The sequence below is a fragment of the Aquabacterium sp. genome (genome assembly GCF_035476535.1).
Taxonomy (GTDB): Bacteria; Pseudomonadota; Gammaproteobacteria; order Burkholderiales; family Burkholderiaceae_C; genus Pseudaquabacterium.
Map to the genome: position 1 here is coordinate 1 of NZ_DATILJ010000159.1, position 41,484 is coordinate 41,484.

Annotated in this window: 28 protein-coding genes; 14 read left to right on the forward strand and 14 right to left on the reverse strand. The window is 68.7% G+C overall.

The window, feature by feature from the left end; all coding sequences use genetic code 11:
- Positions 1-122: 122 nt before the first annotated feature.
- Genes xylA through VLK61_RS15460 form a run of 3 tightly spaced genes read right to left on the reverse strand, consistent with a single transcriptional unit; the run spans position 123 to position 4,151 of the window.
- Positions 123-1,442: a xylose isomerase gene (gene xylA / locus VLK61_RS15450; protein WP_325422503.1), complete on the reverse strand. Its 1,320-nt coding sequence runs from the start codon at positions 1,440-1,442 to the stop codon at positions 123-125.
- A gap of 34 nt (positions 1,443-1,476) precedes the next feature.
- The gene (xylB, locus tag VLK61_RS15455) at positions 1,477-2,955 is read right to left on the reverse strand and encodes a xylulokinase (protein ID WP_325422504.1); all 1,479 of its coding nucleotides are present in this window, start codon (positions 2,953-2,955) and stop codon (positions 1,477-1,479) included.
- Positions 2,955-4,151: an ROK family transcriptional regulator gene (locus VLK61_RS15460; protein WP_325422505.1), complete on the reverse strand. Its 1,197-nt coding sequence runs from the start codon at positions 4,149-4,151 to the stop codon at positions 2,955-2,957. Before VLK61_RS15460 ends, xylB begins: the two co-directional genes overlap by 1 nt.
- Before the next feature lie 267 nt (positions 4,152-4,418).
- Here VLK61_RS15460 and VLK61_RS15465 point away from each other — a divergent pair, with 267 nt between their 5' ends.
- The 11 genes from VLK61_RS15465 to VLK61_RS15515 all read left to right on the forward strand — a co-directional run bounded on the left by VLK61_RS15465 (position 4,419) and on the right by VLK61_RS15515 (position 21,683).
- Complete coding sequence (locus VLK61_RS15465) at positions 4,419-5,993, forward strand: tryptophan halogenase family protein (RefSeq protein WP_325422506.1); 1,575 nt, start codon at positions 4,419-4,421, stop codon at positions 5,991-5,993.
- Positions 5,990-7,579, forward strand: a complete 1,590-nt coding sequence (locus tag VLK61_RS15470; protein WP_325422507.1) for a GH39 family glycosyl hydrolase — start codon at positions 5,990-5,992, stop codon at positions 7,577-7,579. The genes VLK61_RS15465 and VLK61_RS15470 overlap by 4 nt, the downstream gene beginning before the upstream one ends.
- The gene (locus tag VLK61_RS15475) at positions 7,576-9,135 is read left to right on the forward strand and encodes an alpha-N-arabinofuranosidase (RefSeq protein ID WP_325422508.1); all 1,560 of its coding nucleotides are present in this window, start codon (positions 7,576-7,578) and stop codon (positions 9,133-9,135) included. The genes VLK61_RS15470 and VLK61_RS15475 overlap by 4 nt, the downstream gene beginning before the upstream one ends.
- Positions 9,136-9,209: 74 nt before the next feature.
- Positions 9,210-11,483: an alpha-xylosidase gene (gene yicI, locus VLK61_RS15480; protein WP_325422509.1), complete on the forward strand. Its 2,274-nt coding sequence runs from the start codon at positions 9,210-9,212 to the stop codon at positions 11,481-11,483.
- A gap of 8 nt (positions 11,484-11,491) precedes the next feature.
- The gene (locus VLK61_RS15485; RefSeq protein ID WP_325422510.1) at positions 11,492-12,241 is read left to right on the forward strand and encodes a polysaccharide deacetylase family protein; all 750 of its coding nucleotides are present in this window, start codon (positions 11,492-11,494) and stop codon (positions 12,239-12,241) included.
- The gene (locus VLK61_RS15490) at positions 12,238-13,857 is read left to right on the forward strand and encodes a family 43 glycosylhydrolase (RefSeq protein ID WP_325422511.1); all 1,620 of its coding nucleotides are present in this window, start codon (positions 12,238-12,240) and stop codon (positions 13,855-13,857) included. The genes VLK61_RS15485 and VLK61_RS15490 overlap by 4 nt, the downstream gene beginning before the upstream one ends.
- A 40-nt stretch (positions 13,858-13,897) precedes the next feature.
- Positions 13,898-15,676, forward strand: a complete 1,779-nt coding sequence (locus tag VLK61_RS15495; RefSeq protein ID WP_325422512.1) for a glycoside hydrolase family 9 protein — start codon at positions 13,898-13,900, stop codon at positions 15,674-15,676.
- Between the two features lie 18 nt (positions 15,677-15,694).
- Entirely contained in the window at positions 15,695-17,002 is a 1,308-nt protein-coding gene (locus VLK61_RS15500; protein ID WP_325422513.1) for an MFS transporter, read from the forward strand.
- A 263-nt stretch (positions 17,003-17,265) separates the two neighbouring features.
- Entirely contained in the window at positions 17,266-18,228 is a 963-nt protein-coding gene (locus tag VLK61_RS15505) for an ABC transporter substrate-binding protein (protein WP_325422514.1), read from the forward strand.
- Positions 18,229-18,233: 5 nt separating this feature from the next.
- The gene (locus tag VLK61_RS15510) at positions 18,234-20,153 is read left to right on the forward strand and encodes an ATP-binding protein (protein ID WP_325422515.1); all 1,920 of its coding nucleotides are present in this window, start codon (positions 18,234-18,236) and stop codon (positions 20,151-20,153) included.
- A 156-nt stretch (positions 20,154-20,309) separates the two neighbouring features.
- Positions 20,310-21,683: a GGDEF domain-containing protein gene (locus VLK61_RS15515; protein ID WP_325422516.1), complete on the forward strand. Its 1,374-nt coding sequence runs from the start codon at positions 20,310-20,312 to the stop codon at positions 21,681-21,683.
- Here VLK61_RS15515 and VLK61_RS15520 read toward each other — a convergent pair whose 3' ends face one another.
- From VLK61_RS15520 to VLK61_RS15540, 5 genes are all read right to left on the reverse strand, one after another.
- Positions 21,684-22,460, reverse strand: a complete 777-nt coding sequence (locus VLK61_RS15520; protein ID WP_325422517.1) for an SDR family oxidoreductase — start codon at positions 22,458-22,460, stop codon at positions 21,684-21,686.
- A 76-nt stretch (positions 22,461-22,536) separates the two neighbouring features.
- Positions 22,537-23,487 (reverse strand): ABC transporter substrate-binding protein, encoded by a 951-nt coding sequence (locus tag VLK61_RS15525; protein WP_325422518.1) that lies wholly within the window; start codon positions 23,485-23,487, stop codon positions 22,537-22,539.
- A 27-nt stretch (positions 23,488-23,514) separates the two neighbouring features.
- Positions 23,515-24,540 (reverse strand): ABC transporter permease, encoded by a 1,026-nt coding sequence (locus VLK61_RS15530; RefSeq protein WP_325422519.1) that lies wholly within the window; start codon positions 24,538-24,540, stop codon positions 23,515-23,517.
- Between the two features lie 23 nt (positions 24,541-24,563).
- Positions 24,564-26,111, reverse strand: a complete 1,548-nt coding sequence (locus VLK61_RS15535) for a sugar ABC transporter ATP-binding protein (protein ID WP_325422529.1) — start codon at positions 26,109-26,111, stop codon at positions 24,564-24,566.
- A gap of 2 nt (positions 26,112-26,113) precedes the next feature.
- Entirely contained in the window at positions 26,114-27,010 is an 897-nt protein-coding gene (locus VLK61_RS15540; protein WP_325422530.1) for an amidohydrolase family protein, read from the reverse strand.
- A gap of 121 nt (positions 27,011-27,131) precedes the next feature.
- Here VLK61_RS15540 and VLK61_RS15545 point away from each other — a divergent pair, with 121 nt between their 5' ends.
- On the forward strand, positions 27,132-28,715 hold the full coding sequence (locus tag VLK61_RS15545; RefSeq protein ID WP_325422520.1) for a PEP-CTERM sorting domain-containing protein: 1,584 nt from the start codon (positions 27,132-27,134) through the stop codon (positions 28,713-28,715).
- Between the two features lie 33 nt (positions 28,716-28,748).
- Here the strand turns inward: VLK61_RS15545 and VLK61_RS15550 are convergent, their stop codons facing one another.
- The 5 genes from VLK61_RS15550 to VLK61_RS15570 all read right to left on the reverse strand — a co-directional run bounded on the left by VLK61_RS15550 (position 28,749) and on the right by VLK61_RS15570 (position 34,704).
- Positions 28,749-29,855, reverse strand: a complete 1,107-nt coding sequence (locus tag VLK61_RS15550) for a substrate-binding domain-containing protein (protein WP_325422521.1) — start codon at positions 29,853-29,855, stop codon at positions 28,749-28,751.
- Positions 29,852-30,946 (reverse strand): ABC transporter permease, encoded by a 1,095-nt coding sequence (locus VLK61_RS15555; protein WP_325422522.1) that lies wholly within the window; start codon positions 30,944-30,946, stop codon positions 29,852-29,854. The genes VLK61_RS15550 and VLK61_RS15555 overlap by 4 nt, the downstream gene beginning before the upstream one ends.
- On the reverse strand, positions 30,943-32,478 hold the full coding sequence (locus VLK61_RS15560; RefSeq protein WP_325422523.1) for a sugar ABC transporter ATP-binding protein: 1,536 nt from the start codon (positions 32,476-32,478) through the stop codon (positions 30,943-30,945). The genes VLK61_RS15555 and VLK61_RS15560 overlap by 4 nt, the downstream gene beginning before the upstream one ends.
- An 11-nt stretch (positions 32,479-32,489) precedes the next feature.
- A complete protein-coding gene (locus tag VLK61_RS15565) occupies positions 32,490-33,416 on the reverse strand; it encodes an SMP-30/gluconolactonase/LRE family protein (RefSeq protein ID WP_325422524.1) in 927 nt (308 codons plus the stop codon).
- A gap of 73 nt (positions 33,417-33,489) precedes the next feature.
- A complete protein-coding gene (locus VLK61_RS15570; protein WP_325422525.1) occupies positions 33,490-34,704 on the reverse strand; it encodes an ATP-binding protein in 1,215 nt (404 codons plus the stop codon).
- A 99-nt stretch (positions 34,705-34,803) separates the two neighbouring features.
- Here VLK61_RS15570 and VLK61_RS15575 point away from each other — a divergent pair, with 99 nt between their 5' ends.
- Positions 34,804-37,443 carry a TonB-dependent receptor gene (locus VLK61_RS15575; protein WP_325422526.1) on the forward strand — a complete coding sequence of 880 codons (2,640 nt, stop codon included), beginning with the start codon at positions 34,804-34,806 and terminating at the stop codon, positions 37,441-37,443.
- A 118-nt stretch (positions 37,444-37,561) separates the two neighbouring features.
- A complete protein-coding gene (locus tag VLK61_RS15580; RefSeq protein WP_325422527.1) occupies positions 37,562-40,792 on the forward strand; it encodes an ATP-binding protein in 3,231 nt (1,076 codons plus the stop codon).
- Between the two features lie 15 nt (positions 40,793-40,807).
- On the opposite strand, the gene VLK61_RS15585 is transcribed toward VLK61_RS15580, so the two are convergent.
- Positions 40,808-41,449: a LysE family translocator gene (locus VLK61_RS15585; RefSeq protein WP_325422528.1), complete on the reverse strand. Its 642-nt coding sequence runs from the start codon at positions 41,447-41,449 to the stop codon at positions 40,808-40,810.
- Between the last annotated feature and the right edge of the window lie 35 nt (positions 41,450-41,484).

The following is a 41,484-nucleotide window of genomic DNA, read 5'->3' on the forward strand; positions in this document are numbered from 1 at the left end:
CAAGGCCACCTGGGCTGCAGCGATGGACAGTGCTGTCCTTCGAAGTTGTCTCATGTCTTTTATCCTTCTCAAGGGTGGTTCGGGACGCATCCCGTCGGGGAGAGAGGCCTGACGCCGGCGCGTCAACTGCCGCAAAAGCGATTGACGAGGTTCTCGAGGAACTCCTGGCGGCCGGAGACCGGCAAGGGATCGGTGTTGCTTGCCAGCACCTGGTCGGCCAGCCGGTCCAGCGGCACGCGGCCGGCCAGGATGTCCTGCGCGTCGGGGCTTTCCCAACCCGCATAGCGAGCGGCCACGGCGGCCTCGAGCTGGCCACCGACGATCATCTTTTCCGCGATCAACAGCGCCTGGGCGCAGACATCCATCGCGCCGACATGGCCGTGGAACAGGTCCTGCGGGTCGATCGACTGGCGCCGCACCTTGGCGTCGAAGTTCAGGCCGCCGCTGCCCAGTCCACCGGCGCGCTGGATGTGGTAGAGCGCCAGCGCCGTTTCGGGCACGTTGTTGGGGAACTGGTCGGTGTCCCAGCCCAGCTGCGGATCACCGCGGTTCATGTCGACGCTGCCCAGGATGCCCAGCGCGCCGGCAGTGGCGATCTCATGCTCGAAACTGTGGCCGGACAGCGTGGCGTGGTTGGCCTCGAGGTTGAGCTTGACCTCTTTCTCCAGGCCGTAGCGCACCAGGAAGCCGTAGACGCTGGCGGTGTCGAAGTCGTACTGGTGCTTGGCCGGTTCGCGCGGCTTGGGCTCGATCAGGATCGCGCCCTTCAAGCCGATCTTGTGCTTGTACTCGACCACCATGTTCAGGAAGCGGCCGAGCTGGTCGAACTCCTGGCCGACGCGCGTGTTCAGCAGTGTCTCGTAGCCTTCGCGGCCGCCCCACAGCACGTAGTTCTCGCCGTTCAGCGTTTTGGTCGCATCCATCGCGTCGCGCACCTGCAGCGCCGCCATCGCGAAGATCGCGGGGTCGGGGTTGCTGGCCGCGCCGGACATGAAGCGGCGGTGGCTGAACAGGTTCGCCGTGCCCCACAGCAGCTTCATGCCGGTGCGCTGCTGGTGTTCACCCAGCACGTCGACCATGCGCAGCAGGTTGTCGTGGCTTTCGCGCGGCGTGGCGCCTTCGGGCGCAACGTCGCGGTCGTGGAAGGTGTAGTACGGCGCGCCCAGCTTGGCGAAGAACTCGAAAGCCGCTTCGGCCTTCTGCTGGGCCAGTTCCATCGGCGAGCCGCCCTCGAACCAGGGCCGCTCGAAGGTGGCGGTGCCGAAGGGGTCGAAGCCGTTCCAGCAGAAGCTGTGCCAGTAGCACACGGCAAAGCGCAGCTGATCTTCCATGCGCTTGCCGAGCACGATCTTGTTCTTGTCGTAGTGGCGGAAGGCCAGCGGGTCGTCGCTGCCGGGGCCTCGGTAGTGGATCGGTGCGATGTCGTGGAAGTAGCTTTTCATCATGGGTGACTTCAAACGGGATGCGGGTTTTTGTTCAGGTGGCGCTGGCCGCTGGCGGCAAGGCCTTGAGACTTTGGTAAAGGGTGCGGAAGCGCTGCAGCCGTTGCTGCAGCTGCGCGTGGCGCGTGGCGTCGGGCCGCAGGCAGGCGGCGACCTCGGGTTTGCGGCAGACCTCGGCCTCGCTGCCGCCGGCGGCCAGCCAGCCCAGGCGTGCGGCGCCGAGTGCACCACCGGCTTCGCCGCCGCTGTGCACGAGGATATCGACGCCTAGGATATCGGCGATCAGTTGTGCCCAGTAGCGGCTGCGGGCGCCACCGCCCACCAGCGACAGGCGCTCGACTTCGGTGCCCGCCGCCTGCAGCGCGGCCAGCCCGTCGGCCAGGCCGAAGGCCACGCCTTCCAGCACCGCATAGCCGCAGTGGGCGCGCGTGCTGCCGTGGTTCAGGCCGTGCAACAGGCCCTGCGCAAACGGGTCGTTGTGAGGTGTGCGTTCGCCGGCCAGGTAGGGCAGGAACAGCGGCGCGTCGTGCAGCGCCGCTGCGGGCAAAAGCTCGATTTCATCCAGCAGGAAGGCTTCGTCCGCTGCGCCGCTGAGCTGCACGAACCATTTCAGGCAGCTGGCGGCCGAGAGCATCACGCTCATCTGGTGCCAGCGCCCGGGCAGCGCATGGCAGAAGGCGTGCACGGCCGACGCCGGGTTGGGCCGGAAGCGATCGTTGACGACGAAAAGCACGCCCGAGGTGCCGAGCGAGATGAAACCGTCACCGGGCTCGACCGCGCCGATGCCGATGGCGCTGGCGGCGTTGTCGCCGGCGCCGCCGGCGATCACCACCTGCGGACCCAGGCCCCAGGCCTGGGCGATCTCCGGCCGCAGCATGGCGGAGGGCTGGTTGCTTTCGACCAGCCGCGGCATCTGCGCCCGGTTCAGGTCGCAGGCGGCCAGCAGTTCGTCCGACCAGTCGCGTGCGGCGACGTCCAGCCACAGCGTGCCGGCGGCATCGGACGGATCGCTGAGCTTCTCGCCGCTGAGCTGCAGCCGCAGCCAGTCCTTGGGCAGCAGCACGCAGCTCACTTGGGCAAAGACCTGGGGTTCATGCTTTTGCACCCACAGCAGCTTCGGCGCGGTGAAGCCGGGCATGGCCAGGTTGCCGGCCACGGCATGCAGGCGGGGCGCGCGCGCTGTGAGCTCCGCGCACTCGGCATGGCTGCGGCCGTCGTTCCACAGGATGGCCGGGCGCAGCACGCGGTCCTGCGCATCCAGCAGCACGGCACCGTGCATCTGTCCGGACAGGCCGATGGCGCGCACCCGCGCAAAGGCCTGTCCATGCGTCCGGCGCAGCTGCGCCACAGCGCTCTCCGTCGCGCGCCACCAGTCTTCAGGCGCCTGCTCGGCCCACAGGGCCTGCGGGCGGGACACCGTCAGCGGCGCGCCGGCCTGGCCGACGACATGCCCCGCGGCGTCCAGCAGCAGCAGCTTGACTTCCGAGGTGCCCAGGTCGATGCCGAGGAACATCATGCGATCCCCGCGTCTCGGGTGGATCGCGCGGCAGCTTGGCCTTCAGGCACCGGCACGAGCACATTGCGGGTTAGGCGGTGCCGCACCAGCGCGGCCGCACCGACGGCCACCGCATCCGCGCCGAAGCGCGAGGTCTGCACCAAAGGGGGCTCCAGGTTGGCGGCCGCCGCGTAGTCGTTCAGCGTCTTCAGCGCCGGCTTGAGGAAGGCGTCGCCAAGTTCGACGACCGCGCCGCCCAGCACGATGCGGGCCGGGTCGTAGGCGGCGGCCAGGTTCTGCAGCAGCATGCCCAGGTAGCTGCCGGCCTTGTTGATGGCCTTCAGCGTCGGCGCGTCGCCTGCGGCCAGCCGCTCACGCACCACCGCCAGCGGCGACAGCGCAGGGTCCTGCTCGTCGCTGCGCTGCAGCATGGCCCGTGGCCCGATCAGCGCTTCGGCACACCCACGCCGGCCGCAGGAACATGCCGGCCCGTTGAGCTGCAGCACGATGTGGCCGACTTCGCCGGCGAAGCCGCGGCTGCCGGTCAGCAGGCGGCCGCCGACGATGACGCCGGCACCCACGCCCTGGTTCAGGCTGACGTAGAGCAAAGGATCCGAGGCCTGCGGCGCGCTGAACTCCAGTTCGCCCAGGGCCGCCACGTCGGCTTCGTTCTGCAGGAACAGAGGCGTGCCGGCCAGCGCGGTGCCGGCGATCTTCTCGCGCAGCAAGTCACCGAAGGGCACGTCGCGCCAGGCGAGGTTCGGCGCAAAGCGCAGGATGCCATTGGCCTCGTCCACGCCCCCGGGCAGTCCGACGCCGATGCCGATGATGCGCTGCCGGGCCGGGTCGAGTTGTTTGCACAGCTTGGACATCGCGGCGGTCAGCGCGGCGACGCAGCTCTTGACGCTCTTGGTCGAGCCGTGGTTCGCCGACGCGCGCGACAGCACCTCGCCGGTCAGCGAGACGGTGACGACGCGCACCGAATCGATGTCCACCTCGGCGCCCAGCAGCACCAGGCGCGACGGGTCGATGAACAGCGGCGTGGGCCGCCGGCCCAGGTCGCCAGTGGCGACGATCTCGCGCTCCAGCAGCCAGCCTTCGTCCAGCAGCTCGCGCACCAGCAGGCTCACGGTCGATTTCGTCAGCCCCACCGCTTCAGCCAGGTCGGCGCGCGACAGGCCCGGGTTGGCGCACAGGTGCCGCACCAGAACCATCCGGTTGGCTCCCTTGAGCAACTGCTGGTTTCCCGCGGCCTCGGCTAACAAATGCTGTCTCCTGATCCAGTTTGTGCACTGTCTGGCGCCGGATATTAATTCGATCGACGAACGAACTAAAGCGGTGGAAACACCTAGCCCCGGCATGGCGAAGCGGGCCGAGACTCACGGCCGCGCAGCCTTGTGCGCCGCCGCCATGTCAGCTTCGAGCGTGGTGAGCCGGCTTCAGCGCCGATACCGCCCAGACAGCCACTAGCGAGGCAAGCCATGAACGACAAATCCATTCGCAAGATCGTCATCGTCGGCGGCGGCACCGCCGGCTGGATGGCCGCGGCGCCGCTGGCGCAGAAGCTCGGGCGGGCGAGCGCGCGTCCGTGTGAAATCGTGCTCATCGAGTCGCCGGAGATCGGCACCATCGGCGTCGGCGAGGCCACCTTGCCGACGATCCGCTACTACAACCACGCGCTGAACCTCGATGGCGCGGACTTCGTCAAGAAGACGCAGGCCACCTTCAAGCTCGGCATCGAGTTCAAGGACTGGGGCCGGGTCGGTCACCGCTTCTTCCACGGCTTCGGCGACTTCGGCGCGCGCATCGAGAACCGGTCGCCGGTGATGCACTGGCTGCGGCTGCAGCGCGCCGGCGGCATGGCGTCCTATGAAGACTGGTCCACCTCTTCGGTGATGGCGCGCCAGAATCGCTTCACGCCGCCGCAGGGCGACACACCGTCGGCCGCCAACGCCTATTCCTTCGCCTTCCACTTCGACGCCGGCCTGTACGCGGCCTACCTGCGCGACTACGCGATGCAGCGCGGCGCCACGCGCATCGAAGGCACCATCGTCGATGTCGAACTGCGGCCCGAAGACGGCTTTGTTGCCGCGGTGAAGCTGCGCGATGGCCGGCGCGTCGACGGCGACCTGTTCATCGACTGCTCGGGCTTTCGCGGCCTGCTGATCGAAGGCGCGATGAAGGCCGGCTACGACGACTGGAGCGCCGTGCTGCCGTGCAACAGTGCGCTGGCGGTGCCCTCGGAACGCGTGCCGAAGTTGACGCCCTATACCACCTCCACCGCGCGCACGGCCGGCTGGCAGTGGCGCATCCCCTTGCAGCACCGCACCGGCAACGGCCATGTCTACTGCAGCCAGTTCACCACCGATGATGAAGCCGCGCGCGTGCTGCTGGAAGGCCTGGACAGTGAGGCCTTGGACACACCGCGCCAGCTGCGCTTCACCACCGGCCGGCGGCGCAAGCAGTGGTCGAAGAACGTGGTCGCACTCGGCCTGGCGGCGGGCTTCATCGAGCCGCTGGAATCCACCAGCATCCAGTTCATCATGGACGGCGTCGGGCGGCTGATCGAGCAATTTCCCGACCGCGATTTCCACCCCGGCCTGGCGGCCGAGTTCAACCGCCAGATGCTGTTCCAGTACGAATCGATCCGCGACTTCATCGTGATGCACTACAAGCTCACGCAGCGCACCGACTCCGAGTTCTGGCGCTACTGCGCGGCAATGCCGATCCCCGACACGCTGCAGCACCAGATCGAGCTGTTCCGCTCATCCGGCCGCGTGGCGATCCTCGACCCCAATGGTTTCGCCGAGCCGTCGTGGCAGTCGATGCTGCTCGGCCTGGGCGTGATGCCGCGCAGCTACGACCCCTTCGTCGACCAGATCGACGAGTCTGCCCTGCGCACGCACTTCGCGCGCGTGCGCACGGCCATCGCCAACACCGTGGCCGGCATGCCGGACCAGGCGGACTACATCAACCGGCATGTCAAGGCCGATCCCGTGGCAGCGCCTGTCGCCATGGTTGCGCCGGCGGCCGAGCTCGCCCGGAGTCTGCCGTGACGCCGCCCATGCGATGGCTGGCGCTGGCGGCGGCCCTGGCCTGCGCGCCGGTGGTGATGGCGGGAGGCGCGGGCGGTGCAAGTGGCCCGGCGCCCCGGGACATCCGGCTGGACATCGCGCTCGCCAGGAGTCCGGTCGACCGCTTCTTCGATCTCTCGGTCGGCGCCGACTTTCCGGGCACGCTGATCCGCGACGACAGCCAGGCCCAGCTGAAGACCGTGGTCGACGAACTGGGTTTCCGCTACGTGCGCTTTCACGCGATCTTTCATGACGTGCTGGGCACGGTGCGCAAGGTCGACGGACGCATCGTCCACGACTTCAGCGGCATCGACCGGCTCTACGACCAACTGCTGGCCAAGGGCATCCGGCCTTTCGTCGAGCTGGGCTTCACGCCGCTGGCCATGGCAACGTCGCAGCAGTCCATCTTCTACTGGAAGGGCAACACCTCGCATCCCGATCCTGTCGCGTGGCGCAACCTGGTGGATGCTTTTGTCCGCCACCTGATCAGCCGCTACGGCGCGGACGAAGTGCGTCGCTGGCCTTTCGAAGTCTGGAATGAGCCCAACCTCGACGGCTTCTGGGAGCGTGCCGACAAGAAGGCTTACTTCGACCTGTACGTGCAGACCGCCCGGGCGATCAAAGCCATCGACCCGCAACTGCAGGTGGGCGGGCCGGCCACGGCAGGCGCCGACTGGGTGGTGGACTTCCTGGCCCACGTAAAAGCGAACGACGCGCCGGTCGATTTCGTCACCACGCACACCTACGGCGTCGACGGTGGCTTCCTCGATGAACACGGCAAGGAAGACACGAAGTTGTCGGCCTCGCCCGATGCGATCGTCGGCGACGTGCGCCGGGTGCGGCAACAGATTGCGGCCTCACCGTATCCGACCCTGCCGCTGCACTTCACCGAATGGAGCACCAGCTACACGCCGCGCGACGCCGTGCACGATTCCTACATCAGCGCGCCCTATGTGCTGAGCAAGCTCAAGCAGAGCCAGGGCCTGGTGCAGAGCATGAGCTACTGGGTCTACAGCGACCTGTTCGAAGAGCCCGGTCCGCCCCCCACGCCCTTTCATGGCGGCTTCGGTCTGCTCACGCGAGAAGGCATTCGCAAGCCCGTGTACTTTGCGTACAAGTACCTGAACGCCTTGCGTGGCCGCGCGCTGCCGAGCGACGACGCCGCGACCTGGGCCGCAACCGACGGCACGACGACGGCCGTGCTCGTCTGGGACTGGCAGCAACCGGTGCAGCAGCTCAGCAACCGGCCGTTCTACACGCGGCCGCTGCCGGCCACGGCCGCGCCGCCGGTGCGCTTGAGCCTGGCGCACCTGGCGCCAGGCACTTACCGCCTGAAGGCCTACCGCACCGGCTACCAGGCCAATGATGCCCACACCGCTTACCTGAAGATGGGTTCGCCCGCGTCGCTGGATGCCGCGCAGCAGCGCCGGCTTCATGCCCTCACTACCGACAAGGCGGAAATCGATCGCAGGGTTCGGGTGGGGCCCAGTGGCTTGCTGTCCGTGAACCTGCCGATGCGCAGCAACGACGTGGTGCTGGTCACGGTCGAGCGGGCGATCCGACCGTGACACTGCGCTCCCTTTCTGCCGCGGCCGCCGTGCTGCTCGGCACGGCGATGATGGCCTTCGCCGCACCCGCTGCCGAACGGGCCGAAGCCAGGCTGACGCTGACCCTCGAAGCGGCCGGCCCGCGCATTGAGCCGGCTGTCTACGGCCAGTTCGTCGAGCACCTGGGCACGGGTGTTTATGGCGGCCTGTGGGTCGGCACGGATTCGAAGATTCCGAACACGCGCGGCTTTCGCAACGACGTGATCGCGGCGCTGCGCAAGATCAAGGTGCCGGTCGTGCGCTGGCCCGGCGGCTGCTTCGCCGACGACTACGACTGGCGCGACGGCATCGGCCCCCGAGCGCAGCGCCCGGTCCGGCTCAACAAGGTCTGGGGCAACGTGCCGGACGACAACCGCGTCGGCACGCACGAGTTCATGGACTTCGCCGAGATGATCGGTGCCGAGGTGTACATCGCCGGCAACATGGGCTCGATGCCGCCGCGCGCCATGGCGCAGTGGCTGGAGTACATGACTTCCGACAGTGTGTCGAGCTTGGCCAACGAGCGGCGCCGCAACGGTCGCGACAAGCCCTGGACCGTGAAGTACTTCGGCGTCGGCAACGAGAGCTGGGGCTGCGGTGGCCACATGCGCCCGGAGTACGCCGCCGACCTGCATCGGCAGTACGCGAGCTTCCTGCGGGCGCCGGTGATCAAGGTCGCCTCGGGCGACGGAGAAGGCAACGAGCGCGTCACCGACGTGATGATGGACCTCGCCAAGGACGACATGGACGCGATCAGCCTGCATCACTACACCGTCCCCGGTCCCTGGGAAGCCAAGGGACAGGCAGTGGGCTTCGACGCCCAGCGCTGGGCCAAGACGCTGCAGGACGTGACGGTCGGCATGGAAGAGCACATCGCCAAGACCGTGCGCATCATGGACAAGCACGATCCGAAAAAGCGCGTCGCGCTGTACGTGGACGAATGGGGTATGTGGCACGACCCCGAGCCCGGCAGCAATCCGGCCTTCCTGGTTCAGCAGAACACGCTGCGTGATGCGATGGTGGCGGCGCTCACGTTCAATGTCTTCCATCGGCACACCGAGCGGGTGAAGATGGCCAATATCGCGCAGATGGTCAATGTGCTGCAGGCCATGGTGCTGACCGACGGCGCCCGGATGCTGCTGACCCCCACCTACCACCTGTTCGACCTGTACCTGCCGTTCCAGGGCGCGACGCCGCTGAAGGCGAGCGTCGACGCGCCGCGCTATCGGCAGGGCGAAGTGAGCCTGCCGGCAGTGGACGTATCGGCCGCGCGGGGCGTGGACGGCAGCACGCTGCTGGCGCTGGTCAATCTTGATCCCGAGCGTGCGGCCCGGGTCGTCACCAACCTCGCTGGCACCGCCACCGGCCGCATCCTGAGCGCCGCGGCGATGGATGCGCACAACAGCTTCGATCGCCCGGACACGATCGTGCCGGCACCGTATGTCGCGAAGGCCGTTGCCGGCAAGCTCAGCTTCGACCTGCCGGCGAAGTCCATCGTCGTGGTGTCGATACCAGTGCCGGCAGTCGCGCAGCGCTAGAAACCGACCTTGTGGTCCCGCTTTCCATTTTCAGGGCGCACATGCCCGCTCGTTTCAACAGTTAGGTCAATGACATGAAGTTCACAGATGGGCAATGGTTGCTGCAACCCGGTGCCACGGCGCACTACGCGGCGCAGGCCTACGCCATCGAGGTTCACGAAGACAGGCTGGTGGTGCTGGCCACCACGCGCCCCATCAAGCACCGCGGCGACACGCTGCAGGGGCCCACGCTGACGGTGACATTGAGTTCGCCGATGCCCGGCGTGATACGGGTGCGGGCCGAACACTTCACGGCCTCGCAGCCGCCGCGGCTGGGTGTGCCGATGCCCGGCGAGGGCCGGCCACCGGTCTTGATCGAAGACGGCGAGGCCTGCGCCACGCTCACCAGCGGCGGCCTGTCGGTGGAGGTGCGCAAGGGCGACAACTGGGGCCTGGTGTTCCGCGAAGGCGATCGTGTGCTGACGCGCAGCGACTGGCGCGGCCTGGGCTACGTGCAATGGCCCGGCAAGGGCAACTTCATGCACGATCAGCTGACACTCGCTGTCGGCGAATACGTCTACGGCCTGGGCGAACGCTTCACGCCCTGGGTCAAGAACGGCCAGGTGGTCGAGAACAGCAATCGCGACGGCGGCACCGCCTGCGAGCAGGCCTACAAGAGCGTGCCCTTCTACCTGACCAGCCGCGGCTACGGCGTGCTGGTCAACGAGGCCGGCCCGGTGTCCTTCGAAGTCGCGTCGGAGAAGACCACGCGCGTGCAATTCAGCCGCGAAGGCGAGAGCCTGGACTACCTGGTGATCCAGGGCCCGACACCCAAGCAGGTGGTGCAGCGCCTGACCGCGCTGACCGGCCGCGCCGCCCTGCCGCCGGCCTGGACCTTCGGCCTGTGGCTGACGACCTCGTTCACCACCCAGTACGACGAAGCCACCGCCACCCACTTCATCGACGAGATGAAGCGGCGCAACTTGCCGCTGGCGGTGTTCCACTTCGACTGCTTCTGGATGCGCGAATTCCAGTGGTGCGACTTCGAATGGGACCGCCGCGCCTTCCCCGACCCCGAGGGCATGCTGCAGCGCCTGCACGCACGCGGCCTGAAGATCAGCTTGTGGATCAACCCCTACATCGCGCAGAAATCGCCGCTGTTCGCCGAAGGTGCCGCTCAAGGCTACTTCCTCAAGCGCCCGAACGGCTTGGTGTGGCAGACCGACCTGTGGCAGCCGGGCATGGCCATCGTCGACTTCACCAATCCCGCCGCCACCGCCTGGTACCAGGGCCACCTGCGCCGGCTGCTGGCGATGGGCGTGGACTGCTTCAAGACCGACTTCGGCGAGCGCATCCCCGACCAGGACGTGGTCTACCACGACGGCTCCGACCCGGTGGAGATGCACAACCTCTATGCGCTGCGCTACAACGAGGCGGTGTACCAGCTGCTGGCTGAAGTACGCGGCCCCGATGAGGCCGTGGTCTTCGCACGCTCCACCTACGCTTCGGGCCAGCGCTACCCGGTGCATTGGGGCGGCGACTGCTGGTCGAACTTCGAGTCGATGGCCGAAAGCCTGCGCGGTGGCCTGTCGCTCACCAGCTGCGGCTTCGCATTCTGGAGCCACGACATCGGCGGCTTCGAAGGCAACCCGCCGCCCGCCGTGTACAAGCGCTGGCTGCAGTTCGGCATGCTGTCTTCGCACAGCCGGCTGCACGGCAGCAGCTTCTACCGCGTGCCCTGGCTGGTGGACGAAGAGAGCTGCGATGTGCTGCAGGCCTTCACCCACCTCAAGCACCGGCTGATGCCCTACCTGTATGCGCAGGCCATCGCGGCCACGCAGAGCGGTGTGCCCGTCATGCGCTCGATGGTGATGGAGTATCCGCACGACCCGGCCTGCGCCACGCTGGACCGGCAGTACCACTTGGGCGATGCGCTGCTGGTGGCGCCGGTGTTCACCGAGAGTGGCGAGGTGGATTTCTATTTGCCAGAGGGCACCTGGACGCACTTGTTGTCCGGCCAGACCCAGGCCGGCGGCCGCTGGTATCACGAACACCACGACTTCCTCAGCCTGCCGCTGTATGTCGCGCCTAACACCGTATTGCCGTGGGGGTCGGAAACCGAGCGGCCGGACTACGACTATGCGCGCGGCGTGACGCTGCGGGTGTTCGCGCTGGCGGACGGCGCGACGGCGAGCTTTGCGGTGGCATCGCCGCAAGGCCACATCGCGGCGCGCGGCACGGTCAGCCGCCAGGGCCAGCGCTACACCGCCACTGTGGCGGAAGGTGCGCTGCAGGACTGGTGCCTGGAAGTCGACGGGCAGCGCAGCCCTGTGCAGGCGAACGCTGCCTCGCTGACCTGGAACCCCTAGGAACATCGATGGTGAGTCACCGCATGCATCGGTCCGCGCTGGGCGGTCTGTTGCTGGGCGCCAGCCTGGCGGCGGGATCGGCGGGGGCCGATTGCGGACCCGAGGTCCTGGGCACATCACGCAGCTTGATGCTCCCGCGTGAAGCAGCCGCCTACGGCACGGCACAGCACCAGGCCCTGCCGCTTCAACCCGGCGAGGTGGTGATCACCTTCGACGACGGACCCCGGCCCGAGTCCACACCCCAGGTGCTGCAGGCGCTCAAGGCACAGTGCGTTCGCGCGACCTTCTTCATGAACGGCGCGCCGCTCGTTCGCCACCTCGACCTGGCCCAGCGCGTGAGCGCCGAGGGTCATTCGGTGGGCATGCACGGCTTCCACCACTCGCACTTCGCCACGCTGCCCGAGGCCGAGCAACTGGCGGATCTGAAGGCCATGCAGCGGGCCCATCAGCAGGCCTTCGGTGTCCCTGCCGCGGCCTACCGGTTCCCGTTCCTGGAAGAAACCGCGACCTTGCGGACCGCGCTGAAGGCGCAAGGCATCACCGTGCTGTCGGTGGACGCGGGCGTCGACGACTGGCTGCCCGCGCAGACGCCGCAGATGCTGGCTGATCGCCTGGTGGCGCGCTTGGCGGAGAGCCGCGGCGGCATCCTGCTGCTGCACGATGCGCAGGACCAGACGGCGGCTGCCCTGCCGCTGCTGCTGAAGACCCTGAAGCATCGCGGCTATCGGATCGTGCATCTGGCGTGGGAGGCACCATGACAGGAAACACTCGCCGCGATGCGGTCAAGGCGCTGTTGGTCGGCACAGCCTCGGCACCGATGCTCACTGGAACCAGCGCCGCCATGGCCAAGCCACTCACGAGGCCCGCACGCAGCGTCGCAACCGGCGTGGAAGGCCAGCGCAAGGCCGATCGGGGCGACGGCAGCTACCTCAACCCGATCGTGGCGGGCGACCATCCCGACCCGACCGTGCTGAAGGACGGCGACGACTACTACATGACGTTCTCGTCGTTCTTCTCGTACCCCGGCGTCGTCATCTGGCATTCGAAGGACCTGGTGAACTGGGCGCCCATCGGCCCGGCGCTGACGCAGCCGCTGGGCACCGTCTGGGCCATGGACCTGGTCAAGCACAAAGGCCGCTATTACATCTACATCCCGGCCAATCCGAACGACCGGCAGTCGATCTTCGTGATCCATGCGGACAACATCCGCGGGCCCTGGAGCGAGCCGATCGACCTGAAGATCGATGCCATCGACCCCGGCCATGCCGTCGGCGAAGACGGCAAGCGCTATCTCTTCGTCAACGGCGTGCGCCGCATCGGCTTGACCGACGATGGCCTGGCCACCGTCGGTGCGCTGGCGCAGGTCTACGATCCCTGGCGCTATCCCGACAACTGGGTGGTCGAGATGTTCGCGCCGGAAGGGCCGAAGCTCTTCCGCCGCGGCGAGTGGTTCTACCTGATGACGGCGGTGGGCGGCACCTCGGGGCCACCGACCAGCCACATGGTCATCGTCGCGCGTTCGCGCTCGATCCACGGCCCGTGGCTGGACTGCCCGCACAACCCGATCCTGCGCACCCAGCATGCCGATGAGCCCTGGTGGTCGCGCGGCCATGCCACGGCCATCGAAGGGCCTGCGGGAGACTGGTGGCTGATCTACCACGGCTATGAAAACGGCTTTCGCACGCTGGGCCGCCAGACGCTGCTGGAGCCCATGGTCTGGACGCGCGATGGCTGGCCGCGCGCCACCGGCGGCAGTTTGTCCTCGCCGCTGCCCAAGCCCGTCAAGCGCTCGTCGGGGCCGTCCGGCTTCGCGCTGTCGGACGACTTTTCCACCGACCGCTTCGGCACGCAGTGGAGCTTCTTCAATCCCGGCGAGAACGAGCGGGGCCGGGCTCGCTACGACAACCGGGCCTTGGTGATCAGCGCCAAGGGCACGAACCCGGCGGACAGCTCGCCGCTGACCCTGCTGGTCGGCGACCGCAGCTACGAAGCGGAAGTGACGCTGGACATCGACGATGGCGCGCAGGCCGGCCTGACGCTGTTCTACAGCGAGCGCATGTTCTGCGGCATCGGCTTCGACACCCGGCAGATGCTCACTTTCAACTACGGGCAGGAGCAGCACTGGATGCGCCAGGACGTGCCGAGCCGCTCGGTACGCCTGAAGGTGCGCAACGACCAGCATGTGGTGACCTTCCACTACGCGCAGGGTCAAGGCCCCTGGATCAAGCACCCGTGGCAGATGGAGGTTTCGGGCTTCCACCACAACGTGTTCGGTGGCTTCCTGAGCCTGAAGATCGGCATTTATTGCGCGGGTGCCGGGAATGTCAGGGTGCGCGACTTCGTCTATCGCGGCCTCGGCCAGCGGTCCGCATGACCCCCACACCCTCCTGTCGGCTCGGCAGGAAAACAAGACCATGTCTGTTGATCGCATCCGTTTCTTCCTGTCAACCCGGGCCGGCCTGGTGCTACTGCTGGCCGGGGCCTTGATGGCCTGTGCCACTCACGCAGACGGTCCCTCCCCGCCATCCGACGCGGCCGCAGGCCTGATCAAGCTCAACCAGGTCGGCTTCCTGCCGGGCGCCGCCAAGTGGGCGGTGATCCCGAACGGCAGCGCCAGCCGTTTCAGCGTCGTGCACGCGGGCACGGAGACCGAAGTGTTCGCAGGCCCGCTCAGCGCCGCGGCTCTCTGGGCACCGGCCCAGGCGCAAGTCAGGTTGGCCGACTTCTCGGCGCTGTCCACGCCGGGCACCTACGAAGTCCGCGTCGACGGCCTGGCAGCGTCGCCCCGGTTCACGATCGCGCCGGACGCCTATGCCGCGCTCAGTGCCGCCAGCCTCAAGGCCCTCTACTTCAACCGCGCCAGCACGGCGCTGCGGCCCGAACACGCGGGGGTGTATGCCCGCCCGGCTGGCCATCCGGACACGCACGTTCTGGTCCACGCCTCCGCCGCCAGCCCGGCGCGCCCCGAGGGCACCGTCATCTCCAGCCCCAAAGGCTGGTACGACGCGGGCGACTACAACAAGTACATCGTCAACTCGGGCATCTCGACCTACACCCTGCTGGCCGCCTACGAGCACTTTCCGGACTATTTTCGCCAGCAGATGCTGAACATCCCCGAGAGCGGCACCCCCCTCCCCGACCTGCTGGACGAAGCGCTGTGGAATCTGGAGTGGATGCTCACGATGCAGGACCCCCACGATGGCGGCGTCTACCACAAGCTCACCAACAAGGGCTTCGACGGCGTGGTGATGCCGCACCAGGCCACGGGGCCGCGCTACGTGGTGCAGAAGACGACGGCGGCGGCGCTGAACTTCGCCGCGGTGATGGCCAGCGCGAGCCGCGTCTTCCGGGCCTTCGAGGCAGAGCGACCCGGCTTGTCGGCCCGCATGCTGGCCGCGGGCGAATCGGCGTGGCAGTGGGCGCGGTCCCACCCAACGGTGGTGTATTTGCAGCCGGCGGACATCAAGACCGGCGAGTATGGCGACAGCCAGCTGGCCGACGAATTCGCCTGGGCCGCGGCGGAGCTGTACATCAGCAGCCGCAACGACGCCTACTACGCGGCGATGAACCCGGCCGGGGTGCCCAACGAAGTGCCTTCGTGGGGCAGCGTCAACGGGCTGGCCTGGGTCTCGCTGGCTCAGCACCGCCACCGGCTCACGCCCGTGGCGGACCAACGCCTGATCGCCAGCCGCATCGGCACGCTGGCCACCAGCCTGGCCGCCACCTGGCAGTCATCCGCCTGGCGGGTGAGCCTGCAAGGCAGTGACTTCAACTGGGGCAGCAATTCGGGGGCCTTGAACCAGGCCCTGATGCTGATCCAGGGCTATCGGCTGACGGGCACGCGCCAGCAGCTGGATGCAGCCCAGGCGCTGCTGGACTACGTGATGGGGCGCAATCCGACCGACATGGCCCAGGTCACCGGCTTCGGCCACAGCGCCCCGCTGCACCCGCACCACCGCCCGTCGATGGCCGACGGCATCGCGGCGCCAGTGCCCGGCTTCCTGGTGGGCGGCCCCAACGCCGGGCAGCAGGACCACACGCATTGCCCCGTGCCCTACCCGTCCACCATCGCGGCCAGGTCCTACCTGGACCACGACTGCAGCTACGCCAGCAACGAGGTCACGATCAACTGGAATGCGCCGCTGGTCTATGTGTCGGCGGCGCTGCAGGTGCTGACCGGTGATCGTCGATAACGCCAGAAAGCCTCGTCCGTGTCCTTGCCCAACCCGTTAGCTGCCTCGCCCGCCCGCCACCCGCTGACCTGGGTGCCGTCGCTGTACCTGGCGATGGGGCTGCCCAACGTCACCGTCGGCGTGGTGGCCGCGATCATCTTCAAGAACCTCGGCGTCTCCAACGAAGACATCGCGCTGTACACCTCGCAGATGTACCTGCCCTGGGTGCTCAAGCCGCTGTGGTCGCCCTTGCTCGAGCCTTTCAGGACCAAGCGCTGGTGGGTCATCAGCATGCAGTTCACGATGATGGCCTCGCTGGGCCTCGTCGCCTTCTGCCTGCCGCTGGACGATTTTTTCCGCGCTTCGCTGGCCTTCTTCTGGATCACCGGCTTCGCGTCCGCCACGCAGGACATCGTGGCCGACGGCGTGTTCATGACCACCATGCCGCTGGTCGACCAGGCGCGCTATGCCGGGCTGCAGGGCATGTGCTGGAACATGGGCGCGGTCATCGCCTCGGGGCTGCTGGTCTCGTTGACGGGCGTGCTGCATAACCGCGTCGGCCTGTCCTGGGTGCATTGCTGGATGATCATCATGCTCGGCACCGCGATGGTGATGGGCGCCTTCGGCCTGTGGCACCTGCGCACGCTGCCGCCGGGCGCGCCGTCTGCCGTGCAAGGCCAGGGCCTGCGGGCGGCCTTGCCGGCGCTGCGCGATTCGTGGGTCACGTTCTTCCAGAAGCCGCGCATCTGGATGATGCTGGCGGTGATCTTCTTCTACCGCTTCGGCGAAGGCTTCATCGAGAAGTTCGGGCCGCTGTTCCTGCTGGACCCCCGCAGCGCCGGCGGGCTGGGCCTGGACAACGAATTACTCGGCCTGCTCAACGGCACGGTCGGCACGGTGGCCTTCATCGCCGGCGCCTTCCTCGGCGGCTTCGCCGTGGCCCGGCTGACGCTGCCGCGCTCGTTCCTGCTGCTGGCCCTGGTGCTGAACCTGCCGCATGTGACCTACTTCTACCTGAGCCAGGCGCTGCCCGACAACGTGTGGCTGATCGGCGCGATGGTGGCGATCGAGAAGTTCGGCTTCGGCATGGGCTCGGTCGGCCACATGCTGTACATGATGCAGCAGATCGCGCCCGGCCCGTTCAAGATGACGCACTACGCCTTCGCCACCGGCGTGATGGCGATGACCAAGTGGGCCACCGGCACCGTCAGCGGCTGGGTCTACGGCGCCTTCGACCAGCACTACGCGACCTTCTTCACCTTCGTGCTGATCGCCTCGGTGCCGCCGGTGCTGCTGGCCTGGCGGGCGCCGTTCCCGCACCCCGATCCGCACGACAAGGGGATCTGAACGAGGTCGTGCGACATCTTCCCACCCAGGGCGTGGCGAAAAGACTGGGTTCTTCAGGCTCAGGCTCGCGATGCCTGGGGGCGCCCGCGGCCTCAGGCGCACAATGGCGGCTCTCCTTGCAGCGCCTGGTGCATGTCATGTTGACTCGACGCTTCTTGCTCGCAGCCACGAGCGCTTGCGGATTTCGCGCCCACGCGGCGGCCGCCACGCCAAAGGTGGTGTTCCTCGATCCCGCCTCGCCCAACGCGGCGGCTTCGGGGCCCATGGCACGTGCGGCCAACGATTTCATGATGCTCGCCGCCAGGCAGCTCGGCATTCAATTCGAGATACTGCACGCGCAGCACGACCACCTGTTGATGATCCAGCATGCCCAAGCCGTTGCCGCGCGCACCGAGCCGCCGGACTATGTGATGCTGGTGAACGACAAGCTGGCCGCCCCGGCCATGCTGGCCGCCCTGGACAACTGTCCAGCCCGCGTGTTCGTCATCCACAGCGATGTCACCGATGAACAGCGCAGCACCATCGGCAACGAGCGGGGGCGCTACGCACGCTGGATCGGCAGCGCCGTTCCAGACAATGCGCGCGGTGTCTTCCGCCTGGTCGCCGCGCTGCACCGGGAACTCGGCCAGCGGCCGATCCGGGCGCTGGGCATCACCGGCCCCAATTCGTCGCCGGTGTCCAACGAGCGCGCCCGCGGGCTGGCGGACTATGTCGGAAGCGTTGCGGATGCGCGCCTGGAGCAGCTCGTCTACAGCGACTGGAGCGAGGCCGACGGCGAGCGCAAGACCAACGTGCTGCTGGCGCGCTACCCCCAGGCGAATCTCGTCTGGGCCGCCAATGACGACATGGCGCTCGGCGCGCTGAAGGCCGCGCAGGCGCGCAGTGCTGCATTGACGATCGGCGGCATGGGCGGCTTCGCGCGGGCCTTGCGCAGCCTGGCCGAAGGCGGCCTCGCCGCCACCTTGACCGGCCACCACCTCATCGGCGCCTGGGCGCTGGTGATGCTGTACGACCATGCGAACGGCATCGACTTCGCCACCGACGGTGGCGTGCGGCGCCGGCTCGACTACCTGCACGTCGTCACGCGCGCCAACCTGCGCGACTACGAGAACGCCTTCTCCGAACGCGAACGGCCGATCGATTTCCGCCGCTACTCGAAGGTCCACCAGCCGCAGCTCAAGCACTACGACTTCGGAGTCATGCCGCTGCTGATGCCGTCGCGTTGAACACGATGGCAGCACCGAGCACGGCCCGGTCCATCGCGCCAGCGCGCTTGAGCGTCAGGGCCAAGCTCGTCACGGCATTGACCGCGACGCTGCTGCTGATCCTCGGCGGCTCCTGGTGGTGGCTCGACCGGCAGGAGACCGCCAGGCGCCTGGCCGAAGTCGATGCGCGCGCCACGCGCATCACGCACCTGCTGGCCCGCGGACTGGCCTACCCGCTGTGGAACGTCGACCACAAGGCCATCGACCACCTGCTGGACAGCATCAGCTCCAACGCCGAGATCGCCTCCATCAATGTCACCGCGGCAAGCTACGGCCATGTCGTGCCGATGCGGGGCAGCACCACGCCGGCCGCCGATACCTTCACCCGCACCGAGCCGATCCGCTATGCGGTGGCCGACGGCGCACCGCGGCAGATCGGCGAGGTCAGCATCGTGTTCAGCCGCGCGCCGATGTGGCGGGCGCTGGCCCAGGCCCGCGCCACGCACCTGGGCATGGTGGCTGCGGTGCTGGCGGCGGTGTTTGCCGTCACCGCGCTGCTGGTAGGCCGCATCGTCCGCCGACCACTCGACCGGCTGGAGGGTGCGATGCGCCAGTTCGCGGCGGGTGACCTCGCCGCGCGCTGCGCTGTCGAGTCGAGCGACGAGCTGGGTCGGCTCGGCGCCCAGTTCAACGCCATGGCCGAGCAGCTCACAGCCTCCACCGAGGCACTGCGCCGCCATGGCGAAGAGCTGGAAGCGCGCGTCGGCCAGCGCACCGCCGAGCTGGCCAGTGCGGTAGAGCGCGCGGAGCTGGCCAGCCGCGCGAAGAGCGCGTTCCTGGCCAACATGAGCCACGAGTTGCGCACGCCGTTGAATGGCATCCTGGGGTTCTCACAGCTGCTGCAGGCGGCCCCGCCGGACCGCGAACGCCTCGCCAAGGGACTGTCTGCCATCGAATCCTCGGGGCAGCACCTGCTGGGCCTGATCACCGACGTGCTCGATCTCGCCAAGATCGAGTCCGGCCGGATGGACCTGTTCCCCCAGCCCACCGACCCGCGCTGCCTGCTGGATGAGCTGATGGCAGCCATGGCGATCGACGCCGAGCGCAAGGGGCTGTCTTTGCGGCTGGCGTGTCCGGCCACGCTGCCGCCGGTGCTGGTCGACGGCCAGCGCCTGCGCCAGGTGCTGCTCAACCTGCTGGGCAACGCGATCAAGTTCACCGCCGACGGCCACGTCACGTTGACAGTAGCCCTCATTGACGGCGAGGCCGGCAAGGTGAACCTGGCCTTCGCCGTGCGCGACACCGGCATCGGCATCGCGGCCGAAGACCTGGGGCGCCTCTTCCGGCCGTTCGAGCAAGTCGGCGATGCCAGCTCTCGCAGCCGCGGCACCGGCCTTGGCCTGGCCTTGAGCCGCCAGCTGGTGCAGCAAATGGGCGGCGACATTCAGGTGCGCAGCGAGCCGGGCCGGGGCAGTGAGTTCACTTTCGCTTTGAGCCTGCCGCCGGCGCCGGCGCCGCTGGGCAGCCAGGCGCCACGCCGCAAACTGGCCGGCTACGCCGGCAGGCGGCGCCTGGTGCTGGTGGCCGACGACATCGAGGTGAACCGCCACGTGCTGAGCGAAACGCTCGGCATCTACGGGTTCGACGTGGCCACCGCCAAGGACGGCAGCGAAGCCGTCGCACAAGCCTGCACACTGCGGCCCGATCTGATCCTCATGGACCTGACGATGCCGCGCCTGAGCGGCCTGCATGCCATCCGGCAGCTGCGGCAAACCGCCCTCACCGCCGGCACGCCCATCATCGCGGTGTCGGCCAGCGCAGGCGCCGACGAGCGCACGGCCTCGCTGCACGCCGGTGCGGTCGACTTTCTCGCCAAGCCGGTCGACCAGGGCGAGTTGCTGGGCAAGCTTGGCGAACACCTGCAGCTGGAGTGGCTGGAACCCTGAACGATCTCGCAGCCGCTGCGGCTGGTCAGCAAGCTGCTCTCAGCGCCGTGCGCCAGGGGCGATAGCGCCATCGCTGCGACACCTTCCCGCCCAGGACGAGCTGAATCGGGCGGTTCGATCGGTAGACTCATTCACCTCCCGAGCGCACAGCAGTCCATGCAGACGACCCCGGCCACGAAGCAATCCCCGTCGCTGCTGATCGCGATGGCGCTGACGCTGGCTGCGCTGCTGTTCCACCCGTACCTGCCGGAACGACGACTCGCGCTGACGCCCACCCAGGGCGCCAACTTCTTCCTGATGCCCTCGGCGCCCGAACCCGGCCACTCGAAGTTCAACTGGATCGACAAGAACCGCTTTCACTTCGAATGCGTCTTCGGAACCGAAGAACGGCGCTTCAACTGCAACTTCGTCTACATGCTCGCCAAGGCAGGAAGCGACACCGGCGTCGATCTTTCGCGCTTCGAGCAACTCCATCTCACGCTGAACTACAGCGGCACGGCCCGCTACCTGCGGGTGGCCATTCGGAATTTCGACCCGCGGTTTTCCAAGGCGGCCGACGGCAACAGCGCCAAGTTCAACTACATCCATCTGAGCCCGCGCGATCTGGAGCGACCCTTGCAGGTGGCGCTGTCCGAGTTCGTCGTGCCGGAGTGGTGGACCACCGCCTACGACCTGCCGCGCCAGTACATCCATCCGGACCTGAGCAATGCCACGGCATTCTCGATCGACCTTCTCGGGGAGGCGCCGGGGTCGCGGCATGAGCTGAAGATCGACAAGATCGAATTCGCCGGCCCCTGGGTCAGCGCCGAACGCTGGTACCTGGGCATCATCTGCGCCTGGCTGGCTGCCGGCGGCTTGTACGGCATCGCGCGCCTGGTCCACCTGCAGCGTGTGGCACGCCAGCAGCGCCTGAAGATTCGCGACCTGACAGCCAACAACGTCGAACTTCGCTCCGAAACGGATCGCTTCCGCAAGCTGTCCACCGTGGATGCCTTGACCAACACCTTCAACCGCCACGGCATCGAACTGATCATCGATTCGCTGGACATGCACATCGGCCGTGTCTCGCTGGTGCTGGTCGACCTGGATCAGTTCAAGGCCGTCAACGATCAGCGGGGTCACGATGCCGGCGACCGGGTGCTGCAGAAAGCCGCCGAGGTGCTGACGGGCAATTCGCGGGCCAGCGGCAAGGTCGGGCGCTGGGGCGGCGAAGAGTTCATCCTGATCTGCCCCGACACCGCGCCGCGCAGTGCGGCCGAACTGGCCGATCGGCTGCGCCGCCTGATCGAGACGACGGTCTTCGAGCCCGATGCGCCGCTGGCCGTCACGGCCAGCTTCGGCGTGGCCGCCATGCGGCCCGGCGAGAGATTCGCCGCCGCGTTCAAGCGGGCCGACACGGCGCTCTACCGCGCCAAGTCCCTGGGGCGGAATTGCGTGGTAGTGGCCGAGCCGCGGGAATCCGCCGGCGCGCCGGCGCCCGGCGGCACGGCGGAGCCCACACCTATCCACTGGATCGACCCGGAGGCCTGATCAGTCAAGTGCCCGGTCCAGGTGGGTGTAGCCGCCGTCGACGAACAGCCATTGCCCGGTGGTGTGCGCGGCCCGCTCGGAGAGCAGGAAGACGATGCTGTCGGCGATTTCCTCGGGCGTGGTCATGCGCTGGCCGAGCGGGATGCGGCGCGTGATCTCGGCGAGCTTGGCCTGCGGCTCGGGAAAGCCGGCGATCCAGCGCTGGTACAGCGGCGTCATCACCTCGGCCGGCACCACGGCGTTGACGCGGATGCCGTCGTGCCGCAGTGCGGCGGCCCACTCGCGCGTGAGCGCCAGCAGCGCACCCTTGGCGGCCGCGTAGCCGCTGGTGTGGCCCTGGCCGGTGATGGCAGTCTTGGACGAGACGTTGACGATGGCGCCGCGGCTGTCCCGCAGGTGGGGCAGGCACAGGTGGGCCATCACGTAGCAGTGCGTGAGGTTGCGGTCGAGCGACGCGATGAAGGCCGCGCGGCCGTCTTCGAGTCCGACCTTGTCGTTGACGCCGGCGTTGTTGACCAGGCCATGCACGCCTCCCAGCGCCTCGACCGTGGCATCCACCGCGGCGCGGCAGGCCGCTTCGTCGGTGAGCTCGAGCTGCACGAAGCGCGCCGCCGGCTGCAAGGCCCGCAGCTGCGCCTCGAAGTCCGGCGCCAGCGCATCGCGGCCCAGGATCACCGGCAGCGCGCCTTCACGGGCCAGTGCCAGCGAGGTGGCCGCGCCGATGCCCGAGCCGCCGCCCGTGACGATGACCACCTTGCCGTGCAGGTTCAGTTCCATCGCGATGGTGTTTCAGCTGCAGCGGCGCGCTGGCCGCTCATATAGACCGATAGCACTGACCGCCAAGACGAACCGCTCAGTCATACAGCACGGCAGCGATCTTCGGGTCGGCGATGTTGGTCTTGTCGTACCAGAAGAAGCCGGTGTCGATGATCTTCGGCAGCTTCTCGCCCTTGATCGCCTTGACGGCCGCCTCCACGGTCTTGTAGCCGATGCCCACCGGGTTCTGCGTGATCGCGCCGGCGATCCGGCCGTCGCGGATGGCGTCCTTCTGCTGCTTGCCGGAGTCGTAGCCGATGATGACGATCTTGCGCTTGGCCTCGGTGGCACCGTTGAGCACGCCAATGGCCGAGCCCTCGTTGGCGCCGAAGATGCCCTTCAGGTCGGGGTTGGCCTGCAGGATGGACTTGGTGATCTCGGTCGACTTCAGGTGGTCGCCCCCGCCGTACTGGATGCTGGCGACCTGGATGTTGGGGTAGGCCGCCTTGATGCGCTCGACGAAGCCGTCGCGCCGGTCGATGCCGGTGCGGCTGGTCTGGTCATGCGCGACGACGGCCACCTTGCCGGCCTTGCCGATCAGCTCGGCCATCTTGTCGGCGGCCAGCGCCGCGGCCGCCTTGTTGTCGGTGGTGGCGGTGGTCACCGGCACGTCGCTGCTGACGCCGGAGTCGAAGGCGACCACGGGGATCTTGGCCGCCAGGGCCTTCTTCAGCAGCGGTGTGGCGGCCTGGCTGTCCAGCGCCGCGAAGCCGATGGCCGCCGGCTTCTTGGCCAGCGCCGCGGCCAGCATGTCGATCTGCTTGTCGACCATGGCCTCGGTCTCGGGGCCTTCGAAGCTGACCTTGACCTTGAAGTCGCGCCCGGCCTGCTCCGCGCCGGACTTCACGGCCTGCCAGAACTGGTGCTGGAAGCCCTTGGAGACCAGCGGGATGTAGATCTCCTGGGCCTGCGCGGCAGCGTTCAAGCCCATGAGGCCGGCTGCCAGGCTCAGGGCGAGGGCGGTGTTCAGCGTGCGTCTGTTCTGCATGTCTTGTCTCCTCGGGGGTTGAAAGGATCAGGTCCTGCGGCGGCGCAGGATATCGAAATACACGGCGATGATGATGATCGCGCCGGTCACCACCGTTTGCCACTCCTGCGCCACCGACAGGATGCGCAGGCCGTTGGTCAGCACGCTCATGATGAACGCGCCGATGATCGTGCCGAGCACGGTGCCGGCGCCGCCGGACAGCGAGGTGCCGCCGATCACCACCGCGGCAATGGCGTCCAGCTCGTAGCCTTGCCCGAGCGCGGGCTGCGCGGAGTTCAGGCGCGAGGCGATCAGCAGCCCGGCGATGCCGCAGATGCCGCCGCTGACCGAATAGACGACGATCTTCCACAAGTCCACGTTGACGCCCGACAGGCGCAAGGCTTCCTCATTGCTGCCTAGCGCCACGGTGTAGCGTCCGAGCGCGGTCTTGTTCAGCACCAGGCTGGCCAGCACGGCCAGCAGGAACAGGATCAGCACGGCATTGGGAATCGGCAGCGCGGGCAGCAGGTCGCCGATCAGCGACTCCTGCGAGATCACCGGGAACTCCGGCGTGTCGTTGAAGTAGATCGGCTTGGTGCCCGAGATCACCAGCGACAGGCCCTTCAACAGCATCATCATGCCCAGCGTGGCGATGAAGGGCGGGATCTTCAGCTTGGCGATCAGCACGCCGGAGACGAAGCCGCACAGCGCGCCGGCCAGGATCGCGGCGGCGACGCCCAGGTAGATCGGCAGGCCCCAGTAGGTGAGCACGACGCCGGCCATCACCGCGCAGAAGGTCATCAGCGTGCCCACCGACAGGTCGATGCCCGAGGTGATGATGACGAAGGTGCAGGCGATGGCCAGCACGCCGTTGACCGCCGTGGCCTGCAGGATGGCCACCAGGTTGTCGGCCGCCAGGAAGTTGGGCGAGGCCAGGCTGAAGAAGATGACCAGGCCCAGCAGGCTGGCGAAGGCCAGCAGCTTCTGCCGCGCGGCGGGGTTGAACAGCCGGGCGGCGATGCGCGCCGGGATACCGGCGCGCGGGGTTGGCAGGGAAACAGGTGTCGTGGTCATCGGCTGTTAGGAAGGTTCAGCTGTCAGGAAAGGCTGGGCGCTTCACGCCGGGTGGCCAGTTGCATGATGCGCTCCTGCGACGCGTCCGCAGCGTCGAGCTCGCCGGTGAGCCGGCCCTCGCACATCACCAGGATGCGGTGGGCCAGGCGCAGCACCTCGGGCAGCTCGGAGGAGATCACCACGATGGCCTTGCCCTGTGCGGCCAGCGCCTCGAGCAGCTTGTGGATCTCGGCCTTGGCGCCGACGTCGATGCCACGCGTGGGTTCGTCGAAGAACAGGATGTCGCAGTCGCGCAGCAGCCACTTGGCGATGACGATCTTCTGCTGGTTGCCGCCGGACAGCAGGCGCACCGGCTGGTACACCGACGGTGTCTTGATGCCCAGCTGCCGCACATAGCGCTCGGCGGCCGCGCGCATGGCCGCCGGCCGCAGCCACAGGCGCCAGCGCAGGAAGTCGCGCAGGCTGGCCAGCACGGTGTTGGTCTCCACGTCCAGCCCGGTGGCCAGGCCGAACTGTTTGCGGTCCTCCGACAGGTAGCCGATGCCATGCCGCACGGCCTGCTGCGGCGAGCGGATCGATACGCGCCGGCCGCGCACCAGGATCTCGCCGGCCTCGATCGGATCGGCGCCGAAGACCGCACGGGCCACCTCGGTGCGGCCGGCGCCCATCAGCCCGGCCAGGCCGACGATCTCGCCCTGGCGCACCGAGAAGCTCACGTCCTGGATGACCGTGCCTCGACGCAGGCCACGTGCTTCGAGCATCACCTCGCCGCGACGCTGCTTGGGCGCAGGCCGCGCCGTTTGATCCAGCTGCCGCCCGACCATCATGCCGATGATGGTGTTCAGCGGCGTGCCGGCCATGGTCATCGTGGCGATGCTGCGGCCGTCGCGCAGAACAGTCACGCGGTCGGCGATGCGCTGCAATTCGTCCATCTTGTGCGAGATGTAGACGACACCCACGCCGCTGTCCTTCAGCTGGCGGATGACGCGGAACAGCTCGCCGACCTCCTGGTCGTTGAGGGCAGCAGTCGGCTCATCCATGATCAGCACGCGGGAGTCGTGCGACAGCGCCTTGGCAATCTCCACCATCTGCTGGCGGGCCACCGTCAGCTCGCCGACCGGCGTGCGCGGGTCCAGCCGCAGCTGCAGGCGCTCGAAGAGCTGCTCGGCCTGCGCGTTCAGCCGCGCCTCGTCCAGCAGCAGGCCGAAACCACGCCGAGGCTCGCGCCCGACGAAGATGTTCTGCGCCGCGTTCAGGTGGTTCATCAGGTGCAGCTCCTGGTGCACGATGCCGATGCCCAGCGCCTGCGCAGCGCGCGGGCTGGGGATGTCCACGAGCCGCCCGTCGAGCAGTACTTCGCCCGAATCCCGTGCGTACACCCCTGCCAGCACCTTCATCAGTGTGGACTTGCCGGCGCCGTTCTCGCCCATCAGCGCGTGCACCTCGCCGGGCAGCAGCTCGAAGCTCACGCGGTCGAGCACCGGCACGCCGCCGAAGGACTTGCACAGCTCGCGCACGGTGATCAGCGGCACCGGCGGAACCGGCGCGGGGCCCGCCATCGCGGCCGGCATCGTCACCGGGCGGGCCCTGCGGCCAGCGGTTCCAGCCCGTAGAAGCGCCGGGCGCTGCCCTGCCAGAGCTGGTCTTGCTCGCCGGCGGAGAGTTCGCTGAACAGGACGTCGCAGACGGCCAGCCAGTGCGCGTAGTCGGCGGCCAGCGTCAGCACCGGCCAGTCGCTGCCCCACATCAGGCGGCGCGGTCCGAACCCGTCGAGCAGCCGCTGCCACACCGGGCGCAGCACCTGCACGGCGCTGGCCACGTCGCCGCGCGGCAGCGGCGGTGCCTCGGTGAGCAGGCCCGAGAACTTGCACATCACGTTCGGGCAGGCGGCCAGCTCGGCCATGTGCTGCTGCCAGGGCTGCACCCAGTCGGCGTCCCAGCCGCGGGCCAGCAGTGGCTTCGCGGCATGGTCGATCACCACCGGCAGCTCGGGGTGGCGGCGCACGAAGCGCAGCAGCGGCTCGAGGTGGCGGGGTTTGACCAAGGCGTCCAGGCGCAGGCCGTGCCGCAGCAAGGCCTGCACGGCATCGGACCGCGGCGCGTGCGCTATCCAGTCGTGTGCTGGCAGGTCCTGCAGCATCGGGCGCACGCCCTTGAACAGCGGGTCGGCCGCCAGTTGCGCCAGCGCGGCGGCTGCACCGGGCCTGCTCAGATCGCTCCAGCCAACCACGCCGCCGACGAAGCCATGGGCACGGGCCAGTGTCAACAAGTAGGCGGTTTCGTCATCGCTCTGCGCCGCCTGCACCAGCACGGTCTGCTCGACGCCGTGGGCCTGCAACAGGCCCAGCAGGTGCTCGGGCAGGAAATCGCGCCGCAGCGGCGCCAGCGCGGCATCGTCCGCGCGCAGCCAGGCGTAGTCGCCGCGCGCGGGCTGCCAGAAATGCTGATGGGAATCGATGCGCTGGACCATGGCCGAACAGGCCGCACTGTAGTCGAGAAAAGCCTGCGCGACCCGGCCGGAAACCCCGGCACGGACCTTCATGACCCGGATGCTGCAAGCCAGCGACCGGCCGGCCGTGGCGGCCACTGACATGGCGCGTTACTTCGCCGCCCCTGGCAGGGTGGTCCTGCTGCCGCTGGCGCTGCCCTGCAGAAACGGCATGCATTTAGGGGGTGGAGGACACACCCTGTCGCTTTGTCATATTGACTTCGGCGAATGTGCAGCGCAATGTGAGTCACCGCACAGTCAGCGATGCGTTGGCATGAAACGATCGGGCTGTCGCGGCGGGTACGGTCAGGAATCCACTTGTCGCGAATCAATCGACAGCGCCGGGAGCATTCAAATGAGAATCAACACGATGCAGATCGGCCACGCCGTCGCAGGCATGGGACTCCTTGTCTGCTGCATGGGGCAGGACCCGGAGATGTACGGCAGCCGGCCCACGGCCGCGAGTTCCGTCTTCTTCGAAGAGGAACAGCTGGCGGACGCCGAATCCGGTTCGGCCGCCGGCGCCAGGTCGGGCTCCCACGCGAACCTCGCGCAGGCCGGCGCTGGCGTGGGCCTGGGCTCCAATGGGTCTGCAAGGGCGTGCGGCGGTCTTGCATGTGCCAACGTCAGCGGCGGCACGCCGGACGCGCAGCGCATGCATCGAAATCCCGATGGCATCGGCTTGGCGGGCAGCATGGCGGCGGCCTCGCTCGGCGGTGCGAATCAGGACTCCACGACCAGCCAGGGTTCACGCGGATCGGCGGCCTTGTCGTCACTGGGCAGAGAGGGCCTCCCATCGGGCGGCCCAAGCTTCGGCAACCCCAGCTTCAGCGCCCCGCCCGCTGGCCGTGACGAGCCGGCCTCCACGCCGACGATGATTGCCCTGAACGAGCCCGACGCTGTTCGGGACACCGCGTTGCCCGCCGCCGTGCCGGGTTCGGTCGTCCCACCGGGTCTTGTGGTTCCGGGCTCGGTCACGCCGGGTTCGGTCTTGCCGGCAACGGACCCCTTGTCGCCCACGGCGCTACAGCCCGATCTTCCGGTGTCAACGCCGGATGGCAACGCCCCATCGCCGGCATTCTCGACGCCCGGTTTCGCTGATCGAAGCGGTGCGCCGCTGAGTCGGGGAAGCGATGTGTTCAAGAAGCCTTCCGGCCCGGCATCTCCAGCGATCTCTTCGTCTGCCTTGCCGACGAGTGAACCGGGGGCGATGACCGCGGTACCCGGTCGCGGGCGTGTTCCCGCGGGCAACGATGGTAGCCACACGGTCCCGGGTTCCCCGCCCGTGGGCAACGACATCCTGGACTTCGCCGACCCGCTCAAAGCGGATCCGCCCGGGCTCGTGGATCGCGTTGCGGCGGCGATTCATGACCCCGAGATCGCCGGCATCGACCCACGCCAGGACAGCGCGGCATCGCCCCTGTTGGGCAACGCGCCTGTCGAGTTGTTGTTCAACGCGCCGGAGCAGGCCATCGAACGCGTCGCCGACGCGACGACACCCTGGGTGGGGCAGCCCGGCAGCCCCTTCATCCCGTCCGGGCTCGATGTGGACACGATCCCGTTGACCACCCTGGCCGCGCTGGACGTACCGGAGCCTTCCACCTTGGCGCTGTTCGCGCTGGCCATGCTGGGGTTGGGCACCACGCGCGGCCCGCGCCGCCAGCCCCGGAGGGGCCTGTCCGCCTGAGCGCGTCCCCAGGCGGCTGGCCGGTTCAAGGCCTCACTTGCCCCACAGCGCCTTGTAGCGCTCGCGGTAGCCGTTATCCGGGTCGAACAGGTTCTTCGGCCCGCCGTCCTGGCCGACATTGGCCACCGTGACCAGGTGCACCTTGGGCACGTAACCTGACCAGGGCTGCTTGGCGAAGGCGCGATTCATCTCGTCGACGATCTGCCAGCCCTGCATGTTCAGGGGCTCAGGCACGGTGCCGGCCTGATGGCGCTTGCTGCGGATGCGCTGGTACGCGGCCTCGGAACCATCGCCGGCCGACACGGCCTTCGGCGCGCCGTCGCCCTTCTTGCCCGCAGCCTGCAGCGACGAGCCCATGAAGTCGAAGTACAGGTCGTTGATCGCCAGCGAGTGCGTCCACTTGTCGCCGAAGCGCTGCAGCAGCGAGGTGGTCAGCTGCGGCATGCGGGTGGAACTCTCGGCAATCGGGCTGTCCTCGTAGCTCAGCACGGTGCAGCCGCCGCACTTCTTGATCACCGCCTCCATGGCCTTGGCCTTGTAGACCGCGATGGCGTACTGGCTGTCGGTGAAGATCACCACGCCGGCCTTGCCGCCGGAGTCCGCCACCGCCCACAGCGCAGCGGCCTCGGAGACATCGTCCGCCGTGGTCGTGACGTTGGCGAACAGCCCTGCGGCGGCGTTCGGCCCCGGCTTTTCGCCCGAGTGCCAGCCGACCAGCGGGATGCCGGACTTGGTGGCGTTCTCGAACGCCACCTTCTGCTCGGTGGTGTCGAAGCCGCCGACCACGATGCCCGCCGGCTTCAAAGCCAGCGCCTGGTTCAGCGCGGCGGTGCGGCCGCTGACGGAGCCCTGGCCGTCGATCACGCGCACGGTCCAGCCGATCGCCTTGCCGCCTTCCTCGACGCCCTTGGAGACCCCGAGGATGCCGCCGTTCTTCATGTCCGCCGCGACGAACACGAGGGTCTTGCCGGCCACCGCCTTGGGTCCCGTCGTGGGGCCGTCCCACTGCGACTTGGGCTGGGTGGCGCTGGCCACCTTCTGCTTCGCGGCGGCGAGGAAATCGTCGGCCGCGGCGATGCTGCCGAAGGACAGGCCGGCGGCCAGCGCCAGCAACTTCAGACGCCATCGGATCGTTGTCATGCGTGTGTCTCCTGGGGGTGGGTGGGGGAAGGCGCATCGGCCAGTTGCCGCGCCGCGATGCGGCGCTTGACCGAGGCATTGCGGCGTTGCTGGGCCCAGCCGGCAATGCCGATCGAGACCAGCAGCGTGAGCCCGTTGAACAGCGGCTCGACATAGAACGCGCCGCCGAACTGCTGGATGCCGGAGATGCCGATCGCCAGGATCGCCACGCCGACCAGCGTGCCCCAGACGTTGACGCGGCCGGGGCGTATCGTCGTCGAGCCGAGGAAGGCGCCGACCAGCGCCGGCAGCAGGAATTCCAGGCCCACGCTGGCCTGGCCGATCTGCAGCCGCGAGGCCAGCAGCACGCCGGCAAAACCGGACAGCAGGCCCGAGGCGACGAACGCGCCCATCACGTGCCGGCGCACCGAGATGCCGTTGAGTTCGGCTGCCTTCGGGTTGGCGCCTATCACGTAGAGGGCGCGGCCCAACGGCGTGAACTCGGTCACCAGCCACATCGCCACGGCCACCGCCAGCACGTAGAACGCACCCACCGGCAGGCCTAGCAGGTCGCTGCCGGCGAGGCCGACGAAGCCGTCCGGCAATTCCCCCACCACCTGGCGGCCGCCGCTGTGCCACATCGCCACCGCATACAGCACGGTGCCGGTGCCCAGCGTGGCGATGAAGGAGTCGATCTGCGCCAGCTCGACCAGCAGCCCGTTGAGCATGCCGAACAGCGCCGCGCAGGCCAGCACGATCAGCACCGCCAGCGGCCAGGGCAGGCCGAACTTCGTCTGCAGGCTGATCGCCAGGATGTGCCACAGCACGATGCCGTAGCCCACCGTCAGGTCGATCTTGCCGGTGATCATCGGAATCGTCGCGGCCAGCGCCAGCAGCGCAATGACCGACTTGTCCGACAGGATCGCGCGCAGGTTGAACAGCGTCGGAAAGGTGTCCGGCAGCAGCAGCGAGAACAGCAGCGCCAGCAGCAGCGTCAAGCCCACCAGCCCATAGGCGGGGATCGCGCGGGCCAGGCGCTGCGGCAGCGTCAGCGCTTCGCCGTCGAGCGAGGGATCGGGCTCCAGCGCGGTGGATCGGATCGATGCGGTCATGCGGTCTCCTGTTCTCGTTGTGGCTGCGCGGCACCGCCCGCGGCCAGCGCCAGCAGGCGCTCGACGGTGATCTGCGGCCCGGCCAGCTCAGCCGCCACGCGGCCCTGGCGGAACACCAGCACCCGCGTGCAGACGGTGGCCACCTCTTCGAAATCGGTGGACACGACGAGCAGCGCGGTGCCGGCTTCGGCCCGCTCGCGCAGCACGCCGTAGATCTGGCGCTTGGCGCCGACGTCGACGCCGGCGGTGGGCTCTTCCAGCACCACCAGCGGCTTGTCCAGCGCGAACCAGCGCGCCAGCACCACCTTCTGCTGGTTGCCGCCCGACAGCTGCTGCACCTGCGCGGCGGGCGCCGGCGGGTTGACGTCGAAGCGGCGAATCAGCGCCATCGCGCCGTCGTGCTCGCGGCGGCGGCGGTCCAGCGCCAGGCCGCGCTCGCCGTGCAGCGCCGGATTCGGGTACAGGTTTTCCTGCACGCTCATTGCAGCGGCCAGGTTCTCTTCGAGCCGTTCCCCGGCGACATAGGCGATGCCGGCGCGGATGGCATCGGCCGGGCTGCGCGGCGCCAGCGGGCGGCCTTGCAGCGTCATGCGGCCCGCCGCCAGCGGCTCGCGGCCGAACAGCGCGCGGCTGATCGCTTCCTGCCCGGCACCGCGCAGGCCGACCAGGCCCAGCACCTCGCCCCGCTGCACCTCGAAGCTGAGCGGGCCGGCGTTGCCGCTGGCCACGCCGTCCAGGCGCAGCACGGGCTGCGCGGGCACCGGCGCTCGGGCCTTGAGCACGCCACCATCCAGCGCCTTGCCGACGATCAGGCGCACCAGTTCGTCGCCGCTGGTCCGCGCGGTGTCGCGCGTGGCCACCAGCTTGCCGTCGCGCATCACCGCGCAGCGGTCGGAAATCGCCAGCACCTCGTCGAGCCGGTGCGACACATAGATCATGCCCATGCCCTGCGCGCGCAGGCCGCGCAGCACGCCGAACAGCCGTTCGACATCGGCCATCGGCAGGCTGGCCGAGGGTTCGTCCAGCACCAGCAGGCGCGCCTGCACCTCCAGCGCGCGACCGATCGCCAGCAGCGACTTCTCGGCGCGCGACAGCGAGAAGACGCGCCGCTCGGGGTCGATGTCGCAGCCCACGCGGGCCATCACGCGCCGCGCCGCGGCGCGCGCGGCGCGCCAGTCGATCAGCCCGAAGCGGCGCGGATAGCCCATGCCCAGCGCGACGTTCTCGGCCACCGTCATCCACTCCACGAGGCCCAGGTCCTGGTGGATGAAGGCCACCGGCTGGCGCGCCCGTTCGGCGCTGCGCCACTGGCCCTCGGGCCGCCCCTCGAAGCGGATCTCGCCGCTGTCGGCCGGGTAGATGCCGGCCAGCAGCTTGATCAACGTGGACTTGCCTGCGCCGTTTTCGCCGAGCAGCGCGACGATCTCGCCAGCGTGTACCTCGAAGCTCACTGCATCGACAGCCTGCGTGCCGCCAAAGCGCTTGCTGACGGCTTGGAACTCGAGCAAGGCTGGTGGCGAAGTTCCTGTCATGGACCCTCCCCTCACGGTTGCTGCACGCCCTGGGCGTTCAGGCGGATGCGGTAGAGCGAACTGCTGGCGCAGATGAAGAGTTCATCCCGCTCGGCGCCGCCGAAGCACAGGTTGCCGACCTTCTCCGGTACCGGTATCTTGGCCAGGCGCGTGCCGTCCTGGTGATAGACCTGCACGCTGTCGGCGCTGCTGGTGTAGAGCCAGCCGCGCCGGTCGATGCGAAAGCCGTCGGCCAGGCCGGGCTCGATAACGGCGAAGATCCGCGGCCGCGCCAGCGTGCGGCCGCCCAGCACATCGAAGGCGACGATGTGGTGGTGGCCGCTGCCATCGCTGCGCAAGGCGGCCGAAGTGTCGGCCACGTACAGCACCGACTCGTCGGGCGAGAAGGCCAGGCCGTTCGGCTCTTCGACGAAGTCGCTCGCGATGTCCAGCGCGCCACTGGCCGGGTCGAAGCGGAAGACGTAGTGGCCGCGCAGTTCCGGGTCGGCGCGGTGGCCCTCGTGGTCGGACAGGATGCCGTAGGGCGGATCGGTGAACCAGATCGTGCCGTCGCGCTGGACGATCACATCGTTGGGCGAATTCAGGCGCCGGCCCTGGTAGCGGTCGACGACGATCTCGTCGGGCAGGGCCTGCAAGCCCGCGGCAAAGCGGGTGCGCACGATGGCGCGCCGGCCGTGCGAGCAGTGCAGCAGCGCGCCGTCGGCCTCGCGGGTGTGGCCATTGGTGAATTCCGCGCCATCGCGCCAGGTGCTCTGGCCTTCGGACGGGTGCCAGCGCAGCATGCGGTTGGCCGGGATGTCGCTCCACAGCACGCTGCCGTCCTCGTGCAGCCACACCGGCCCTTCGCTCCAGGTGGCGCCGGTGGCCAGGCGCTCCAGCACGCTATCAGCGCGGACGAGCGGCTGCGCCCGGGGGTCGAGAATGATCACGGTATGCATGGTGGCCTCGGTAGGGCGCCATGCTAACGGTTACCGGTAACGTTATAACGCGGGATTTCCCGGAGTTCGCGCCTCACCAAGCCACGGCCTGCGGGATGCTGATGCGCACCACCGTGCCGCAGGGCTCGTTGGACGACAGCTCGATGCGGCCATGGTGCAGCTCGACGACGCGGCGCACGATGTACAGGCCCAGCCCGGCGCCGGTGCCGGCGCGTGAACGGGCACCACGCGTTCCTTTGTCGAAGACCGTCGGCACCAAGGCCGCCGGAATGCCCTCGCCTTCGTCGCGGATCTCGAACCACAGCGCCGGCGGATCGTCGGCGTCGCCCACGCGCAGCTCGACCGGTGAGCCCGGCGCGGAATAGGCCAGCGCATTGAGCAGCAGGTTGCACAGCGCCAGCCGCATCAGCGATGGCTGCAGCTGCACGGTGCGCAACTGACTCTCGGCCTGCACGCGCACCCGGGCGCGCTCGTCGGTACCGATGTCCTGCACCACCAGGCCGATCAAGGTGTCGAGATCGGTTTCAGACTTCTCGAAGGACCCGCCCGCGGTCAGCAGCACGGCTGCCGCCAGCGCGTTGTTCAAGGTGCCGATGACCTGGTCGAGCACCTGCTGCGCGTGCTCCAGCGGCTGGCGCACGCGCGGCTCCGCACTGTCGCCCGAGGCGGAGATCGCGGCCGACGCGCTTTGCAGCGCGGTCGACGCGTTGTTCAGCGGCTGCCGCACCTCGTGGGCCAGCAGGTGCAGCATCTCGCCGCGTTCATCGAACAGCCGGCGCAGGCTCTCGGACTCGTCCTCCGCCTTGTGGCGGCCGGCCCGCTCGGCCGCCAGCTCGCGCGAGCGTTCCAGTTCACGCGACAGCACCTGTTCGGCATGGTGGCGCCCCAGCGCGTAGCGGATGGTGCGCGCCATCGCCGGCGCATCGACATGGCCCTTGACCAGGTAGTCCTGCGCACCGGCTTCCAGTGCGCTGACGGCGACCTCTTCGTCGCTGAGGCCGCTCAGCACCACCAGCGCCGGCAAGCGGGCCGCGTGCGCGCGCAGCCGGTGCACGGTGTCCAGGCCCTGGCTTTCCGGCAGGCCGAGGTCCAGCAGCACCACCGCGAAGTTGCCGCTGCGCAGGCGCTCGACACCTTCCGTCAGGTTGGGCACCACCACCAGCCGGGTGAGCAGGCCGCGCGAACGAACCTCGTCGAGCAGCATCGTGATCAGCCCCACGTCACCGGGGTTGTCTTCGATCAGCAGCACGTCCAGGGGCTCCGTGCCGGGGTCTCGTTCGGGCCGCATGGGCATCGCCTCCGAGGGGAATCGACAGTCTAGCCCGCGTAATGTGTTGGCAAGTCGGCTTGAACCGGTGCACCATGTGCGCCGCGAAAAGGAGACCCCATGACATCTGCGCCGCGACCCACCGGCCTTGGATCGAGCCTCGGACCCTGGGGCTGCACCTTGATGGCGCTGCATGCGCCCTTCGCGCTGGCCCAGTCCAACCGTCCCGTCCCGGCCACCACGCCGGCAGCCGTCACCGTGCCCAGCATCGAGGTCGTCGGCCAGCGCGCCAGCCTGGCCACGGCGCAATCGATCAAGAAGGACGCGCTGGAGGTCGTCGATGCAGTGGTGGCCGACGACATCCAGAAGCTGCCCGACCTCAGCGTCAGCGAGGCTCTGCAGCGCATCACCGGCGTGCAGATGGCGCGTGACCGCGGCGACGGCACCGGCATCACGATCCGCGGGCTGCTGCAGGTCGAAACGCTGCTCAACGGCCGCGAGGTGTTCACCGCAGGCAACGGCCGCGTGCTGAACTTCGCGGACTTCTCGTCCGAGCTGGTGTCCAGCCTGCAGGTCTACAAGTCCTCGTCGGCCGAACACCTCGAGGGCGGCATCGGCGGGCTGGTGGACCTGCGCACGCGCCGGCCCTTCGACTTCGCCGGCCGCGTGGTCGCGCTGACCGCACGCGTGACACATGGCGACCTGGTGCACAAGGATGGCGAGCAAGTGTCCGCGCTGTTCAGCGACCGCTGGCAGCTGGGCTCGGCCGGCCGCTTCGGCGCGCTGCTGAGCCTGTCACACCAGCGGCGCTTCTGGCGCGAGGATCAAAAGAGCAGCGGCACACCCACGCGGCGCACCAACCTGGTCGGCGAGGGCCTGAGCGCGGGCCAGGCCGTGCTGGCGCCCAGCGGCACCACCGAGACCACCAGCGTCGGCCACCGCGAGCGCGATGCCGCCAACCTGGTGCTGCAGTGGCACCCCTCGCAGGCCCTGGCGCTGTACGCCGAAGGCAGCTACGCCCAGTTCAAGACCAGGCAGGACTCCTACCAGATCAACGTCTTCACCTCCAGCGCCGCCGGGCAGGAGGCGGTGCTGTTCCCGGGCACCTCGGACCTGCAGCGCATCACCTGGACCAACGCGCCACTGTCGATCCTGAGTTTCGCCAGGGACACGGTCGACCGGGTCAAGCAGTTCGCCCTCGGCGGCAGCTGGCGTGGCCAGGACCTGACGCTGTCGGCCGACCTCAGCCGCACGACGAGCTTCAACAACCTGTTCTTTTCCGGGCCGGTGTTGTCCGGCACGGCCGCACAGCTGACGCAGGATGTGTCCGGCGGCGTGCCGGCCACCAGCCTCTCGGGCACGCCGCTGCTCGATCCGGCCAGCCTCCGGTACACCAGCATTGCCTACCGCGCAGTGCCCTTCGACGGCGACCTGAACGCGGCCCGCGTCGATGCCACCTATGCGCCGCAGGCCGGCTTCATCGACAGCCTGTCGGCGGGCCTGCGCCATGCCCGGCGCGGCGCCACCAACGCACCAGGGCTGATCTTCGGCGATGCGGCCGTCAGCATCCCCGCTGCCAACCTGCCCGGCACGCTGATCGCCAAGCCCTACAACGACTTCCTGCCCGGCAGCACCAGCCTCCGGGACTACCTGGTCGGCGACCTGGCCCAGGCGCGCGACGTGGCCACCTACCGCGCGCTGTTCGGCATCACCGCGCCCGCGCCGACCGCAGGCAACCCGCTGAGCGTGTGGACGATCGCCGAGACCACCGACGCCGGCTACCTGATGGCGCGCTTCAAGGCCGCCGACCAGGCGCTGGAAGGCAATGCCGGCCTGCGCCTGGTGCGCACGCATGAGTCGGTCGACGGCTGGCAGACGGTCACGGGCAGCGGCGTGATCACGCCCATCGCCGTCGACAGCCGCTACACCGATGTGCTGCCCAGCGCGAACCTGCGCTGGACCCCGACCGAGGGGCTGGTGCTGCGGGCCACCGCCTCGAAGACCGTGACGCGGCCCGACTTCAACCAGATCTCGCCATCGATGACGCTGGTGCGCAACACCGCCGACCCCACCGGCAACGGCAACATCGGCACTGGCGGCAATCCCGAACTGCGGCCAATCCGCGCCAGCAACGTGGACGTGGCCATCGAGCGTTACTTCGGCCCAGCGAGCTCGGTGCACGGCACGGTGTTCTGGAAGAAGGTCGATGGTTTCCTGGCCACGGTGATTTCCCGCGAACTGCACGAGGGCGTGCCCTACAACGTGAGCCGGCCGCAGAACAGCGACCCGGCCGACATCCGCGGCGTGGAGCTCGGCTACCAGCAGTTCTTCGATTTCCTGCCGGGCTGGATGAGCGGCCTGGGCCTGCAGGCCAACTACACCTACGTCGACAGCGAGACGCCGAACAGCGCGCTGGGTGCCCGCGTGCCGCTGCAGAACCTGTCGCGGCACAGCGCCAACCTGATCGGCATGTACGAGCGAGGCCCCTGGTCGGCGCGCCTGGCCTACAACTGGCGCGACCGTTTCCTGGTCGGCATTGCCAACGTCACCGGCGTGGGCGCCATGCCCATCTACACCGCCGCCTATGGCTGGCTCGACGCATCGCTGCGCTACCGCGTGAACGACACCTTGTCCTTCGCGATCGAAGGCGCGAACCTGCTGCGCACCCGGCGCAACGCCTACTTCGAGGTGCCCACCCGGCCGCAAAGCGCGTGGCTGAATGACCGCCAGCTGGGTGCGACGGCGACCCTGCGTTTCTGAGCGCCCCAATCCAGCCGTCCCCTTCCGTGAGACCGCCGGACCCTGATCAGCCAGCGGTCCGGCTGGCATCATCCCGCCCATGGCGGACCCCTTGACGCACGGAACCCGAGCCGGGAGCTTGACCTGGCCTCGGGTGCTGGCCGGGTGGCTGGTCGTCGCGGGGCTGCTGCTGACGGGTCCGGCGGCGGCCGCCTCGCTTGACGAGTGGCGGCGCCAGCTGGCCGATGCCCAGGCCCTGGTGGAGAACGACATCCCGCGCGCCCATGCCCAGGCCCAGCAGCTGCAGGCGCAGTTGCCCACGGGGGCGACGCCGGCCGACCGCGTCGGCGCGCTCAATCTGCTGTCGCGCGCGGAGGCCTACCTGGCGCTGGCCCAGCCGTCCGCCGAACATGCACGGCTGGCGATGGAAGCGGCGCGCGCCCACGGCGACGCGGTCGGCGAAGCGCAGGCCCAGCTCAACATCTCGCTGAACTTCGTCAACGGCGGCCAGAGCCTGGAGACGCTCACCGCCGCCACCACCCGCGGCCTGAACCTGCTGGACGGCGTGGACCGGCCGGACCTGCTGGGCGAGGCCCTGCTGCGCAGCGCGATGACCTACCTGCGGGTCGGGCAGTTCGACGAAGCGGTGACCACCGCGATGCAGGCGCTGGAGATCGCGCAGCGCAGCAAGCATCCCCTGGCCCTGGCCTATGCCCATCAAGGCCTGGGCGTAGCGCTGAACCAGAGCGGCCGCGGCGCACAGGCGCGACAGCACTTCGTGCAGATGCGCGAGCAGGCGCGCCGGGCCGGATCACGCCTGCTGGAGGCCCAGGCCATCTTCGGCATGGGCGTCACGGCCCAGGCTGCGGGCGAGCTCGCCGAGGCCGAGGCCCGGCTGCGCGAAAGCGCCGATCTCTACCGCGCGATGGGCGCCCGCTTCATCCTCGGCCAAAGCCTGTACGGCCTGGCCGATTTCGCCCGCCAGCGAGGCCAGCCCGAGAAGGCGCTGGCGCTGTTCACCGAGGCCGGCCGCCTGTACGAGTCCTACGCCAACAAGCTGGGGCTGTGGTACACGCTGAACGCCCGCAGCGACACCGCCCTGGCCATCGGCCGCCGGACCGAAGCCCTGGCGGACGCCCAGCGGGCCTACGCACTGGCCCAGGCCATCGGCCTGCTGCGCTACCGCAGCGAAAGCGCCCAGCGCATGGCCACCGTGATGGCCGCGGGCCAGGATCACCGCCGCGCCTACGACTATTCGGTCGAGGCGGCCCGTCTGACGACCCAGGCCGTGCAGGACCGCGCCGGCGCCCGGCTGGTGGAAGTGGCCGAACGATTCGAAGCCGAGAGCCGCAAGCGCGAGATCGCCGAGCTGACCCGCCGCAACGAGCAGCAGACCGCCGCGCTGCGGCAGCAGGCGCTGCAGCAGCGCTGGCTGTGGACCGTGCTGGCCGCCATCATCGTGGTGCTGGCCACCACGGCCTTCTTCCTGCAGCGCCTGCGCTGGTCGCACCGCGTGCTGGAGCAGCGGGTGCAGGCGCGCACCGCCGAGCTGCGCCAGCACGCCCGCTACCTGCGCACGCTGATCGACATGCTGCCGATGTGGGCCTGGTTCAAGGACACCGGCAGCCGCTACCTGGTGGCCAACCAGTCGCACGCCGATGCGCTGGGCCGCGCGGCGGACGAGCTGGTCGGCAAGTCCGACGCCGAACTGCTGCCCGTCGAGCTGGCCAACGCCCACCTGCGCGACGACGCCGAAGTCATGAGCTCGCGGCAACGCAAGACGGTCGAAGAAGAACGGGCCGACCGCGGCGGCAGCCGGGTCTGGATGGAAACCTACAAGGCGCCGGTGCTGGACGAAGACGGCAGCCTGCTCGGCACCGTGGGCGTGGCGCGCGACATCAGCGAGCACAAGGCGGCCGAGGCCGCGCGCGAAGAAGCGCTGGCCGAGGCCCGGCGGCTGGCCCGCACGCGCAGCGACTTTTTGGCGCAGATGAGCCACGAACTGCGCTCGCCGCTCAACGGCATCCTGGGCTTCGCGCAGATCCTGCAGCGCGACAAGCCGCTGACCGAGCGCCAGGAGCGCGGCCTGGGCATCATCGAACAATGCGGCCAGCACCTGCTGACGCTGATCGACGACACGCTGGACCTGGCCCGCATCGATGCCGCCCGCCTCGAACTCGCACCGGCGCCGGTGGACCTGCCGGCTTTCCTGGCCGTGGTCGCCGACATCGTGCGGGTCAAGGCCGAGGAAAAGCAGGTGCTGTTCACGCAGCAGGTCGACAGCCGGCTGCCGCACACCGTGGTGCTGGACGAGCAGCGCCTGCGCCAGGTGCTGCTGAATCTGCTGGCCAACGCGGTGAAGTTCACCGACCGCGGGCAGGTGCAGTTGCGCGTGCAGCTGCGCACGGCCACGGCAACAACGGTGTGCCTTGGATTCGAGGTCGAAGACAGCGGCATCGGCATGAACGAGGCCCAGCTCGCGCGCCTGTTCCAGCCCTTCGAACAGGTCGGCGAGGCCAAGCGCCGCGTCGGCGGCACCGGCCTGGGCCTGGCGATCAGTCGTCAACTCGTCCTGCTGATGGGCAGCGACATCGCCGTGCGCAGCCGGGTCGACCAGGGCAGCTGCTTCAGCTTCGACCTGAACGTGCCGCTCAGCCCGACCCCGGCCGCGGCGGCGGACCTCCTGGGCCTGCCGATCGGCTACGCGGGCCGGCGGCAGCGAGTGCTGGTCGTCGACGACTTGCGTGCGAACCGCGCGGTGGTGATGGACAGCCTGGCCCAGCTGGGTTTCGACGTGTGCGAAGCGGTGGATGGGCCCGCCGCCGTGACGCAGGCGCTGAACTGGCGGCCGGACCTGATCGTGATGGACATCGTGATGCCCGGCCTCGATGGCTTCGAAGCCACCCGCCGCATCCACGCCCTGCCGGAGCTGGCAGCGGTGCCGGTCATCCTGAGCTCGGGCCATGTGGCGCGCCCGCTGGAAGACGACAGCCTGCAGGCGGGCGCCAGCGCCTTCCTGGCCAAGCCGATCGACCAGCACAAGTTGCTGGCCAGCATGGGCCGCCTGCTGCAGCTGCGCTGGATCAGGGACAGCGCGGTGACGGCCGAACCGCCGGCAGCCGATGTGGACGCGGCTCCGCTGCTGGACGACCTGCCGCCGGCCCTGGCCGATGAACTCCATCGCCTGGCGCTGCAGGGCGACATGCGGCTGATCCGCGACTTCGCCGAGCGGCTGGAACGCGATACACCGAACCAGGCGCGCCTGACCCAACAACTGCGCAGCCTCGCGCAGGCCTACCAGTCCAAGGCCATCCTCGGCCTGGCCGAGCACTTGCGCGGGCAGCACGACGGCACGGCCGCGGCGCCCTGAGCGCCATCGACGTGATCAGGCCGCCTTCGCCCACGAAAGGCGAGCGGCCAGCAGCAGAAACAGAACACCCAGGATCCCCTGCCCATGCTTCTGAAGGCGAGGAACGTCGATACGCAACGAACGAACCGCAGAGAACAACAGCGACAGCAAGACGTTGTAGGCAAGCGCCAGCACCGACAGCAGGCCGCCCCATATCGCCATTTGCGCGGATGGCGAGCCCAGGCCCGGATCGACAAACTGCGGGATGAACACCGAGAAGAACAGCAGCGCCTTGGGGTTGAGCAAGTTGTTTGCCAAGCCCACCACCAGAAGCACGGCGGCCGACTGCGTTGCAACTGGAACGCGCTGCTCTGGCACTGCCCGTCCACGGCACCACGTCAACAAGAGCTTGATGCCGAGGTAGGCCAGGTACGCCGCACCGAGCAGGCGCACGGCCGTTGCCACGACGGGCCAGGTTTCCATGACCTTGCCCAGCCCTGCCGCGACGAGCAGCGTCTGGAGCACGCCGGCGAGGAAGATGCCCACCGAGCACGCAACGCCGTAGCGCGCACCCCGCGAAACGGACTGCGATGAGATCAGCAGGAAGTCCGGCCCGGGGACGACCAGCAGTGCGGCCACCGCGACAAGAAAAACCGGCAGGGCAGAGATGTCGATCATTGGTGCGATTCTCGTTGGTTGAGTCTAGGCGGCCA

Bases quoted from the DNA above. Each gene is read 5' to 3' on its own strand.
- VLK61_RS15550 (WP_325422521.1), bottom strand. From the start codon at position 29,855: ATGACAACGATCCGATGGCGTCTGAAGTTGCTGGCGCTGGCCGCCGGC.
- xylA (WP_325422503.1), bottom strand. From the start codon at position 1,442: ATGAAAAGCTACTTCCACGACATCGCACCGATCCACTACCGAGGCCCC.
- VLK61_RS15570 (WP_325422525.1), bottom strand. From the start codon at position 34,704: ATGCGGCCCGAACGAGACCCCGGCACGGAGCCCCTGGACGTGCTGCTG.
- VLK61_RS15485 (WP_325422510.1), top strand. From the start codon at position 11,492: ATGGTGAGTCACCGCATGCATCGGTCCGCGCTGGGCGGTCTGTTGCTG.
- VLK61_RS15490 (WP_325422511.1), top strand. From the start codon at position 12,238: ATGACAGGAAACACTCGCCGCGATGCGGTCAAGGCGCTGTTGGTCGGC.
- yicI (WP_325422509.1), top strand. From the start codon at position 9,210: ATGAAGTTCACAGATGGGCAATGGTTGCTGCAACCCGGTGCCACGGCG.
- VLK61_RS15510 (WP_325422515.1), top strand. From the start codon at position 18,234: ATGGCAGCACCGAGCACGGCCCGGTCCATCGCGCCAGCGCGCTTGAGC.
- VLK61_RS15555 (WP_325422522.1), bottom strand. From the start codon at position 30,946: ATGACCGCATCGATCCGATCCACCGCGCTGGAGCCCGATCCCTCGCTC.
- VLK61_RS15565 (WP_325422524.1), bottom strand. From the start codon at position 33,416: ATGCATACCGTGATCATTCTCGACCCCCGGGCGCAGCCGCTCGTCCGC.
- VLK61_RS15525 (WP_325422518.1), bottom strand. From the start codon at position 23,487: ATGCAGAACAGACGCACGCTGAACACCGCCCTCGCCCTGAGCCTGGCA.
- VLK61_RS15530 (WP_325422519.1), bottom strand. From the start codon at position 24,540: ATGACCACGACACCTGTTTCCCTGCCAACCCCGCGCGCCGGTATCCCG.
- VLK61_RS15560 (WP_325422523.1), bottom strand. From the start codon at position 32,478: ATGACAGGAACTTCGCCACCAGCCTTGCTCGAGTTCCAAGCCGTCAGC.
- VLK61_RS15520 (WP_325422517.1), bottom strand. From the start codon at position 22,460: ATGGAACTGAACCTGCACGGCAAGGTGGTCATCGTCACGGGCGGCGGC.
- xylB (WP_325422504.1), bottom strand. From the start codon at position 2,955: ATGTTCCTCGGCATCGACCTGGGCACCTCGGAAGTCAAGCTGCTGCTG.
- VLK61_RS15575 (WP_325422526.1), top strand. From the start codon at position 34,804: ATGACATCTGCGCCGCGACCCACCGGCCTTGGATCGAGCCTCGGACCC.
- VLK61_RS15515 (WP_325422516.1), top strand. From the start codon at position 20,310: ATGCAGACGACCCCGGCCACGAAGCAATCCCCGTCGCTGCTGATCGCG.
- VLK61_RS15535 (WP_325422529.1), bottom strand. From the start codon at position 26,111: ATGCCGGCCGCGATGGCGGGCCCCGCGCCGGTTCCGCCGGTGCCGCTG.
- VLK61_RS15540 (WP_325422530.1), bottom strand. From the start codon at position 27,010: ATGGTCCAGCGCATCGATTCCCATCAGCATTTCTGGCAGCCCGCGCGC.
- VLK61_RS15465 (WP_325422506.1), top strand. From the start codon at position 4,419: ATGAACGACAAATCCATTCGCAAGATCGTCATCGTCGGCGGCGGCACC.
- VLK61_RS15585 (WP_325422528.1), bottom strand. From the start codon at position 41,449: ATGATCGACATCTCTGCCCTGCCGGTTTTTCTTGTCGCGGTGGCCGCA.
- VLK61_RS15495 (WP_325422512.1), top strand. From the start codon at position 13,898: ATGTCTGTTGATCGCATCCGTTTCTTCCTGTCAACCCGGGCCGGCCTG.
- VLK61_RS15545 (WP_325422520.1), top strand. From the start codon at position 27,132: ATGGCGCGTTACTTCGCCGCCCCTGGCAGGGTGGTCCTGCTGCCGCTG.
- VLK61_RS15460 (WP_325422505.1), bottom strand. From the start codon at position 4,151: ATGGTTCTGGTGCGGCACCTGTGCGCCAACCCGGGCCTGTCGCGCGCC.
- VLK61_RS15505 (WP_325422514.1), top strand. From the start codon at position 17,266: ATGGCACGTGCGGCCAACGATTTCATGATGCTCGCCGCCAGGCAGCTC.